General features: G+C 68.3%; 58 protein-coding genes and 1 pseudogene (2 of these 59 cut by a window edge). 25 read left to right on the top strand and 34 right to left on the bottom strand.

Going from position 1 to position 55030, the window contains the following annotated elements:
• Positions 1-200: the 5' end (the start) of a serine hydroxymethyltransferase gene (gene glyA / locus ACH3VR_RS19470; RefSeq protein ID WP_397557987.1), read on the bottom strand. 1102 nt of this gene lie to the left of the window's left edge; the window shows 200 of its 1302 coding nt (coding positions 1-200); the start codon lies at positions 198-200; its stop codon lies off the left edge, out of view.
• Positions 201-435: 235 nt separating this feature from the next.
• Between glyA and ACH3VR_RS19475 the strand changes: the two genes are divergently transcribed.
• Together ACH3VR_RS19475 and ACH3VR_RS19480 are read left to right on the top strand one after the other, a co-directional pair.
• A complete protein-coding gene (locus tag ACH3VR_RS19475) occupies positions 436-1734 on the top strand; it encodes an MFS transporter (RefSeq protein WP_397557988.1) in 1299 nt (432 codons plus the stop codon).
• Positions 1735-1907: 173 nt separating this feature from the next.
• Complete coding sequence (locus ACH3VR_RS19480; RefSeq protein ID WP_397557989.1) at positions 1908-2600, top strand: GntR family transcriptional regulator; 693 nt, start codon at positions 1908-1910, stop codon at positions 2598-2600.
• On the opposite strand, the gene ACH3VR_RS19485 is transcribed toward ACH3VR_RS19480, so the two are convergent.
• A complete protein-coding gene (locus ACH3VR_RS19485) occupies positions 2593-3912 on the bottom strand; it encodes a flavin monoamine oxidase family protein (protein ID WP_397557990.1) in 1320 nt (439 codons plus the stop codon). The genes ACH3VR_RS19480 and ACH3VR_RS19485 overlap by 8 nt on opposite strands.
• A 202-nt stretch (positions 3913-4114) precedes the next feature.
• On the opposite strand from ACH3VR_RS19485, the gene ACH3VR_RS19490 reads away from it, so the two are divergent.
• The 4 genes from ACH3VR_RS19490 (at position 4115) to ACH3VR_RS19505 (ending at position 7162) form a co-directional block, all read left to right on the top strand.
• A complete protein-coding gene (locus ACH3VR_RS19490; protein ID WP_397557991.1) occupies positions 4115-4906 on the top strand; it encodes an amino acid ABC transporter ATP-binding protein in 792 nt (263 codons plus the stop codon).
• 7 nt (positions 4907-4913) lie between these two features.
• Complete coding sequence (locus ACH3VR_RS19495) at positions 4914-5561, top strand: amino acid ABC transporter permease (RefSeq protein WP_397557992.1); 648 nt, start codon at positions 4914-4916, stop codon at positions 5559-5561.
• A complete protein-coding gene (locus ACH3VR_RS19500; protein ID WP_397557993.1) occupies positions 5561-6226 on the top strand; it encodes an amino acid ABC transporter permease in 666 nt (221 codons plus the stop codon). The genes ACH3VR_RS19495 and ACH3VR_RS19500 overlap by 1 nt, the downstream gene beginning before the upstream one ends.
• A 69-nt stretch (positions 6227-6295) precedes the next feature.
• Positions 6296-7162 (top strand): substrate-binding periplasmic protein, encoded by an 867-nt coding sequence (locus tag ACH3VR_RS19505; protein ID WP_397557994.1) that lies wholly within the window; start codon positions 6296-6298, stop codon positions 7160-7162.
• 64 nt (positions 7163-7226) lie between these two features.
• On the opposite strand, the gene ACH3VR_RS19510 is transcribed toward ACH3VR_RS19505, so the two are convergent.
• From ACH3VR_RS19510 to ACH3VR_RS19525, 4 genes are read right to left on the bottom strand one after another with little or no spacing between them, the layout of a single operon-like run.
• Positions 7227-7826: a short chain dehydrogenase gene (locus ACH3VR_RS19510; protein WP_397557995.1), complete on the bottom strand. Its 600-nt coding sequence runs from the start codon at positions 7824-7826 to the stop codon at positions 7227-7229.
• 53 nt (positions 7827-7879) lie between these two features.
• Positions 7880-9289 carry an aldehyde dehydrogenase family protein gene (locus ACH3VR_RS19515; protein ID WP_397557996.1) on the bottom strand — a complete coding sequence of 470 codons (1410 nt, stop codon included), beginning with the start codon at positions 9287-9289 and terminating at the stop codon, positions 7880-7882.
• A 35-nt stretch (positions 9290-9324) separates the two neighbouring features.
• Positions 9325-10143, bottom strand: a complete 819-nt coding sequence (locus tag ACH3VR_RS19520; protein WP_397557997.1) for a MoaF C-terminal domain-containing protein — start codon at positions 10141-10143, stop codon at positions 9325-9327.
• Positions 10144-10171: 28 nt separating this feature from the next.
• The gene (locus ACH3VR_RS19525; RefSeq protein ID WP_397557998.1) at positions 10172-11617 is read right to left on the bottom strand and encodes an APC family permease; all 1446 of its coding nucleotides are present in this window, start codon (positions 11615-11617) and stop codon (positions 10172-10174) included.
• 185 nt (positions 11618-11802) lie between these two features.
• Here ACH3VR_RS19525 and ACH3VR_RS19530 point away from each other — a divergent pair, with 185 nt between their 5' ends.
• Both ACH3VR_RS19530 and ACH3VR_RS19535 read left to right on the top strand, forming a co-directional pair.
• Positions 11803-12387, top strand: coding sequence for a TetR/AcrR family transcriptional regulator (locus ACH3VR_RS19530; RefSeq protein ID WP_397557999.1), 585 nt, complete (start codon positions 11803-11805; stop codon positions 12385-12387).
• A gap of 191 nt (positions 12388-12578) precedes the next feature.
• Positions 12579-13883 carry a flavin monoamine oxidase family protein gene (locus ACH3VR_RS19535; RefSeq protein ID WP_397558000.1) on the top strand — a complete coding sequence of 435 codons (1305 nt, stop codon included), beginning with the start codon at positions 12579-12581 and terminating at the stop codon, positions 13881-13883.
• A gap of 73 nt (positions 13884-13956) precedes the next feature.
• On the opposite strand, the gene rbsK is transcribed toward ACH3VR_RS19535, so the two are convergent.
• From rbsK to ACH3VR_RS19565, 6 genes are all read right to left on the bottom strand, one after another.
• Positions 13957-14868, bottom strand: a complete 912-nt coding sequence (gene rbsK / locus ACH3VR_RS19540; RefSeq protein ID WP_397558001.1) for a ribokinase — start codon at positions 14866-14868, stop codon at positions 13957-13959.
• Between the two features lie 42 nt (positions 14869-14910).
• Positions 14911-15855: an ABC transporter permease gene (locus ACH3VR_RS19545; protein WP_397558002.1), complete on the bottom strand. Its 945-nt coding sequence runs from the start codon at positions 15853-15855 to the stop codon at positions 14911-14913.
• Positions 15852-18638, bottom strand: a complete 2787-nt coding sequence (locus ACH3VR_RS19550) for an ATP-binding cassette domain-containing protein (protein WP_397558003.1) — start codon at positions 18636-18638, stop codon at positions 15852-15854. Before ACH3VR_RS19550 ends, ACH3VR_RS19545 begins: the two co-directional genes overlap by 4 nt.
• 63 nt (positions 18639-18701) lie before the next feature.
• Entirely contained in the window at positions 18702-19730 is a 1029-nt protein-coding gene (locus ACH3VR_RS19555; RefSeq protein ID WP_397558004.1) for a BMP family lipoprotein, read from the bottom strand.
• 44 nt (positions 19731-19774) lie between these two features.
• Positions 19775-20752, bottom strand: a complete 978-nt coding sequence (locus ACH3VR_RS19560; RefSeq protein ID WP_397558005.1) for a nucleoside hydrolase — start codon at positions 20750-20752, stop codon at positions 19775-19777.
• A gap of 195 nt (positions 20753-20947) precedes the next feature.
• Positions 20948-21880 (bottom strand): nucleoside hydrolase, encoded by a 933-nt coding sequence (locus ACH3VR_RS19565; protein WP_397558006.1) that lies wholly within the window; start codon positions 21878-21880, stop codon positions 20948-20950.
• Positions 21881-21984: 104 nt separating this feature from the next.
• Between ACH3VR_RS19565 and ACH3VR_RS19570 the strand changes: the two genes are divergently transcribed.
• Positions 21985-22989, top strand: a complete 1005-nt coding sequence (locus ACH3VR_RS19570) for a LacI family DNA-binding transcriptional regulator (RefSeq protein WP_397558007.1) — start codon at positions 21985-21987, stop codon at positions 22987-22989.
• A gap of 7 nt (positions 22990-22996) precedes the next feature.
• Here ACH3VR_RS19570 and ACH3VR_RS19575 read toward each other — a convergent pair whose 3' ends face one another.
• Together ACH3VR_RS19575 and ACH3VR_RS19580 are read right to left on the bottom strand one after the other, a co-directional pair.
• Positions 22997-24310, bottom strand: a complete 1314-nt coding sequence (locus ACH3VR_RS19575; protein WP_397558008.1) for an MFS transporter — start codon at positions 24308-24310, stop codon at positions 22997-22999.
• A gap of 3 nt (positions 24311-24313) precedes the next feature.
• Positions 24314-24718 carry a Rid family hydrolase gene (locus ACH3VR_RS19580; RefSeq protein ID WP_397558009.1) on the bottom strand — a complete coding sequence of 135 codons (405 nt, stop codon included), beginning with the start codon at positions 24716-24718 and terminating at the stop codon, positions 24314-24316.
• A 73-nt stretch (positions 24719-24791) separates the two neighbouring features.
• Here ACH3VR_RS19580 and ACH3VR_RS19585 point away from each other — a divergent pair, with 73 nt between their 5' ends.
• Complete coding sequence (locus ACH3VR_RS19585) at positions 24792-25286, top strand: winged helix-turn-helix transcriptional regulator (RefSeq protein ID WP_397558010.1); 495 nt, start codon at positions 24792-24794, stop codon at positions 25284-25286.
• A 66-nt stretch (positions 25287-25352) separates the two neighbouring features.
• On the opposite strand, the gene ACH3VR_RS19590 is transcribed toward ACH3VR_RS19585, so the two are convergent.
• Both ACH3VR_RS19590 and ACH3VR_RS19595 read right to left on the bottom strand, forming a co-directional pair.
• Entirely contained in the window at positions 25353-26960 is a 1608-nt protein-coding gene (locus ACH3VR_RS19590) for an amidohydrolase (RefSeq protein ID WP_397558011.1), read from the bottom strand.
• Entirely contained in the window at positions 26957-28387 is a 1431-nt protein-coding gene (locus ACH3VR_RS19595) for a purine-cytosine permease family protein (RefSeq protein ID WP_397558012.1), read from the bottom strand. The genes ACH3VR_RS19590 and ACH3VR_RS19595 overlap by 4 nt, the downstream gene beginning before the upstream one ends.
• Before the next feature lie 73 nt (positions 28388-28460).
• On the opposite strand from ACH3VR_RS19595, the gene ACH3VR_RS19600 reads away from it, so the two are divergent.
• Complete coding sequence (locus ACH3VR_RS19600) at positions 28461-29105, top strand: TetR/AcrR family transcriptional regulator (protein WP_397558013.1); 645 nt, start codon at positions 28461-28463, stop codon at positions 29103-29105.
• Positions 29106-29219: 114 nt separating this feature from the next.
• On the opposite strand, the gene ACH3VR_RS19605 is transcribed toward ACH3VR_RS19600, so the two are convergent.
• The 3 genes and pseudogenes from ACH3VR_RS19605 to ACH3VR_RS19615 all read right to left on the bottom strand — a co-directional run.
• The gene (locus ACH3VR_RS19605) at positions 29220-29414 is read right to left on the bottom strand and encodes a hypothetical protein (protein WP_397558014.1); all 195 of its coding nucleotides are present in this window, start codon (positions 29412-29414) and stop codon (positions 29220-29222) included.
• 26 nt (positions 29415-29440) lie between these two features.
• On the bottom strand, positions 29441-29689 hold the full coding sequence (locus ACH3VR_RS19610) for a hypothetical protein (RefSeq protein ID WP_397558050.1): 249 nt from the start codon (positions 29687-29689) through the stop codon (positions 29441-29443).
• Positions 29690-29897: 208 nt separating this feature from the next.
• Positions 29898-30185 (bottom strand): annotated as a pseudogene (locus tag ACH3VR_RS19615) (putative immunity protein); the annotation flags it as partial.
• Here ACH3VR_RS19615 and ACH3VR_RS19620 point away from each other — a divergent pair.
• Positions 30184-31335, top strand: coding sequence for a hypothetical protein (locus ACH3VR_RS19620; protein WP_397558015.1), 1152 nt, complete (start codon positions 30184-30186; stop codon positions 31333-31335). The pseudogene ACH3VR_RS19615 and the gene ACH3VR_RS19620 overlap by 2 nt on opposite strands.
• Before the next feature lie 60 nt (positions 31336-31395).
• Here ACH3VR_RS19620 and ACH3VR_RS19625 read toward each other — a convergent pair whose 3' ends face one another.
• Positions 31396-31905, bottom strand: a complete 510-nt coding sequence (locus ACH3VR_RS19625) for a phage tail protein (RefSeq protein ID WP_397558016.1) — start codon at positions 31903-31905, stop codon at positions 31396-31398.
• A 169-nt stretch (positions 31906-32074) separates the two neighbouring features.
• Between ACH3VR_RS19625 and ACH3VR_RS19630 the strand changes: the two genes are divergently transcribed.
• The 3 genes from ACH3VR_RS19630 to ACH3VR_RS19640 are packed head-to-tail and all read left to right on the top strand — an operon-like array spanning position 32075 to position 36717.
• Positions 32075-35686: a beta strand repeat-containing protein gene (locus ACH3VR_RS19630; RefSeq protein ID WP_397558017.1), complete on the top strand. Its 3612-nt coding sequence runs from the start codon at positions 32075-32077 to the stop codon at positions 35684-35686.
• A 15-nt stretch (positions 35687-35701) separates the two neighbouring features.
• Positions 35702-35842 carry a hypothetical protein gene (locus tag ACH3VR_RS19635; RefSeq protein WP_397558018.1) on the top strand — a complete coding sequence of 47 codons (141 nt, stop codon included), beginning with the start codon at positions 35702-35704 and terminating at the stop codon, positions 35840-35842.
• A 59-nt stretch (positions 35843-35901) separates the two neighbouring features.
• Positions 35902-36717, top strand: coding sequence for a shikimate 5-dehydrogenase (locus tag ACH3VR_RS19640; RefSeq protein WP_397558019.1), 816 nt, complete (start codon positions 35902-35904; stop codon positions 36715-36717).
• Between the two features lie 776 nt (positions 36718-37493).
• Here ACH3VR_RS19640 and ACH3VR_RS19645 read toward each other — a convergent pair.
• Positions 37494-37712 (bottom strand): hypothetical protein, encoded by a 219-nt coding sequence (locus tag ACH3VR_RS19645; RefSeq protein ID WP_397558020.1) that lies wholly within the window; start codon positions 37710-37712, stop codon positions 37494-37496.
• A 115-nt stretch (positions 37713-37827) separates the two neighbouring features.
• Between ACH3VR_RS19645 and ACH3VR_RS19650 the strand changes: the two genes are divergently transcribed.
• Complete coding sequence (locus tag ACH3VR_RS19650) at positions 37828-38043, top strand: hypothetical protein (RefSeq protein WP_397558021.1); 216 nt, start codon at positions 37828-37830, stop codon at positions 38041-38043.
• Between the two features lie 127 nt (positions 38044-38170).
• Here ACH3VR_RS19650 and ACH3VR_RS19655 read toward each other — a convergent pair whose 3' ends face one another.
• Positions 38171-38389 (bottom strand): hypothetical protein, encoded by a 219-nt coding sequence (locus ACH3VR_RS19655; RefSeq protein WP_397558022.1) that lies wholly within the window; start codon positions 38387-38389, stop codon positions 38171-38173.
• Between the two features lie 61 nt (positions 38390-38450).
• Here ACH3VR_RS19655 and ACH3VR_RS19660 point away from each other — a divergent pair, with 61 nt between their 5' ends.
• The 3 genes from ACH3VR_RS19660 (at position 38451) to ACH3VR_RS19670 (ending at position 41192) form a co-directional block, all read left to right on the top strand.
• A complete protein-coding gene (locus tag ACH3VR_RS19660; protein WP_397558023.1) occupies positions 38451-39410 on the top strand; it encodes an alpha/beta fold hydrolase in 960 nt (319 codons plus the stop codon).
• A 354-nt stretch (positions 39411-39764) separates the two neighbouring features.
• Positions 39765-40034 (top strand): hypothetical protein, encoded by a 270-nt coding sequence (locus ACH3VR_RS19665; RefSeq protein WP_397558024.1) that lies wholly within the window; start codon positions 39765-39767, stop codon positions 40032-40034.
• A 366-nt stretch (positions 40035-40400) separates the two neighbouring features.
• Positions 40401-41192 (top strand): alpha/beta fold hydrolase, encoded by a 792-nt coding sequence (locus ACH3VR_RS19670; RefSeq protein ID WP_397558025.1) that lies wholly within the window; start codon positions 40401-40403, stop codon positions 41190-41192.
• 150 nt (positions 41193-41342) lie between these two features.
• Here the strand turns inward: ACH3VR_RS19670 and ACH3VR_RS19675 are convergent, their stop codons facing one another.
• Positions 41343-41633, bottom strand: a complete 291-nt coding sequence (locus ACH3VR_RS19675; RefSeq protein WP_397558026.1) for a hypothetical protein — start codon at positions 41631-41633, stop codon at positions 41343-41345.
• 88 nt (positions 41634-41721) lie between these two features.
• On the opposite strand from ACH3VR_RS19675, the gene ACH3VR_RS19680 reads away from it, so the two are divergent.
• Positions 41722-42018 (top strand): hypothetical protein, encoded by a 297-nt coding sequence (locus ACH3VR_RS19680; protein ID WP_397558027.1) that lies wholly within the window; start codon positions 41722-41724, stop codon positions 42016-42018.
• Positions 42019-42091: 73 nt separating this feature from the next.
• Here ACH3VR_RS19680 and ACH3VR_RS19685 read toward each other — a convergent pair whose 3' ends face one another.
• A complete protein-coding gene (locus tag ACH3VR_RS19685; RefSeq protein ID WP_397558028.1) occupies positions 42092-42526 on the bottom strand; it encodes a nuclear transport factor 2 family protein in 435 nt (144 codons plus the stop codon).
• Positions 42516-43115 carry a YybH family protein gene (locus tag ACH3VR_RS19690; RefSeq protein ID WP_397558029.1) on the bottom strand — a complete coding sequence of 200 codons (600 nt, stop codon included), beginning with the start codon at positions 43113-43115 and terminating at the stop codon, positions 42516-42518. The genes ACH3VR_RS19685 and ACH3VR_RS19690 overlap by 11 nt, the downstream gene beginning before the upstream one ends.
• On the opposite strand from ACH3VR_RS19690, the gene ACH3VR_RS19695 reads away from it, so the two are divergent.
• A complete protein-coding gene (locus ACH3VR_RS19695; protein ID WP_397558030.1) occupies positions 43033-43671 on the top strand; it encodes a TetR/AcrR family transcriptional regulator in 639 nt (212 codons plus the stop codon). The genes ACH3VR_RS19690 and ACH3VR_RS19695 overlap by 83 nt on opposite strands.
• 136 nt (positions 43672-43807) lie before the next feature.
• Here ACH3VR_RS19695 and ACH3VR_RS19700 read toward each other — a convergent pair whose 3' ends face one another.
• The 7 genes from ACH3VR_RS19700 to ACH3VR_RS19730 form a co-directional block, all read right to left on the bottom strand.
• The gene (locus ACH3VR_RS19700; protein WP_397558031.1) at positions 43808-44167 is read right to left on the bottom strand and encodes a hypothetical protein; all 360 of its coding nucleotides are present in this window, start codon (positions 44165-44167) and stop codon (positions 43808-43810) included.
• A 289-nt stretch (positions 44168-44456) separates the two neighbouring features.
• Complete coding sequence (locus ACH3VR_RS19705) at positions 44457-44708, bottom strand: hypothetical protein (protein ID WP_396639518.1); 252 nt, start codon at positions 44706-44708, stop codon at positions 44457-44459.
• Positions 44709-45028: 320 nt separating this feature from the next.
• Positions 45029-45220, bottom strand: coding sequence for a hypothetical protein (locus ACH3VR_RS19710; protein ID WP_397558032.1), 192 nt, complete (start codon positions 45218-45220; stop codon positions 45029-45031).
• 184 nt (positions 45221-45404) lie between these two features.
• On the bottom strand, positions 45405-45608 hold the full coding sequence (locus tag ACH3VR_RS19715) for a hypothetical protein (protein WP_397558033.1): 204 nt from the start codon (positions 45606-45608) through the stop codon (positions 45405-45407).
• A 96-nt stretch (positions 45609-45704) separates the two neighbouring features.
• Complete coding sequence (locus ACH3VR_RS19720) at positions 45705-46490, bottom strand: 2-oxo acid dehydrogenase subunit E2 (protein ID WP_397558034.1); 786 nt, start codon at positions 46488-46490, stop codon at positions 45705-45707.
• 29 nt (positions 46491-46519) lie between these two features.
• On the bottom strand, positions 46520-48073 hold the full coding sequence (locus tag ACH3VR_RS19725) for a carboxylesterase/lipase family protein (RefSeq protein ID WP_397558035.1): 1554 nt from the start codon (positions 48071-48073) through the stop codon (positions 46520-46522).
• Between the two features lie 549 nt (positions 48074-48622).
• Complete coding sequence (locus ACH3VR_RS19730) at positions 48623-49546, bottom strand: SDR family oxidoreductase (protein ID WP_397558036.1); 924 nt, start codon at positions 49544-49546, stop codon at positions 48623-48625.
• A 95-nt stretch (positions 49547-49641) separates the two neighbouring features.
• On the opposite strand from ACH3VR_RS19730, the gene ACH3VR_RS19735 reads away from it, so the two are divergent.
• Positions 49642-50304, top strand: coding sequence for a TetR/AcrR family transcriptional regulator (locus tag ACH3VR_RS19735; RefSeq protein ID WP_397558037.1), 663 nt, complete (start codon positions 49642-49644; stop codon positions 50302-50304).
• A 208-nt stretch (positions 50305-50512) separates the two neighbouring features.
• Here the strand turns inward: ACH3VR_RS19735 and ACH3VR_RS19740 are convergent, their stop codons facing one another.
• On the bottom strand, positions 50513-51739 hold the full coding sequence (locus ACH3VR_RS19740; RefSeq protein WP_397558038.1) for an MFS transporter: 1227 nt from the start codon (positions 51737-51739) through the stop codon (positions 50513-50515).
• 107 nt (positions 51740-51846) lie between these two features.
• Between ACH3VR_RS19740 and ACH3VR_RS19745 the strand changes: the two genes are divergently transcribed.
• Together ACH3VR_RS19745 and ACH3VR_RS19750 are read left to right on the top strand one after the other, a co-directional pair.
• Positions 51847-52431 (top strand): sugar O-acetyltransferase, encoded by a 585-nt coding sequence (locus ACH3VR_RS19745; protein ID WP_397558039.1) that lies wholly within the window; start codon positions 51847-51849, stop codon positions 52429-52431.
• Between the two features lie 4 nt (positions 52432-52435).
• Positions 52436-53053, top strand: coding sequence for a TetR/AcrR family transcriptional regulator (locus tag ACH3VR_RS19750; protein ID WP_397558040.1), 618 nt, complete (start codon positions 52436-52438; stop codon positions 53051-53053).
• Positions 53054-53362: 309 nt separating this feature from the next.
• Here ACH3VR_RS19750 and ACH3VR_RS19755 read toward each other — a convergent pair whose 3' ends face one another.
• On the bottom strand, positions 53363-54037 hold the full coding sequence (locus ACH3VR_RS19755) for a TetR/AcrR family transcriptional regulator (protein WP_397558041.1): 675 nt from the start codon (positions 54035-54037) through the stop codon (positions 53363-53365).
• A gap of 188 nt (positions 54038-54225) precedes the next feature.
• Here ACH3VR_RS19755 and ACH3VR_RS19760 point away from each other — a divergent pair, with 188 nt between their 5' ends.
• On the top strand, positions 54226-55030 hold the 5' portion of the coding sequence (locus tag ACH3VR_RS19760; RefSeq protein ID WP_397558042.1) for an NAD(P)-dependent alcohol dehydrogenase. 164 nt of this gene lie beyond the right edge of the window; 805 of the gene's 969 nt are visible here — the first part of the coding sequence; it begins with the start codon at positions 54226-54228; the stop codon falls past the right edge of the window.

Raw genomic sequence — 55030 nt, forward strand, 5'->3', positions numbered from 1 at the left:
CCCTCCGCATACTTGTTGGTCAGCACCGAACCCTGCGCCTGCATGACGGCCAGCGGCGCGAAGTTCTCGCTCGCGATCATCTCCAGCGTTCCGCGCTGACGGCCCAGCTCTGCCGCGATGGCGGCGTGCACCTGCGGGTCGACCTCGGCAAGCGAGGCTTCGAGAGCGCCTGCGGTGGTGGCGGTGTTCGTGGGGGACATCGGCGGCTCCTACGTGAACGAAGACTGATATATCTATCTGCGGTCAGATACTACGTGGTCTTCGATCGGGCTGTCAACGGCGACTTGCGGTGTCGACCCCGCGCGTTGCGCGCCTGATCCACGTCCGTTACACGACTGAAATCGACAACATATATCAGTTGCTGTTACGGTCGCCCGGACTGATCGTGGCCTCACGGAAGAGGCACGGGCGACTCGATGAAGAGAGCAGGACACGATGACAGTAGAAGTGCAGCAGAAGACCATAACTCTGGATGAGGCGCCGCTGCGCAGCGTCCACATCCTCGCCGCCGGTGCAGTGCTCGGCGGTGCCATCCTGGACGGCTACGTCCTCGGGATCGTCGGGCCGATGCTGGCCCTCGCGAACGAGGAGCTTCAGCTCTCCCCCGTGAGCCAGGGGCTCATCGCATCGAGCGCCCTCATCGGGGTGCTGGTCGGAGGCATGTTCTTCGGCAATCTGGCCGACCGCTTCGGCCGCAAGCCCGTGTTCGCCGTGAACCTGGCCTCCTTCGTGGTGCTCTCGCTGCTGCAGCTGGGCGTGACCGAGGTCTGGCAGCTGCTGATCCTTCGAATCGCGCTCGGCCTCGCCGTGGGCGTCGAATACGCGGTGGGCTCGTCGATGCTCGCCGAGTTCTCGCGGCGCAGAGGCCGCGGGGTGCTGCTGGGAACGTTCGAGGTCGCATGGATGGTCGGCTTCATCGCGGCGTTCGTCGTCGGCAACCTCTACCAGGGCGACAACTGGCGGCTCCTGCTGGCAACCAGTGCCATTCCGGCGCTCATCACGTTCCTCTTCCGGCTGCGTCTGCCGGAGTCGCCGATGTGGCTCAAGGCGCAGGGCCGGGATGCCGATGCGGACGCCGTCGTCCGCAAGCACTTCGGCCCGGGCCTGACTGTTCCGCCTGTCGCCATCGAGAAGGACCGGCCGCGCGTGCGTGACCTGTTCTCGCGCGACACGTGGCGGCCGCACCTGTACGCCGGCGTCTTCTGGTTCTGCCAGGTGGGCCCGTTCTTCGCGATCTTCACGTTCCTCGGTCCGGTCTTCCGAGGGCTCGGCCTCACCGACATGACCACCGTCGACGTCTGGCTCAACGGCATCCAGCTGGCGGGCGCCCTGTTCGGACTCGTGCTGCTGCACTGGCTCACCCGGCGCCACTTCGTGATCTCGACGTTCGCGATCATGTTCGGGGCTCTGCTGCTGCTGGGACTCCTGCCGGGGGCACCGTTCTGGCTGGTGATCGTGCTGTTCGGCGTCTACATGTTCGTGGCACCGGCCGCGAACAACATCGAGCGGGTCTACCCCGCCGAGATCTTCGACACCCGCATGCGCGCCACGGGCATCGGCTTCGCCGCCGCCTTCTCACGTATCTCGGCAGCCGCGGCGGTGTATCTGCTGCCGTCCTCGATCGCATCGCTGGGCACCTCCGCCACGCTGCTCCTGCTCGCGGTCTTCCCGCTCGTGGGGCTCGTGCTCTCCGTCCTGTGGGCTCCCGAGACCAAGCGCAAGCACCTGACGTAGCCGCGTCGGCCGGAGCGGCGCGGTCCCACGCGGATCGCGCCGCTCCGGCGCGCGCTCGCCGAGAGCGCGCCCAGCGCCGTACGATTGATATATCTTTCTGCGCTCATTGCACGAACGCGGGACGCGCCGCCGCTGAGCGCCGGCGCTGGGACCACCGCAAAGGAGGCGAGGTCATGGCTCAAGCCGCCTCGAAGCCGACCGTCGACATCACCGCACGTCCTGCCGATCTCGACGGGCTCTCGTACGCCGATTACGCGACGAACGTGCTGCGCGATCGCCTCATCATCCTCGACATCCCGCCGGGCACGCCGATCAACGACGAGCTCATCGGCAAGGAGCTCGGCATCGGCCGCACCCCCGTGCGGGAGGCGATCAAGCGGCTCGAGTCCGAGCACCTCGTGTCGGTGTACCCGCGCCGCGGGACGTTCGCGTCGGTGGTCGACATCACCGACCTCGCCGAGATCGCCGAGATCCGCGCCCAGCTCGAGCCGCTGGCGGCGTCCCGCGCGGCCCGCTTCGCCTCGGCCGATCAGCGCGCGAAGATGCGCGAGCTCGCGACGTCGCTCGAGTCGGCGGACATGGCGACCACCGACTACGCCGGGCTCATGCGCTACGACCTCGGCGTGCATCGCAGCATCTACGCGGCGAACGGCAACAAGCACCTGCAGGAGACGCTGATCACCTACGACAACCTGGCCACGCGCATCTGGTGCATGGTGATCGACCGGCTGCCGAACGTCGGCAGCCACATCGACGAGCACGTCGGCCTCCTTCTCGGCATCGCCGACGGCGATGCCGAGAAGGCCTCCGACCTCGCGCGCGAGCACGTCCTCTCGTTCGAGCGGCTCGTGCGCTCCGTCATCTGACGGCAGTCGCGCGCGACGCGCGGACGAGGTCTGCGACGCGTCGTGCCTCGGTGTAGGCGCCGTGCGTTCCCGCCGAGTCCGACGTATAGTCGCCGGCGAAGTGCAGCCCGTCGATCGACTCCTGCAGCCGCGGGAGCACGGCGAGCCGCTCGGGCGTGATGATCGAGAAGCAGTGCTCCCACGTGTGCAGGTAGGCCCCGAGGACCCTCCCCCGCAACCGGGGGGCGACGGCCAGGAACTCCTCGACCCACGTGTCGGTGCCGGCATCCGTCTCGACGAGATCCGGACGGTAGCCGGCGGAGTTGCCGTAGCAGACGAACTGCGCGATCCGGCGCCCGTCTTCGGTGCGCCGATCATCGCCCGGGACCGCTGCGATGACGGCGTCGAATGAGCGGCCCGTCACGGCGATGAAGGCCCAATCGGCGATGTCGTCGAGTCCGGTGACGTCGGCCGTGACGCACAGCTCGGTCGACCCGGGGGTCTTCGCGATCGCGATCGCCTCGCGCTTCCAGGCCGGCAGGTCGGGGGCGATCTCGGCGACGACAGGTGCGGGAACCGCGAGCAGCACCTCCGCGGCGTGCACCGTCTCGCCGTTCGCGAGCTCGACCGCGAAGCGTTCGCCGTCGCGCCGGACGGCGCCGACCCGGCTGCCCAGGCGGACAGTGCCTTCCGCGAGCCGCCCGGCCATCGCCAGCGGAATGGACTGCATCCCGTCGAGCGGGTAGAGCCGGTTCTCGGACTCGTGCGCGAGGTAGCTCGCGAAGTATCGGAGGGCGTACTTCGCGGAGAGCTCCGACGGGTCGGCGACGCCGCCGCCGCGCACGGCGTGGCGCACGATGTCGACGACGTCGGCGTTCAGCCCGGCGAGCCGCTCCGAGACCTTCTCCTCCACGATGTGCGACGCGCCGTCGGTGATGCGCCCGCCCTGGGTCAGCGCGGCGTACTCGGTCATCGCCGAGGCGATGAACGCACGCAGCTGGGCGCGCGACTCCCCCGAGACCGGCAGGCGTGCGATGAGTCCCTCGTTGTCGGAGTCGACGATCGTCTCACCGTGCACATGGATGCCGAAGGTCGTCGGCACGAACGGCGTCGTGGGCACCTGCAGCTCGACGGCGAGCTCTTCGGCGGGAGTGCCGCGATAGACGAACATCGCCCCGGCGTTGGAGGCGAAACCCGCCACGGGGACGCTCAGCGTGCGCCCGCCCACCTCGTTCCCCGCTTCGAGGACGACGACATCCAAGCCTTCGTTCCGCAGGTAGTACGCGGCCGCGAGGCCCGCAGGGCCTGCCCCGACGATCGCCAGGTCGTGCATGGTTCACCGTTTCCCGGCGCCACGACCATGTGGCGCCTCAGCTCGGGAGGATCTCGACGACGAGCATCCTCAGATTTGATCACAGATCTTGACTCTGGATTCTAACTGGTATATCAATTGGATTACTCAAGAATTTCAGTCAGAACGACCTGACAACGACCGGACGCCAAAGTCGACGTCCGCGATTCGGAGGTGACGAAGAATGGTCTTCAGTCTCGGAACACGAACTTCCCCCATTGCGCTGTCCGGCGGCGTGCTCGTCTCGGGCCTCGGGAAGAGCTACGGCGACCACCAGGTCCTGCGCGATGTGAATCTCGCGATGGACGAGGGCGAGGTCGTCTCGATCATCGGCCCCTCGGGGGCGGGCAAGAGCACATTCCTGCGCTGCCTCAACTACCTCGAGACGCCCACCGAGGGCATGATCACGATCGGCGGGGCCCGCGTCGTCGCGGGTGAGAAGCGGCCCGACAAGGCGAGCCTCGATCACCTGCGCCGGGTCACCGGGATGGTTTTCCAGAGCTTCAACCTGTTCCCGCACCTGACCGTGATGGAGAACATCACGCTCCCGCAGCGCAAGTTGCTCGGCGTCAGCAAGGCGCAGGCCGAGGTCGTCGCCGAGCGCCTCCTGGAGCGGGTCGGGCTTCCGGAGAAGGCCAAGCAGTACCCGGCCCGGCTGTCCGGCGGACAGCAGCAGCGCATCGCGATCGCGCGCGCCCTGGCCCTGAACCCCAAGGTCATGCTGTTCGACGAGCCCACCTCGGCTCTGGACCCCGAGATCGGCCTCGAAGTGCTCGCCGTCATGCGCGACCTCGCCGACGAGGGCATGACGATGCTCGTGGTCACGCACGAGATGCACTTCGCCCGCGATGTGTCCGACCGGATCATGGTCATGGGAAACGGCGGCGTGCTCGAGATCGGCCCCAGCGAACAGGTCATGTCGCAGCCGCAGAACGAGCGCACGCGCCAGTTCCTCAAAGCCGTGCTGGACCGGTGACGCGGCCATGTTCGGCGGAATATTCCTCACAATCGCCCAGGGCGTCGGACTCACCCTCTACGTGACGTTCGCCTCGCTCGTCATCGGCGGCATCATCGGACTCGTCTTCGCGGCGGGCGTGCGGTCGCGGTTCCGGGTGGTGCGGGGCGTCGCCTCGTTCTACATCAACATGGTGCGCGTCATCCCGCCGCTCACCTGGCTCTTCCTCATCTACTTCGGCCTGCCGCAGTACGCCCTGAGGCTCACGACGATCCAGGCCGCGATCGTCGGCTTCTCGATCATCGCGTCGGCGTTCATGGCGGAGATCTACCGGTCGGGGCTGCTCAGCATCCCCGCCGGCCAGCGCGAAGCAGCGCATGCCCTCGGCTTCAAGCCCCTCGCGACGGTGCAGCACATCATCACGCCGCAGGCGTTCCGCGTCGCACTTCCCGCGATCGCCACGTACGCCATCGGCCTGCTGAAGGACTCGGCGCTCGCGTCGACCATCGGCGTGCACGACATCACGTATTACGCGCAGCAGACGGCGAAGCAGACGCACCAGAGCCTGCTGGCCTTCACGACGGCCGGAGTGCTCTACATCGTCATCAGCCTCGTCATCGCGGTGGTCTCCCGCCGCGTCGACTTCGCGATGCGCAGCCGGATCGGAGTGGCGTGATGGACATGCTCAACCAGTGGGCCGAGTGGCTCCCCGTCTACCTCCCGGGTCTGCTCGTCAGCCTTCAGCTGACCGGCCTCGCGCTCCTGCTCGGCTTCCCGCTCGGACTCCTGTTCGCTGTCATGGCGGAGGCCCGCAAGTTCCCGCCGCTGCAGTGGATCTCGTTCTTCTTCGTCGAGATCGGGCGCGGGCTGCCCGCCCTCGTGCTGCTGTACCTGCTGTACTTCAGCCTTCCCGGCGTCGGCATCACGCTCACCTCGCTCACGACCGCCGTCATCGCGATGACGTGGAACACGGGCGCGTACGCGTCGGAGTACTTCCGCGCCGGCATCGCGGCGGTGCCCCTCGGCCAGCGCGAGGCGGCCCTCACCTCGGGCCTTCGCGGCTGGACGGGCTTCCGCGCCATCATCCTGCCGCAGGCCCTCCGCATCTCGACCCCGCCACTCGCGGGCCTCGCCGTGCTGGTGTTCCAGGCCAGCGCCCTGGCCTTCGTGATCGCGGTCCCCGAACTCATGTCCAAGGCGTACGAGGTCTCGTCGATCTCCTTCGAATACCTCAGCGCCTACCTGCTGGCCGCGGTGATCTACGGATCGGTCACCTTGGTCTTCCTCGGCCTGGTCCGAGTGCTGGAGTGGCGGCTGGGTCGCCACCTCCAGCGAAGCTGAGCCCGATCCGCTTCACCCATCCCGGCATCCGTGCCAAGCACAACCCCCTCCCGAACAGAAGGAACAGCCATGTCTCGAACCTCGACCACGCTCGTCCGCGTGTTCACCGCGGCAAGCGTCGCCGCCCTCGCCGCCATCTCGCTCGCCGCGTGTTCCGGCGACGCGTCCGGCAGCACCGCCGGCGGAGACTGCAAGCCCGCCCACACCTTCACCACCATCACGCCCGGCGAGCTCACGATCGCGAGCTACGACTACCCGCCCGCGACGCTCCTGGAGGGCGATGGGCTCACCGGCATGGAGGGCGACCTCATCACCGAGATCGCCAAGCTCGAGTGCCTCAAGCTCACCGTGAGCTCCTCGGGCGGCGCCGGCGCCGTGATCCCGTCCGTGCAGACGCAGCGCGCCGACCTCGGCTCGGGCAACTGGCTGCGCACGAAGGAGCGGGCGAAGATCGTCTACATGAGCGCGCCGCTGTGGAGCGACCCGCAGGCGATCGTGTCGACGAGCGGCATCACGAGCGACGAGCTCAAGGGCAAGAAGGTCGGATCCGTCGCGGGCAACCTGTGGAACGACAGCCTGCAGCAGTGGCTCGGCGACGACTTCAAGATCTACCAGGACGACGAGTCGGTCTACGGCGACCTCGCCGCGGGCCGGATCGACGCCCTCGTGGCCTCGGCCGCCTCGGCGAACTACCGTTTCCAGGACAACCCCATCAAGGGCGCGACCGTCGTCGCCGTGACGCCGAACCCGAACGTGCCGCAGTTCGACGCGGTGGGTCAGGTCATGTGGCCGTCGAGCCTGGACAACAAGGACCTCGGCAAGGCGCTCGACGAGGACATCGAGAAGCTCCGCGCCGACGGCACGATCACCAAGATCCTCGAGAAGTACGGCATCGACCCCGCCGTGGGCGAGCCCGGCGAGCCGAACGAGCTCTGAGACTCCGGACGATGCGCCCCGGACGGCTTCGGCCGCCCGGGGCGCATCGGCGTTGACCGCAGTCTCACGGAAGCGCGAGGATCTGCCCCGTCGCGGCACCCTCGACGCTCTTGACGAACGCGCGGGCGACCTCGGCGCCTGCCACCGGCTCGAAGCCCGGGAAGAAGTCGCCGAACGCCTCCAGGCTTTCTTCGAGCACCGACGGGCTGATGACGTTGATGCGACGCGGAGCGATCTCGATCGCCGCGGCACGGGCGAAGGCCTCGATGGCCCCGTTCACTGCGGCCGCAGCGGCACCCGACACGACGGGATCGCGGGACGGGATGCCGCTGATCAGCGTGAACGAGCCCTTCGGCGCGAGGTGCTCCAGGCCGGTGCGGACCAGGTTGATCTGCGCGAGGGCTTTGTCGGCGAACGCCGCCGCGAAGTCATCCGACGTGAGCTCGGCGAGCGGCGCGTAGCGAACATGACCCGCCGTGCTGACGACGGCATCGATCTCGCCGACCTTCGACCACAGCTCCTCGACCTGCACCGGGTCCGTCACGTCGCACCGGACGTCTCCTGAGGAGCGGCCAACCGTGACGACGTCGTGACCGCGCTCGCGGAGCGTGTCGTAAACGAGCCGGCCGATGGTGCCGGACGCGCCGACGAGAAGGATCCGCATGCCTCCAGGGTAGAGAGGCGTCTCCGCGCGATCGCGTAGGGTTCCGTCGACCGTCAGCGGCTGATGACCTTGGGAGCCGCCACGGCCTTGAGGCCGGCGACACCGAACTCCTGCCCGTAGCCGGACTGCTTCGTTCCGCCGAAGGGCACCTGGGGGTTGAGGGCGCCGTGCTGGTTGATCCACACGGTCCCGGCCTGCAGGCGCTTCGCCACCTCCACCGCGGCATCGACGTCGTCCGACCAGACGGAGGCACCGAGGCCCTGCTCCGCTGCGTTGGCGCGACGGATGGCGTCATCGATGTCGGTGTACTTGATGACGGGGATGGCCGGGCCGAACTGCTCCTCGTCGACCAGGCGAGCGCCGTCCTCGATGTCGGCGACGACGGTGGCCTGGTAGAACAGCGGCCCGAGCTCGGGGAGCGGCCGGCCGCCTGCGACGATGCGGGCGCCGCGGTTCCGGGCATCGTCGACGAGGTCCTTCACGATGTCGAACTGGCTCTGGTTCTGGAGGGGCCCGAGCACGTTGCCGTCGTCGAGGCCGCGGCCCATCGGCATGGCCTCGGCGAGGCCCGCGAGAGCGTCGACGACCCCGTCGTAGACCGACTCATGCACATAGAGCCGCTTGAGCGCCGCGCAGGTCTGTCCGGTGTTGATGAAGCATCCCCAGAACAGGTTCTCGGCGATCGCCCCCGCGTCGGTGCCCGGCAGCACGATCCCGGCGTCGTTGCCGCCGAGCTCGAGCGTCAGGCGGGCGAGATTGCGGGCCGAGGATGCCACGATCCGGCGCCCTGCCTCCGTGGAGCCCGTGAACATGATCTTGTCGATGCCGGGGTGCTCTGCGATGACGGCTCCCACCTCGCGGTCGCCGACGACGACGGTGAGGACGCCTTCGGGCAGGTGCCGGTTGAAGACGTCGATGAGCGCGAGCACCGACAGCGGCGTGAAGCTGCTCGGCTTCACGATGACCGTGTTTCCCATCCGCAGCGACGGGGCGATCTGCCAGACCGTGATCATCATGGGCCAGTTCCAGGGGCCGATCGCTCCGACGACGCCGAGCGGGTCGTAGTGCACCTCGGCGCGGGCGCCGCCCGCCTCGAAGACGACCTCGGGCTCCAGCGCGGTGTCGGCGGCGCTGCGCGTCCACACGACGCACGCGCCCACCTCGAACCGCGCGTTCGGGCCGTCCAGCGGCTTGCCCTGCTCCCGGGAGAGCAGCACGGCCAGCTCCTCGGCATTCGCTTCGAGGTCGTCGGCGATCGCGTTCAGGATGCGGGATCGCTCGCCGTGGCCGAGCGCGGCCCAGGAAGGCTGCACGGCGCGCGCCGCCGCGATCGCGGCCTCGAGATCGTCCACGGTGTGCACGGGTGCGTGCCCGATCGTCTCGCGGGTCGCGGCATCCGGAATCGCTCGCCCTTCGCTCTCGTCAACGGTGATGCGGTCGAGGATCGACGTCGTCGTGATCATGGTCTTCTCCTGCTTCTGGGGTGTCGGGGTGGCGGTCACTCGGCGGGGTACGGAGTGTCGTCGAGGATCGTGAACCGGCTGTCGAAAGGGATGTGGACCGTGTCGAGGGTCGGGCCGTCCCAGCAGAACATGCGGCCGATCGACCGCTGGTTGGTGAGGTCGATCGTCACGATCGACTCGACGGGCATGACGGTCTCGCTCCAGTGCAGGAGGACGATCCCGTCGGCCAGCTCGAAGACCTGCACCGGATCCGCGTCGGCGAGGCCGACCTCTGCGCCGCGCACGCAATGCCACACGAAGGTCCCCGCGTTGAGGTAGATGTGCTCGTAGTGCTCGGTCGGGCTGTAGCGGTAGTAGATGCGCTTGCCCACGAGCTCGCTCGTGCGGCGACGAGGTTCGATCTCGCCCGTGCCGACGACACGTCCGGACAGGATGGCGGTGCTCATACGCACACGGCCGTCGCGGTCGATGAACGACGAGTCGGCCACGGTGACGCGTCCGTCGGACGTGTCGAGGACCATCGAGAGGTCGCTGGAGCGGACGCCCTCCCCCTTGACGAAGTCGACGAAGAAGATGCCCGGGCGCACCTCGACCGCGCGGTAGGGATGGGTGCCGGTCTGGCCGGCCCCTTCGCCGTCGGTGATGGTCCAGGTGACCCGGCCGTCTTGGAAGGTGTGGCGGATGATCCAGCCGTTCTCGAAGCGGACGTCGAGGGGGGCGCCCTCCAGGCTCGAGCTCGCCGGGAGGCTCGGCTCGCCGAAGCCCTCCAGCATCGCGGTGACGTCGGGCCACTGGTCGGTCGGGACGTAGTGCTGCTCGGCGGGCGCGAGTTGGGGCGGGGTGGTGGTCGACATGACGGTCCTTTCGGGGATGGAGGAGAGTTCAGCTGCCGGCGGCGACGACGCTGTCGAAGTCGACGTCTTTCCGGAAGACGGGGAGCAGGGCGCCGGCCGCGAACGCGATGGGGATGGACCAGAGGAGCATCTTGGCGATCGCGCCGTCGTCGAAGAGCATCGCGGAGTAGTTCTGGATGGCGATGACGAGGATCGTCCCCATGAGCACGACGGATGCGAAGGGTGCGACGCGCGTCGTCCAGAACCCGCGCTCGAGCTTCTCCCGGAGGAAGAAGACCACGATCGCGACGGAGGCGAAGCCCATCATGACGATGAAGCCGACGGTGCCGAGAGCGACGAACCACGCGAAGACGACGGTGATCGGGTCGGCGCCGGCCCACAGGAACGCCATGACGATGACGGCGATGAGGATGCCGTTCACCAGCGCCGCGGTGGCGGGCACCTGTGCCTTCTTCGAGACGCGGGACAGCGGCTGCGGCAGCGCGCGGGCGCGGGAGAGGGCGAAGACGTAGCGGGAGAACATGTTCTGCACGCCGATGAGCATCGCGATGAAGCTGGAGACGACGAGGATCTGCATCGTGACGTCGAGCCACGGCCCGACATACTCACGCGCGACGGCGAAGATGATGCCGGCGAGATCGTTCGCGGCCGCCTCCTGCACCTTGTCGGGCCCGACTGCGACGCTCACCGCCCAGGTGGCGATCGTGTAGAAGACGCCGACGAAGATGATGACGGCGAAGAGGGCGCGCGGGATCGTCCGGCGCGGCTCGCGCGCCTCTTCGCTGAAGACGGTCGTGGCCTCGAACGTGGTGAAGCAGGCGAAGACGAACAGGATCGCCACACCCAGGCCGGGCTGCGCGAGCTGCGACGGCGCGAAGCTCACGAGCGACAGGTCCTTGCCGCCCGACTGGGCGAAGATCCCGATCACGAAGATGGACACGGCGATGATCTCGAGCACCAGCAGCACGCCGAGGATGCGGAGGTTGAGGTCGACGCCCCGCATCGTGAGCACCGTCGTGATGATGAGGAACGCGAGGATCCATGCCCAGACGGGCAGGTCGATGCCGAAGAGGTGCGCGGCGAGCTGCTGCGCGAACACGCCGAACTGCGACCACAGCCCCACTTGGAGGGAGATGTAGGTGACGATGACGATGCCGGCGGCGCCCGTGGCCGCGTGCTTGCCGAGGCCGCGCGAGATGTACGCGACGAAGCCGCCCGCGCTGACGATGTGCCGGCTCATCTTCAGGTAGCCGATCGCGAAGACGGCGATGACGAGCGCGACCAGGACGTACACGAGCGGGACGCCCGGGCCCATGATCGAGAAGATCACCGGGCTTGCGCCGACGAACGCGGCCATCGGCGCGGCGGCGGATACGACGAAGAACGCGATGCCGATGAAGCCGAGGCTGTTCGACTTCAGGCGCGTGTGTCCCACCGACGGCGGGATGACGATCTGGTCTGGGGCTTTGCTCACCGGGTCCTCCTTTGGACCTTGATCTCGTTCGCATCGATGCGAACCACGGTTCGGGTGCTTCATCGGGTGTGGCCGCCGGCGATGGCTCATTCATCTCGGCGATACTAAGCACTTGCTTAGTTCGAAGATACGCAGACCAGCGCACGCCTGTCAAGTGCTGTCGATGGGATGCCTATGCTGGGGTCGTGACCCAGGCTCCGAGATCGCTCAACCACGGCGAAGGCAAGGAGGCGCTGCTGAGCGCCACCGTTCGCGTCGTCGCGCAGAAGGGCCTGCGGGGCCTGACCTTCCGCGCCGTGGCGGAAGAGGCGGGCGTCAACAACACCCTCATCGCGCATCATTTCGGCACGCGCGACAAGCTCCTCGCGGCGGCGCTCGATTGGACCGCCGACCGCTCGATCGGCGCAGCGGACCTCTCGGAGTACGCGACCGACGCGCACGCGTTCCGCACCGCACTCGTCGACAACGTCCTGTCGGCACCCGATGACGAGATCTTCCAGTTCGAGATGATCCTGGAATCGAGCAGACGTCCCGAGCTGCAGCCGGCCGTGCGCGCCTTGTATCGCCGATACGTGAGCGCCCTGGCGGCCGGCCGCGAGCGGCTCGGCGGCCCGTCGAGCGACGCACTCAACCTCGCGCTCTTCGCAGCCCTCGACGGCCTGATGCTGCAGTACCTCAGCCGCGCCATCACCGCCGACGAACTCGCGGAAGCCGTCGAGGCGCTCGGGATCGCCGTCGGCAACCCCGCCGAGGCGACCCCCTCGCACTGATCCACCCCCGGAGCCGGAACGGCCTTCCGCTTGCACTCGAACTAAGCATCTGCTTAGTATGCGTTCTGAGCGCACTGAGGCGTTCATGTCGAGGAGGACACCCCATGCCTGACCAGTTCACGACCGCAGGGTCGATCGATCGCAGCGCCGCCGAGCGCCCCGCCTCTTCCTGAGCGGCGAAGGTGCGGATCATGAGCAACGACTACGACATCATCGTCATCGGCGCCGGCTTCGCCGGCCTCACCGCCGCCCGCGAGCTCGCCCACGCCGGCAAGCGCGTCGCCGTCCTCGAGGCGCGCGACCGGATCGGCGGGCGCACCTGGCTCGACGAGCGGCTCGGGATGGAGCTGGAGCTCGGCGGCACGTGGGTGCACTGGACCCAGCCCCATGTATGGGCCGAGCTGCGCCGGTACGGGATCGGCCTCGCACCCAGCCCCGTGCCCCGCAACGCCTACTGGTGGGACGGAACGCGCGCCGTGGCGGGCACCCCCGACGAGCTGCTCGAGCTGCTCGACCAGCCGAACGAACTCCTCGCGGCACGAGCCCGTGAGGTGTTCCCGCAGCCGTACGCGCCGCTCGACTCGCGACAGCTCGCCGAGTTCGACGGCGTCTCACTGCTCGACGAGATCGACCTTCTTCCGATCTCGACCGAGCGGCGAGCGCTGCTCGAGTCGTTCTGGACCCTCAACTTCAACGGCCGGCTCGACGACGCCGCCTTCACGCAGGCGCTCCGCTGGGTGGCGCTGGCGAACGGCGACTGGAAGGTCATGTTCGAGAGCTGCGCCACCTACAAGATCGAAGGCGGCACGAAGCGACTCGTGAACGCGATCCACGACGACACACGCGCCGACTTCTTCCTCGGCGAGGACGTCCGCACGATCGCGCACGACGCGGACGGCGTGCGCGTCGTGACGAGCGGCGGCCGCGAGCGCACCGCCGCCGAGGTCATCGTCACCATCCCCCTCCACGCCCTGTCGCGTGTGGATTTCACCCCCGCGCTTCCGGGATCCGTCACCGACGCCATCGTCGACGGCCAGCTCGGCCTCGGCACCAAGGTCTGGTTCACGATCGAGGGCGAGCATCCCGCGTTCGTCGCGCTCGGCGGAGCGGATTGGCCGCTCAACTTCTTCCAGTCGGAGTACGTGCGCGACGGCCGCACCTTCGTGATCGGCTTCGGCCCCGACTCCTCCGCGATCGACCCGGGTGACACGGCATCCATCCAGTCCGTCCTCAACCGCCTCGTCGACGACGTCACGGTCATCGAGAGCGCGGCGCACGACTGGGTCGCCGATCCGTACGCGCAGGAGACCTGGCCCATGCACCGTACGGGATTCCTGACCTCGGCATTGCCCGCGCTGCAGGAGCCGTTCGGGCACATCCACTTCGCCGGTGCCGACGTCGCCGACGGCTGGGGCGGGTTCATCGACGGCGCGATCGACAGCGGTCTCAAGGCCGCGCGGTCGATCCTCGCCGTCGACCAGTTCGCGAGGACGTGAGGGCGGTCCGCCGACCGCCGCCGAGAGCGCTCCTCTCGGCCGCCTCGTTCTCACCCCCGAGTGCGCGAGCCCGTCAGCCTCGTTCCGCCAGCCAGGCCTCGACCTGACGTCGATCGGGGTAGGACGATTGCGCCCCCATCCGCTGGACGGACAGCGCCGCCACGGCTGAGGCGAAGGCCACGGCATCCCGAAGCGGGGTGCCCGCGGCGAGTTCGCAGGCTGTCGCTCCCACGAACGCGTCACCCGCGCCGGTGGTGTCGACGACCGGCACGCGGAAGGAGGGCACCGTGTCGATCCCGTTCCGGTCTCCGTACAGCGCCCCGGCGGCTCCCAGGGTGATGACGACCGAACGGACGCCCAGGTCGAGGAATCGCTCCGCGAGCCGGGCGAACGAACTGTTCCCGTCATCCTCGAGGAGTGCGCGGGCTTCGTGCTCATTGACCACGAGCGGGTCGCACACGGCGAGAGTCACCGAGGACACCTGCTCGGCCGGCGCGGCGTTGAGGAGGACGCGAACTCCTCGTTCAGCGGCCATCGCCGCGACACGCTCGACGGTCTCGCGCGGGGTCTCGAGGTTGAGCACCAGGACGTCCGCGTTCGACCATTGGTCCGCCGTGGCCTCGGCGTGCCCGACGTCGAGCGCCTGGTTGGCGCCCGGCGAGACGACGATCGAGTTCTCACCATCCGGCGTGACGAGGATGAGGGCGGTGCCTGTCGGGCGGTCGACGGTGACGATCCCCTCGACGGCCACACCGGCCTCGACGAGTCGGGATCGGACCACCTCCCCGTTCTCGTCCCGGCCGACGCACGCGTGGAAGGAGGTCGACGCACCGCTGCGTGCGGCCGCGGCCGCCTGGTTCGCGCCTTTGCCGCCCGCGAACACGTGGAGATCCGACCCCAGGAGTGTTTCACCGCCGGCCGGCCGGCGAGGCACCTCGACGACGAGATCTGCGTTCGCACTTCCGAGCACGGCTACGCGATTCATGGGAGTTGTTCCGTTCTTCATGGGCGGTGTGGGGCGAGGCGACTAGGCCGCCATCTGGGCGAGGCCGCGTCGCGTCCGCGCGCGGATCGCGCTGCGCACCCGCAGCGCCGCCACGATCAGAGCCATGATCGTGATGACGTACGGCGTCAGCAGCGCCAGGGAGGAATTGACCCCGCCCAGCGCGAGACGATCGGCCAGCCCGTCGGCGGCACCGAAGATCAGGCAGATCACCAGCGTAGGCAGCGGACGCCCCGCGGCGAAGATGACAGCCGCCACGACGATGAAGCCGCGACCCGACGTCATCCCGGCCGTGAACGACCCGACCGAGGCCATCGCGAGCTGCGCGCCGGCGAGGCCGCAGAGCGCCCCCGAGACGACGATCGAGATGAACTTCACTCGAAAGACACGGATGCCGGCGGCCACGGCAGCCCCCTCGTCCTCGCCCACGGCGCGCAGGTGCATGCCGTAGCGGGTGCGGTACAGCACGAACCAGTAGACGGGGACCAGCGCCAGCGCCACCCACACGAGCACGGTGTGATGGTCGAAGATCGGGCCGACCACCGGGATGCCCCCGAGTGGTCCGAGGTCGATCCTCGGCAGCATCGCCTTCACGTCCCCGGGCGTCACGCCGGCGTTGCCGTACAGGACGGTGAGCAGCAGGACCGTGATGCCGACCGCGAGCAGGTTGGTTCCGATGCCGACCACGATGTAGTCGGCCTTGAAGACGAGCGACGCGATCGCGTACACCAGCGCGAGCAGCACCCCGCCGCCGAGCGCGGCGAGCACGCCGATGAACGGGTTCGTCACCGCCCCGACTGCGACCGCGGCGAAGGCGCCGATCAGCATCAGGCCTTCCAGTCCGATGTTGAGGATGTTCCCCACCTGGGTGAGGCCGCCGCCGATGGCGGCGAGCAGGATCGGGGTGGTCTTGGCGAGGATGACGGCGAGCGTGCCGACCGTCAGGATCTGGGTCAGGATCTCATTCACTTCACGGCCTCGGCCTTCGTCTGGATCGGTGCGGTGGGCGCGGCCGATGCACCCGCGGTCCGCCGCCTGCGGAAGTTGACGGTGAACGTGGCCGTGATCGCGATCACGATCAGTCCCTGCAGGACGCTGATCATCGGGAACGGCACACCGGCGGACTGCAGCCCGGTGCCGCCGGCCATCATGGTCGCGTAGAACAGGGCTGCCACGAGGGACGCCCAGGGGTTCAGCCGCGCCAGCAGCGCGACGGTGATCGCGAGGAACGCGAATCCCGGAGAGAACGCCTGCAGGAACCGGCCGCCGTTCGGGCCGATGACGAAGAGCGCCCCGGCGATACCCGCCACCGCCCCGCTGAGCGACATCACCTGCACGGCCATCCGCCGGGAGGACGTTCCGATGTAGTCCGCGAACCGGTTGAGCTCGCCGAGCTCCTTGATCCGCAGGCCCCAGTTCGAACGGTCCAGCACGAGGCCGAGGAGCACGGCGATCGCGGTCGCGAGCAGCACGTCGGGTGCGAACCCGTAGGCCGCGTCGAACACGGGCAGAAGTGCGGAAGGCTCGACCTTCGGCGAACCGGCGAGGGTCGCCGCGGGATCGGCGAAGGGGCCGGTGACAAGGAACGCCGTGAGCAGGATCGCCACCTGCGACATCAGCAGCGTGATGACGATGACGTTGACCTTCAGGTACCCGGTGAGGAATCCCGGGATGAGCCCCCACAGCGCGCCGGCTCCTGCGCCGAACAGCAGCACCAGCGGAATGTGCACGACCGGTGGCAGGCCCTGGAAGGTGAATCCCGCGTACGCGCCGAAGAATGCCCCGAGGTACAGCTGCCCCTCGCCGCCGATGTTGAAGAACCCGGCGCGGAAGGAGATGATCGTGCCCGCGGACATGATGGCCAGCGGCACGAACATCGCGATGATGCCGGCGATGCCGAAGGGCGTGCGCCACGCGGAGGTGAACAGCTCCACATAGGCGGTGACCGGATTCTCGCCGATCAGGACGATGATCACTGCGCCGATCGCGAGCGCGGCGAGCACAGCCAGAACGGGCTGCATCGCGTTGTCGAACGTCTTCGTGGCGAACTCGGAGAGGATCGTGCCGAACCTCTTCGGCGCGACCGGCACGGCTCTCGTCGTCGGCACGACGACGGACGTCGTCTCGAGCTCGTCCACGACGGCGATGTCGGCGGATGCGTCGATGAGCCGGGCGCCGCCGGCCGCCAGCTCCCCCGCGACGCGGGCGTGCTCGAGTTCGGCTTCGCGCAGGCTCTCCGCGGTCGGCGTGGAGCCCGCCATGGCGAGCCCCACGGCGAGCTCGGTCATGTTCGCCTGCGTGAACTCGGCGATCACTTCGCCGCGATACATCACGAGGAGGCGATCGGAGAGGCTCATCACCTCGTTGAGGTCGGCGGAGAAGAGCAGCACGCCGGCGCCCTTGTCCCGCAGATCCACGATCGAGTTGTGCACGAACTCCATGGCGCCGACGTCGACGCCGCGGGTCGGCTGCGACACCATGAGCAGGTCGGGCTCCGACTCGAACTCGCGCGCGATGATGACCTTCTGCATGTTGCCGCCGGAGAGCGAGCCGATAGCGGTGGACGGCTGCGCGCCGCGCACATCGAACTTCGCGATGAGCCTCCGTGCGAAGTCGTCGACGGCCCGCAGCGAGAGCCATCCCCGCCGGGAGTAGGGCGCCCGCAGGTGACCTGACGCGATGTTCTCCGCGATGCTCAGGCCGGGGGCCGCGCCTTCCTCGTGCCGGTCCTCAGGGATGTAGGCCAGTCCGTGTGCACGCCGTTCGGCCACGGACGCCTGAGTGACGTCGTGTCCGGCGAGCACCACCCGACCTCGAGGCGGCAGGTCCATTCCCGCGATGGCAGCGGCCAGTTCGGACTGCCCGTTGCCCTCCACCCCCGCGATTCCGACGATCTCACCGGCCCGCACCCTGAGCGACAGGTTCTTCACGGCCACGGCGCCGCGCTGGTCGACCGCCGTGAGTCCCTCGACGGTGAGGACCTCTTCCCCCGGGCTCGAAGGCGTGTGCTTGATGCGCAGCAGCACCTCGCGCCCGACCATCATCGAGGCGATGTCGTTCTGGCTGAGGCCTTCGGCCGACCTGCTGCCGATCACCTGGCCGTCGCGGATGACGGTGATCTCGTCGGCGATCGCGAGCACCTCGCCGAGCTTGTGCGAGATGAAGACGACGGCGCAGCCCTGCGCGGCGAGTCTCCGGATGACGACGAAGAGCTCGTCCGTCTCCGCCGGGGTGAGCACGGCTGTGGGCTCGTCGAGGATGAGCAGCCGGGTGTCGTGGGAGAGCGCCTTGATGATCTCGACCCGCTGCCGCTCTCCGACAGAGAGATCTTGCACGCGATCCCGCGGATCGAGCTCTAGGCCGAGCTCCGTCGTGAGGGCGGAGACCCGCTCCTCCATGGCACTGCGGTCGAGGACGCCGAACCCCCTGCTCGTCTCGTTGCCGAGGAAGATGTTGGACGCGACGCTCAGCGACGGCACGAGCTTGAAGTGCTGGTGGACCATGCCGATGCCGAGCGCGTCGGCCTTCTTGGGGTCGGTGACCTGCACCGGCTCGCCGTCGAACACGATCTCTCCGGAGTCCGGCTGGAGGTTGCCGGAGATCATGTTCATCAGCGTGGACTTGCCTGCACCGTTCTCCCCCACGATCGCGTGCACGGTGCCGGGCTGGATGCGCAGCGACACGTCGCGGTTGGCGACCTTCGCGCCGAAGGTCTTGGTGATGCTGCGGAGTTCGAGGATCGGACGATCCATGGGTCTCTCCTTCGAGTGGATGGGTCGCGGTGGCGGGAGCAGGGCTCCCGCCACCGCGAGCGCTCAGAAGCCGCTGGGGACTTCGATCTGTCCGTCGACGACCTTCTGCTTGTAGTCGTCGACGGTGTCGATGACCGACCGGGGCACGATGTCCCCGTTGTCGTCGAAGGTCAGGCCGACGCCGTCGTTCGCGAGGCCGAAGGACGTCGTCTCGCCGTAGGCGAGCTTGCCCGCCTCGTCGTCGTGGACCGTCTGGACGATCGAGTTGCCGACGTGCTTGAGCATGGATGCCAGGATGTGGCCCTTCTGCAGCGCGTTCTGGTTGCTGTCGACCCCGATCGCGTACTTGTCGGCGTCGGCAGCCGCCTGGAGCACACCGACCCCGGCGCCGCCCGCGACCTGGTACACGACGTCGGTGCCCTGATCGAACATCGCCTTGGCCTGGTCGTACCCCTTCGCCGAGTCGCTGAACGAGCCGACGTAGCTCACGAGGACGTCGATGCTCGGGTCGACGGCTTCCACGCCCGCGCGGAAGCCCGCCGCGAAGTCGTTGATGACGGGGATGTCCATTCCGCCGACCAGCCCGACCTTCTTGCTGCCTTCGGAGAGCGCGAAGTCGGTCGTGTTCGTCGTCGCCAACGCCGCCAGGACGCCGGCGAGGAACGAGCCCTCGTTCTGCTTGTAGGTGAGCGAGGCGACGTTCGGAGCGTCGATCACACCGTCGTAGAAGATGTAGTGCTGGTCGGGGAACTTCGGCGCGACCTCGGCGATCGTGTCGGAGGCGGTCGAGCTGCCGATGACGACCACGTCGTGGTCGCCGGTGGAGACGGACTGCAGGTTGGCCTTCCACTGCGCGGGGTTGTTGGCGTCGCCCTGCAGGGTCGTGGTCTTGTAGCCGTCGGTCTCGAGCTGGGCGATGCCGCTCGCGGCGTCGTCGTAGAAGCTCTGATCGCCGAGCGCGCCCGGCACGACGTTGGCCACCGACCGCGCTGCGCCCGCGCCGCCGCTGCCGGCGTTCTGACCGCTGCAGGCGCTCATGCTCAGAGCCAGCACGGTGGCCGCGGCGATGAGGCCAAACCGTTTGATGTTCATGGTCTTTCCTTCTTTCGGAGTGGATGCTGTGGCGACAGGGCGGCTCAGACCTTGGCGTAGGTGAGACGCTCGGCCGAGTCGACGATGAGATCGGCGAACTTCTGCCAATCGAGGGTGATGGCGACGTTGGTGCGGTAGTCGACCTGCTCGCTGGCGGTGCCGCCGAAGTGGCGCATGCCGGAGGCGCTCTGGAAGTTCGCGACGGTCTGGCCCTTGGTCCAGCGCCCTTCGAGCTCGACGCGTACGTCGGCCTTCTCGACGGTGAGGATCGTGGGGTCGATGACCGCGGCGACGCAGCAGGCGTCGTGGATGGCCGGGTACGGGATGTCGAGGAGGCCCGAGTGCGTGGTGTGCACGAACTCCCACGTGTCGAGGATGAACCGGCTGATGTCGCCGCCGATCGCTCGGACCCGCTCCTGCAGCTCGGGGGTGGCCAGCGCCTGGTGCTGCGTGAGGTCGAGGCCGATCATGGTGACGTCCCAGGCCGCGCTGAACACGACGTGCGCGGCCTCCGGGTCGGCATAGATGTTGAACTCGGCGGCGGGGGTGATGTTTCCGCGGGTGTAGCTGCCGCCCATCACGATGACCTGCTTGACGCGCTCGATGATCCGCGGCTCCTTGCGGGCGGCGAGCGCGATGTTGGTGTACGGGCCGACGGGTACCAGGGTCACCGTGTTCGGCTCGTTCTCCATGACGGTCTCGATGATGAAGTCGACCGCGTGACGCGGGTCGAGGCCGAACGATGCCGGCGGCAGGTGAGGACCGTCCAGCCCGGTCGCCCCGTGGATCTCCTCGGCGATGACCTGGTCGATCACCAGCGGCCGCGATGAGCCGCGTGCGACGGGAACGTCGATTCCGTAGACCGTGCAGACCGACAGCGCGTTGCGCGTGACGTTCTCGATGGTGTGGTTTCCGGCGACTGTCGTGATGCCGAGCAGGTCGATATCCGGGTTCGCCGCCGCCAGCAGGATGGCGATCGCGTCGTCGTGTCCGGGATCGCAATCCAGAACGATCTTCTCCATGAGGTCTCCGTCTCCTCGAGCGATGTGAGGTCTATGCGCAACTTGTTTCACTATTTGGGAAACGACTTGCGCGGCACGACATTCATGAAAACGGCCTCCCCGAAACGCTGTCAACCACGATGCAAAACCGTGATAGTCAGGCGTAATCGATTACCCATCGAGCCGATGAGACTCGGCACGCAGCGGAGAGTTGCGTCAGTTGAGGGAGCTGACGGCTGCGGCGACGATGTCCCAGAACCTGGCCACGTCGAGTTCGAGCGCCACTGTCGCGTTCTTCGGGAGGTTCCTGAGCTCGAGGAGATCGATGACGGTGGCGCCGCGAGTGTGCTCGCCGCGCAGCTCGATGTCCACGCGAGTCCGGGTCGTGGTGGCGACCTGCGGATCGGCGATGAGCGCGACGACGATCGGGTCGTGAAGGGGACCGTCTGGCATGTCCGAGTACGCGTCGTAGGTCGAGGAGAAGCGCTCCAGCAAGGCCGCGCCGAAGAGACTCGTCATGGTGCCGATCTCACGGATCCTGGCCCGCACCTCGCGGGTGATCTGGGCTTGGTACGTGATGTTCAGGCCCACCATCGTGAGCGGGATGCCTGATTTCACGATGAAGTCGGCGGCTTCCGGGTCGGTCGACGCGTTGAACTCCCCGTACGGCGAGACGTTCCCGCGCCCTGTCGTGCCGCCCGTCCACACGATGCGCGCGATCCGCGGCTGCGAGTGGGGATGAACCTGCAGGAAATGGGCGATGTTGGTCAGGGGGCCCGTGGCGGCGACGGTGACCGGTTCCTCCGCGTCCGCGAGGACGTCGAGGATGAGTTGCACCGCCGACCGATCGTCGAGGGGCACGACGGGCTGCGGCAGGTCGACACCGCCGAGCGCATTGGCGCCGTGGATCCAGTCCGCGCGCTTCAGAGGCTGGGCCAGCGGCTGCGCGGCGCCCCGAGCGATGGGGACATTCTGGATGCCGGCGACGGTGCACGCGATGCGCGCGTTGCGGGTGGTGTCTTCGACCGTCCCGTTCCCCGCGACCGTGGTGATCGCTCTCAGGTCGATCTCGGGGTGGGCTGCGGCGACCCAGATCGCGAACACGTCGTCGTAGCCGGGATCGCAGTCGAGGATGACGGGTGTCGGCATGGCAGGATCCCGTTCTGATAGCCTTCGCGTAATCGATTTCCTATCGCGAACTTTATCACCATGAGATCGTCTGATCTCGGGCACGAGACGCAGAAGGGGGCCTCATGAAGTCGAACGTGACGCTCGCCGACGTCGCGGCGGGCGCGGGGGTGTCGATCGCGACCGCGTCCCGAGCGCTTTCCGGCAAGCCTCGCGTGTCGCGCGAGATGGTCGACCGGGTGCGCGCCGTCGCGACCGAGCTCGGGTACCGCGTGGACCCGATCGCTCGAGCCCTCCGCGACGGGTCGAGCCGGCTCGTGGGGATGATCGTGCCCGTGATCGGCATCCCCTTCTTCTCGCAGCTGATCGACGCGGTCGAGGAGGAGCTCGGGCGCGCCGGATTCGAGCTGCTGCTTGCCGACTCGCACGGTTTCGTCGACGAGGAGGTGCGCCGGCTGCGCGTGCTCGGCGATCGGCGGGTCGACGGCATCCTGATCATCGCCTCCGATCGGACGGCCTCCATGCCGTCGATCGTGAACCTCCCCGACGACATCGCCGTCGTTGCCGTCGATCGCGCCACGGACAAGCCGATCAGCGACTTCGTCGGCGTCGACAATGAGCTCGGCATCGAGCTGATCTTCGAGCACCTCGCCGAGCAGGGAGTGACGAGGGTCGGCTTCGCCGGCACGGACGACGCGACGACGAACGGCGTCGAACGATGGCAGAGCTTCCATCGCCTCGCCCGTCGCCACGGGATGGAGGTGGGCGCGACATTCCGCGGCGAGTTCAGCCTCGAGAGCGGAGTCGCGGCCGCCGACCACATCGTCGACGCGGGTCCGCTGCCGGACGCGATCGTCTCCGGGTCCGACCAGATCGCGGTGGGGGTCATCTCGCGCCTGCGCGAGCGCGGCCTGGACGTACCCAAGGACGTCCTGGTCACCGGGTTCGACGGCGGCGAGCTCTCCCGCGTCTACTGGCCGACCCTCACCACGGTCGTCCAGCCGACGTCCTCGATCGCCGCCGACGCCGTCAGCCTCCTCATGGGCCGGATGGCAGGGGGCACGAGCGCCTATCGACGCAACAGGCTCGCCCCCGAGCTGCAGCTCGGCGGCTCGACGTCCAGGGCGTGAGCTCCCGTCACTCCCCTGCCGCGGCCGCCGCGGGCGCGCGGTGCGGCGCGCGGCGGATCAGGATCGAGAGCGCGGCGGCGATGGCGCAGAGCGCCGCCCCGCCCCACCACGCGTAGGTGTACGTGCCGAAGCTGTCGCGGACGATGCCCGCGCCGAGCGCGGCTGCCGCCGCGCCGATCTGATGCGCGGCGAAGACCCAGCCGAAGACGATCGTGCCGAGATCGCCGAAGATCTCGCGGCACAGCGCCGCGGTCGGCGGCACGGTGGCGACCCAGTCGAGTCCGTAGATGACCACGAACAGCACCATGCTGGGGTGCACGACGTCGGAAAGCAGCCAGGGCAGGAGCACGAGCCCGACCCCGCGGAAGCCGTAGTAGGCGACCAGCAGGATGCGCGGATCGAAGGTGTCAGTCAGCCAGCCCGAGGCGATCGTCCCGGCGATGTCGAAGAGCCCGACCACCGCGAGCAGGCCCGCCGCGGTCGTCGTCGCCATGCCGTGATCGTGCGCGGAGGGGATGAAATGGATGCCGATCAGGCCGTTCGTCGTCGCTCCGCAGATCGCGAACGCGACGACGAGCGCCCAGAATGCCGGACGCTTCGACGCCGAGGTGAGACCGTCGATCGCGCGGCGCGCCGCGTTCCCCTGGGCGCGCGCCGGCGCGACGTGCGCGGCGGGGTCGGCCCCGAACGGGATCGCCCCGCGGTCTTCGGGATAGTCGCGCAGCACGAGCCACACGACGGGAACCGCGGCGAGCGCGACGGCGGCGATGAGCAGTGAGGCCGCCCGCCATCCGGCCGTCTCGGCGAGCTCGGCGACGGCCGGCAGGAAGATCAGCTGGCCGGTGGCCGACCCGGCCGTGAGGATGCCCATCACGAGCCCGCGCCTGCGCACGAACCACCGGTTGGCGATGGTCGCGGCGAAGACGAGCGCCATCGATCCCGTTCCGAGCCCAATGAGCACGCCCCAGAACACGAGGAGCTGCCACGAGGCGGTCATCAGCACGCTGCCCCCCGCGCCGAGCGCGACGAGGGTGAGTGCGACGGCGACGACCTGGCGCACGCCGAACCGCTCCATCAGCGCGGCGGCGAACGGCGCTGTGAGCCCGTAGAGGAGGAGGTTGACGCTCACGGCCAGCGACATGACGGTCGTCGACCAGCCGAACTCCTCGTGCAGCGGCACCATGAGCGCACCGGGCGCCGCGCGGAAGCCGGCCGCCGCGAGCAGCGCGAGGAAGGCGACCGCGGCGACCCACCACGCGGGGTGGATCCTCCTTCTTCGCGGTGCGATGTCGTCAAGGGTCTCCGCGCGGTCCGTCGCCACGGCTCAGCTCTCCGCGTGGGCGCGGTATGCGACGGCGTCGATCTCGATGTCGAACTCGCCCGACCAGCTCGCCACCGGGACGAAGACGCGCGTCGGCGCGCTTCCCGGGAAGTGGCGGGCGTAGACCTCGTTGATCGTCCGGTAGTGGCCGGCGTTCGCGGCGTACACCCGCACGTTCACGACGTCGTCGAGCGATGCGCCCGCGGCGGCGAGACATGCGGTGAGCGCGCGCAGGCACGTGTCGGTCTGCACGGCGATGTCTCCGCGGACGAGCTCGCCCGTGTCGGGGTCGTACGGCGGCAGCCCCGACACGTAGACGGTCGGCCCCGCGGTGTTGACGAGCGTGAGGGGGACGCCGAGCCGCGCGAACGCCTCGGACAGCACGGGCACGGTGACGATGTCGCGCATGGCGGCTCCTTTGTGACTTTCTTCAAGAAAGCTACACTGGAACCACCCTCACCGGCAACGAAGGGAAGACGGGATGCCGCTGCGATCCGACTGGTCGACCGAGTACTGCCCGATTCGGCGCTCGCTCGATGTGCTCGGCGACCCGTGGGTGCTGTTGATCATCCGCGACGTGCTGCACGGCCGCGGGCGGTTCGACACCCTCCGCGACAACCTGGGGATCTCCGAGGCCGTGCTCAGCCGTCGCCTCGCCGCGATGGTCGAGGCCGGGCTCCTGAGCCGCGTCGACTACCCCGACGGCAACCGCACGCGGCAGGGGTATGCCGCGACGGCAGCCGCCGCCGAGCTCCTGCCGATCCTGCAGCAGCTCGCGATCTGGGGCGAGCGGCACACGACGATGCCCGACGGCGGCGGACACATGGCGATGATCCACGAGACCTGCGGTCACGAGACGACGCAGGGCCAGATCTGCAGCTCGTGCGGCGAGACGCTCGTCGCGCAGGAGATGACGTGGGTCAAGCCCTGGAAGAACGCCCGCGACCGCCTGCAGCCCGCGGGCACGCTCGCCTGACGACCGCGCGCTGAAGCAGAGGGGGTGGATGCCGCGGCATCCACCCCCTGTTCTGTCCGCTGCGCCTCAGGCCGTGAAGCGCGACCGCCCCGCGACGATCGTCTCGACGACGCGCGCCTCCAGCAGCGACGACGGCCCCTCGGCGAACGGATCGACGTCGAGCACGACGACGTCGGCCGCGAAGCCCGCAGCGATGCGCCCGCGCCACTCCCCCTCGCCCACCGAGGCCGCCGCGTCACGGGTCGCGTGACCGATCGCGCGTTCGAGCGGCAGCGCGTACTGCGGATGCGTCGCCGGCACTGAGCGATCGAGCGCCGAGGCCCGCGTCGACGCGATGTACATGTTCGCGAGCGCGCTGTGCGGCGCGGTGGGCGCATCGGTGGAGAACGCGAGCAGCGCCCCGGCGTCCTCGTACTCGGGCCACGGGAAGGCGCGCTCCACCCGCTCGTCGCCGAGCATCTCGGCCCAGTTCGCGAAGATCGCCGGGTCGGAGTGCACAGGCTGCATGGATGCCGTCACCCCGAGCCGCGCCATCCGCTCCGCCGTTCCGGGCGCGGCGTACTCGAGGTGCTCGATGCGATGGCGGCGGTCGCGCGGACCGTTCACGTCGATGGCGTGCTCGATCGCATCGAGGGCGATCTCGCTCGCGTAGTCGCCGATCGCGTGCTGGGCGATCTGCAGCCCCGCCGCGTCGGCCGCCGCCACGACCAGCCGCAGCTGCTCGAGCGGCCAGATGGGCGCGGCGTTCGAGCCGTCGGCATACGGATGCCGCAGGGCGGCGGTGCATGCGTCGATGACGCCGTCGAGGATGAGCTTGATGCCCACGACCCGCAGCCACGGCGACGACGGGCTGCCGGCGAGTTCGGCGGCGCGGGCGACCTGCGCGAGGTTCGCCTCGTCGTCGCCCGTGTTGTTGATGATCCAGTGGGCCGCGACGCGGATCGGCAGCTCGCCGCCGTGACGTTCCCGCGCACGCTCGAAAGCCGCCAGCCCGAACTCGTCGAACGCCATGTCCACGGCGCCGGTGACGCCGCTCGCGAGATAGGCGTCGATCGTGCGCTGCACGTCGGCGTCGCGGTCGTCGTCGGTCGCCGTCGCGTCGCGGTGCGCCCAGGCGTACTGCGTCGCGGCGGTCTCGTAGAGCATGCCGGTGGGCTCGCCCGCAGCATCCCGAGCGATTTCGCCGCCGAGCGGATCCGGCGTGTCCCGCGTGATCCCGAGCTCAGCGAGGGCAGCCGTGTTGACCCAGCACGAGTGGTAATCGTTCGCGTCGAGGTACACCGGGATGTCGACGACCGCGGCGTCGATCATCGCCGCCGTCGGCGCGCCCGGAAGGGAGTCGAACAGCCACCCCCGCCCGCGCAGCACGGTCGCCTCGGGGTCGGCGGCCCGCGCCGCGCGCAACCGCGCCTGGATCTCGTCGAGCGACCGGGCGTCCGTGAGGTGCACCTGCCCCAGCGCCGCGCCCATCATGAGCAGGTGCGTGTGCGCGTCGGTGAAGCCCGGCAGCACGAGCCGACCCTCGAGATCGACGGTCTCGTCGGCATCCGGCGCTGCGTCGGCGTCGCCGACGAAGGCGATCGCGTCGCCGCGGATCGTGAACGCCTCGGCCCACGCCTTCGCAGGGTCGGGGTCAGCAGTGAAGATGCGGCCATTGAGGTAGCGGGTGCTCACGGACGGCCCTTCTTTCCGAGCGAGGTGCGCAGGAGTCCTGCGTAGAGGGCGGCCGAGACGAGCATCCCGACCGGCACCGAGAGGTCGATGTAGCCGAAGGCCTGCGCGATCGGACCCGCCCAGACGTTCGTGGCGAGGCAGAGCGCCGTCGCGAGGCCGCCCGCGAAGAGGGCGACGAGGCCCGGGATGCTCCACCCGCGCGAGTACCAGAAGCGCCCGCCGACGTGGTCGTCGAACAGCTCGAGCCCGTCGTACGCGTAGCGGCGGAGCGCCACGTCGACGACGAAGATCGCCATCGCCGGTCCCGACACGATCACGAGGAACTGCAGCATGAGGTTCGCGGCCTCCAGGAGGCTCGACGAGAGCACGAGGTAGATCGTGAGGGCCGTTCCCACGACGCCGACGATGATCGCGGCCGGGATGCGGCGCAGCCGGAACCCGATCGCCTGCAGCGCCATGCTCGAGGTGTAGGTCGTCATCGCGTTGAGGGCGATCGTGTTGATGACGACGCCGATCACCAGGAGCGGTCCGAGCCACGCGGGCAGCAGGTCGAGCAGGGCCACGTCGATGCCGGCGTCGAACGCGGCGCCGCTGAGTCCCGTCGCGAGCAGCACGCCGACGATCGTGAAGACGATGAACGGGAGGGCGCCGCCGAGGCCCGTCGCGAGCGCGATGTGCGACTTCTTGGTCGAGCGCGGGAGGTAGCGCGCGATGTCGGGGCTGTTGATGAACGAGAGCGGCGTCGAGGCGAGGATCGTGAACCCGATCGCCATCGCCGACCACAGCGGCGCTCCGCTGAGCTGCTCGGGCGCCGTGTACTGCCAGTCGACCGTCGGGAGGATGAACGCGGTGACGAGAAGGAAGATCACGAACAGCGCCGCCGCCATATAGGAGTAGGTGCGGAGGATCAGGCCGTGTCCGAAGATCGCGACCAGGATCGTGATGGTCGCGACGATCACGGTGACGCCGATCGGCACCCACACGGGGTCGCTGAGACCCATGCGCCGCAGCAGATCGGCTCCCATGAACGACGACGCGAGCCACGTCAGCGACAGGAACACGGCGCCGATGAACCAGCCGACGAACGCGACGAAGAGCTTGTTGCCGAGGATGCCGTACATCGCGCGGGTCACGACCGAGCCCGACGTGCCCGACGCGGGGCCGCTCCCCGCGATGACGCCGGGGAAGACCCACAGCAGCGAGGCGGCGACGATGACGATGATCGCCTGCCACACCTCCAGGCCGAGCAGGATGAGCGTCGCACCGATGGTCAGGTTCAGGATGCTGACATTCGGCGCCGCCCAGATGAAGAAGAGGTCGCGGGCTCGGCCGTGACGCTCGGCGTCGCTGATGAGCTCGATGCCGCGCGTCTCAGGGCGGGACGCGGTGTCGACGAACTCGTCGAGCTGTGGCTGGGTTTGGGTCACGGTGTTCCTCTCGGGGAAGCGTCGTTGCTATTGGTCACATGCCCAATGGACTATTGGTCACACATTCAATAGCATGGTGGGCGTGACGTCAAGCCCGGCAGCGACCCGAGTTCGCAAACGCCCCGAAGAGCGGCGGGAGGAGATCCTGTCGCACGCGGCCGCGATCGCCGTCGACGAAGGCCTCGAGCGCATCACCCTGCGCGCCGTCGCCGAGCGCCTCGGCGTGCGCCCGGGCCTGATCACCCACTACTTCCCCGCCGCGGAAGACCTCGTCGTCGAGGCGTTCGCGCGCGCCGCGGTGATCGAGCGCGAGGAGTTCTTCCCGACCTCCGGCACACCGCTCGAGCGGATCGCCCATTTCATCCGGCACATCGAGGTCGGCGCCTCGACGCCGCTCGCGCGCCTCTGGCTGAACGCGCGCCACCTCTCCCGCTTCAGCCCGTCGCTCGACGAGTCGCTGCAGGAGCAGGACGAGCTCGACCGCGGCCGCCTCATCGCCATCATCGAAGACGGCATCACCGCCGGCGAGTTCCCCATCTCCGACGCCGAGGCCGCCGCCATCCGCATCCTCGTCGCCGTCGACGGCACCGGATCGTCGGTCAACAGCGCCGCCGAGGTCGTGCATCCGGCGCAGCGGCACGCCGTGGCCGACATCAGCGACTGGGCGCTCGGACTCCGGGCGGGCACGCTCCGGGCGGCGATCGCAGCCCAGGGCTGACGGGCGCGCCCGAGCTGAGGCCTCAGGCGGATTCGATGAGCGTTCGAGCGCGGCCGTGACTTCGATGTCGGCCGCGATGGGGCGCCCGGTCCGGCGCGGCGTTCCCAGATGGCGCTAAGAGGTCGACTTCCGCTGCGCTGCGACGGCCGCGCCGATGAGTCCGCCCGCGCATGCCAGCAGCAGGACGGCGGCCGCGATCATGGCGATGCGGATGGGGGCGGGGAGATCCAGCGCCGCAGACAGTGCCGCCAGGACGACAGCGAGCCCGGCGATGCAGGCCGCGAGGGCGCCGAACGACTTCGTGTTCACAGGTGAACACTACCGAGCGCGCGGGCTCACGCCGTCTCGGTGAGGGCCGCCTGGATTCGCCGGATGTGCGCGCCGAGGTCACCGGCGGCCAGGAGGCCGGGCCCGAGCGGACCGGCCGAGGATTCGCCGAGGGGCGGGAGCTGTCGCAGCGCCGCAGCGACGGGAGGGCTCAGGTGGTCGAGCTGCCACGCGAGCTCGCGGTCGGCGCCGCCCGCAGTCGTCTGTTCGGCGGCCCGGGCCGCGTAGGCGGCAGCGCCGAGGGCGTGCGCGCCCATGTGCGCCACTCCGGACGCCTGGGCGGCGGCGCGTGCGGCGGCCTTTCCCGCGGACGACGTCGCGGAGTGCGCGGCGCGCCCGGCGGCGAACCGGCGACGGATCTCTCCCGCCGCCGAGAGCTCGCCCCGGCCGAAGGCCCGGGCGCGNGCGTGCGGCGGCCTTTCCCGCGGACGACGTCGCGGAGTGCGCGGCGCGCCCGGCGGCGAACCGGCGACGGATCTCTCCCGCCGCCGAGAGCTCGCCCCGGCCGAAGGCCCGGGCGCGGGCGATCGCGTCGCGGGCGCGGTCGTCGTCGGGCGCTTCCGCCTCGAACAGCGGGAGCACGCGCTCGGCGCAGTCCGCAGCCCACACGGCCACGAGGCGGCGGTCGTCCTCACTGAGCGACTGAGGCGAGAGCACGTCAGCACTCTGCCACACGACCTTCACCGCCTGTTCTCGAAACGCGCTCCCCTGCCACTGTCCCGATGGGCCGCGATGGATGCACAATCGTGGCATGGCACGCGGTGCGTGGACGCAGTCAGCCCGCCTCGAGGCTGCTGCGGTGCAGGTGGAGAGACAGCTGCACCGCAACGGAGTGGCGGACGCGCGGCGCTTCGCGGCACGCACGGAAGCCCGCGCGATCGTCGTGGCGATCCTCGCGTTCGGCGTCGGGCTCATCGGCGGAGCCGTCGCGTTCTGGGGCCGAGCGGTGCCCGTGTGGGAGGGCGCGTCGGTGGGTGCGGCCGGCATCGCGGTCGCGGCATCCATCACCCTCGCGACCGCATCGGTGAGCTACCGGCTCGCGTCCCGCGACCCGAGGCAGGCGTGGCTGAACGACGTCTCGCGCTCGAAGCGGGCGTGGACGACCGCGGCGGTGGCGGTCTCGCTCGCGGCGGTGCTCTCGATGCTCCAGTGGATGCTGTTCCATGCGGCGACGCTGATCTGGCCCGGCGCCGCCGTCGACACGATGACGGCCACGATGATCGTGGCGCTCGTGGCCGGCGCGTCGGGGTACACGGCATTCGCGCTCGCGGCCCACGTCACCGCGACGCGACTCGTGCTGCTGCTGTTCGCCGTCGTGGCGACCGGATTCACGGTGAGCGTCGCGACGACCCAGGACGACACGTGGTACCGGCTGAACTTCAGCGAGCTCGGCGGCCGGGGCGGCGTGACCTCGGCGGTCTTCAACGCCACGCTCATCGTCGCGGGCGGTGTGACGGCGCTGCTCGCGCTCTACCTCCTGATGAGCCTGCAGGCCTGGGCGCGCACCGAGGCGCGCGTCACCCGAGCGCGTGCCCTCATCGTGTACGGCGTCTTCCTCGCGCTCGCGGCATGCTTCTTCGGGGCCGCGCTCGTGCCGGTCACCGTGACCCAGATCGGCCACAACGTCTTCGCGATCGGGATGGCCGTGATCTTCGGCGGCCTCCTGCTCGGCCTGCGCTGGGTGCTCCCGTGCCTGCCCCGATCGATGATCGTGCTCGGCATAGCCGTGGCGGGCGGCATCCTCTTCTCCGCGTCGCTGTTCTGGATCGGCTACTACACCCTCGCCACGCACGAGATGGTCTGCGCCGGTCTCGTCGTGGGGTATCTGCTGCTGTTCACACGCACCCTCGCGGCGGCCGAGCGCGCGGACTCGGCGATCGCCGACGCAAAGGCCGACTCCTAGGCGCACGGCTCACGCTGTGGTCGCCCGGGCGGACGGGCTTCGCCCGCCCGGGCGCACGGCTCATGACCGCGAGGGGTAGATCCCTTCCAGCGCGATGCACCAGTTCAGCACCAGGTAAGGCTGCATGTTGTCGTGCGGCTGGCCCGAACCGCCGCCGCCGATCATCGCGGCGCTCATCTGCAGGTCGGCGGGCGTGCCGTACGACGAACCCGCCGCCGTCACCGACGGGAAGCTCCCGGACGGATTCTTCGTCGTGGCGGTCGAGGATGCCGCGACGGTGTGCGGGTGCGGAGGGATGGTCGCCGCGGTGAGGGTCACCGTCTCACTGCCACCGACTTCACCTTGGTCGCGATTCGTCAGCCCCGGGCCCTGGCCGAACGAGAGCGAGGTGCGGCCGCGAAGATCGGGCAGACCGAACGTCGTCTGCCCGTTGCCGCCGTACATCGTCCCCAGAAGCGAGAAGAGTGCGGTGTTCTGCTGAATGGGAAGGAGCTGGCCTTGACACAGCGCCCATCCGGTCGGGGCGAAGTTGAAGCCGAAGCAGCGAAGCTCGCCGATGAATGGTTCCACGAATACTCTCCCAAATGGTTGAAACGGCCCTCCCCACGAGGCGCAAAAGAGCCCGAGGTCTGTACACGGGCCCGATCGCAGTCATAGTGTGCCGTCACAGGACAGTGTCCGCCAGCCCCCGTTCATCGTCGGTGAAGCGAAGCGGATCTCTACCAGGGAGTCGCACGCCATGGCCGGATCCGATGCCCCGCGCAAGGCTGTTGCGCCTCGACGATTCACGAAGCGCTGGGTGGCGGCATCCGTCACCGTCGCCCTGACCCTTCTCGGGGTCTTCGTCGCGCCGTCCCTCGCGCAGGCCGACGGACCGACGACCTTCAGCAACACGACGGCGATCGACATCCCCGTCAGCGGGGCGGCGAACCAGATCGGTCAGGCGAGTCCGTATCCGTCTGCGATCACCGTCGCGGGCATGGCCGGTGCCGTGACCAAGGTGCAGGTGATCTTCCACAACCTCACGCACGGGTCGCTCGGCGACGTGGACGCCATGGTCGTCGCTCCCACGGGCGCGAACCTGGTGGTGCTGTCCGACGTCGACCAGCCGGCCAACACGCTCACGTTCTCGAGCAACGCGACATTCACCTTCGACGACTCGGCCGCCGGGGGTGTGCCGACCGGCAACGTGCCGACCGGCACCTATCGCCCCACGAACAGCGGCGGTCCGGAGTCGTTCCCGGCTCCCGCCCCCGCGCCGTCGGCCCAGACGACGCTGGCCGGCGCCTTCACCGGCATCAACCCCAACGGCTCATGGCAGCTCTACATCGTCGACGACGCCACCGGCGACGTCGGCCAGATGGCCGGCGGATGGAGCCTCGTCATCACGACCGAGGTGGCGGCCGTCGCCACGACGACCACCCTGACCACCTCTGGCACCCCGTCGACCACCGGCGCCCCCGTCACGTTCACGGCGACGGTCACGGGCGGCGGCAACCCCGTGACGGCCGGCACCGTCGCGTTCACGGCAGATGGCACGTCGCTCGGCGCCCCTGTCGCCGTCAACGCCTCGGGCCAGGCGACCGTGACGACGAGCGCCCTCGCCGAGGGCACACACCTGATCGTCGGGACATACTCGGGCAGCCCGGGATTCCTGACGAGCAACGGATCGGTGTCGCAGCGCGTCGACAACCAGACCACTGTGACGGGCAACACGTTCTGCAACACCGGCGCGCTCACGATCCCCTCCCAGGGGGCGGCTTCGCCGTACCCGTCGAACATCACGGTCTCGGGGCTCACCGGCTCGGTCACCAAGGTGACGGCGACGCTCAACGAGCTGTCGCACCAAGTGCCCGTCGACCTCGACGTCATGCTCTCGGGTCCCACGCCGACGACCAACCTCCTGCTGATGAGCGACGTCGGAGGCACTTCACCGGTCAGCGGCGTGAACGTCATCTTTGACGACGCCGCGGCCACGGGCGTGCCGACACCGCTCATCTCGGGATCGTTCAAGCCGACGGACGACGACTCTCAGGCGGCGGATCTCCCGTTCCCGGCGCCCGCGCCTGCGCCAAGCGGCGCGACCACCCTGTCGACCTTCAACGGCGCCAGCGGCAACGGCGTGTGGAGCCTGTGGGTCGTCGACGACGCCAGCGGCGACGCGGGATCGATCAGCGGCGGCTGGTGCCTCACCATCACGTCGCTGAGCGCGACGACGACGGGAGTCACGTCGAGCGTCAACCCGTCGACCGTCGGACAGTCCGTGACGTTCAGCGCGACGGTCGCCTCGGGCGGCTCCCCCGTCACCAGCGGGTCCGTCGTGTTCACGGAGGGCGCCACGACGCTCGCCACCGTTCCGGTCGATGCAGCCGGGCACGCGAGCTTCACGACGACCACGCTGCCTGTGGGAACGCACACGATCACGGCGACGTACTCCGGCACGGCGACCTTCGGCACGAGCAGCGGCAGCGTCGACCAGGTCGTGCAGGTCGTCCCGACGACCACGGCGCTGACGTCGAGCCTCAACCCGTCGGAGGTGGGCGATTCCGTGACCTTCACCGCCACGGTCACCTCGAGCTCACCGGTGACGACGGGGACCGTCACGTTCACGGAGGGTGCGACGACACTGGGCACCGTAGCGGTCGACGCGACCGGCCAGGCCGCCTTCACGACAAGCTCCCTCACCGCCGCGACCCACACGATCACGGCGACCTATTCGGGCACCGCCACGCTCGGCACGAGCAGCGCGAACGTCGACCAGGTCGTCGACGTCGTCCCGACGTCCACGACGGTCGCGTCGAGCGGCAACCCCTCCACCTTCGGAGCACCCGTGACCTTCACGGCAACGGTGACCTCGAGCGGCTCTCCCGTCACGACGGGGTCGGTCGTGTTCACGGAGGGCGCGACGACGCTCGCCACCGTCCCCGTCGACGGGGCCGGCAACGCGACCTTCACAACGAGCACCCTCACCGTCGGTGCGCACACGATCACCGCAACCTACTCCGGCACGGCAGCATTCGGCACGAGCTCGGGGACCGTCACGCAGAACGTCGAGGTCTTCCCGACGGTCACCTTCCTCGCCTCCAGCTCCAACCCGTCGACCGTGGGCCAGAACGTGACGTTCACCGCCACCGTCACCGCGGGCGGCGCGCCGGTGACGACCGGGACCGTCACCTTCGCCGACGGTGTCACCGTGCTGGCCGCTGACGTTCCACTCGCTGCGGACGGCACGGCGACCTTCACGACGTCCGCCCTCGCGGCCGGCTCGCATCCCATGAGCGGCACGTACTCGGGCACCGCCACCCTCGCCACCAGCGCCGGCACTCTGAATCAGAGCGTCCAGCTGGTGGCCACCTCCGCGACGATCACGTCGAGCCTCAACCCGTCCCTGGTCGGCGACGCGGTGACCTTCACTGCCACCATCACCGCGAGCGGCTCCCCCGTGACGGCCGGATCCGTCACGTTCACGGACGGTGCCACGACCCTCGCGGACGTCCCTGTGGACGCGGCCGGCAACGCGACCTTCACGACCAGCACGCTCACAGCTGGCACGCACACCGTGACGGCGACCTACGGCGGCGACGCGACCTTCGACACGAGCAACGCCTCGGTCGACCAGGTCGTGCTCGCCCCCGTCGTCGCTGACGCGGGCCGTCCTTACTCCGTCGCCGAGGGCGAGAGCCTCACGCTCGACGGATCGGGATCCACCGCGCTCGCGACCTACGAGTGGGACCTCAACGGCGACAGCGACTTCAGCGACGCCACCGGCATCGCACCGACTTTGACGTGGGCGCAGCTCGAGGCGCTGGGGATCGACGACGGTCCGTCGACGCACACGGTCACGCTCAAGGTGACGCTCGGCGCACAGGAGAGCACGGACACGGCTGTTCTCACCGTGGTCAACACGGCGCCCGACACAGTGGTGACGGGCGCCCTGACTGCGACCGCCGGGGTTCCGTTCACCGTCAAGATCGGCGCCGACGACCCGTCCTCCGCCGACATGGCCGCGAACTTCACGTACACCGTGGACTGGGGTGACGGCTCACCGGTGCTCAGCACCACCGGCCCCGCCGATCCCCCGGTCACGCACACCTATGCAGCCGCCGGCACGTACACGGCGTCGCTGACCGCGACCGACAAGGACGGCGGCACGGGTGACCCGCTCACGATCGAGGTGGTCGTCTCCCCCGCCGCCGTCACGCCGACGCCTCCTGTGACCACACCGTCGGCCGGAGGCGGACTTCCCGTGACCGGTGCGGATGCCACTGCCGCGACGCTCGCGGGCGGCATCCTGCTCCTCCTCGGTGCCCTGCTGGTCGCCGCCGGACGACGGAGGTCGCGCCGGAGCTAAGCCTAGGCTGGCAGCATGAAGGCGCACGCAGCGGATCCGCGATCCTGCCCGACCTGCGGCGACCCGCTGAAGTTCGAGATCCTCGACGACGAGCGGTTCCTCGTCGCCTGGTCGTGCGTGAACTGCGGCCTCATCCGCACGACCGAGCCTGTGTGAGCGGGTCTCACGGCCGGATCAGGCTCTGCCGCTCGCGCGCGACGTGATGGAATCGCTCTATGCCGATCCTCAACAAAGACATGACGCTGTGCATCTCGCTGGCCGCGCGCCCCTCGAACCTCGGGACCCGGTTCCACAACTACCTGTACGAAGAGTTCGGTCTCAACTTCATCTACAAGGCGTTCACGACCGATGACATCAACGCCGCGATCGCCGGTGTGCGCGGTCTCGGGATTCGGGGATGCTCCGTCTCCATGCCCTTCAAGGAGGCTGTCATCCCGCTCGTCGACGCGATCGAGCCCTCCGCCGAGGCCATCGAGTCGGTCAACACCATCGTCAACGACGCGGGGACGCTCACCGCATCGAACACGGACTACGAGGCGGTCGCGCAGCTGATCGACGAGAACGCGCTCGACCCCGCGGCGTCGGTGCTCGTGCGCGGATCGGGCGGCATGGCCAAGGCCGTCGTCGCCGCCTTCCGCGGCGCCGGCTTCGACGATCTCACCGTCGTCGCGCGCAACGAGGCCGCAGGCGCCGCCATCGCCGACAAGTACGGCTACCGCACGACCACGGTCGACCCCGCCGCCGGCCACGCCATCATCATCAATGTCACGCCGCTCGGCATGAGCGGCGCCGACTCCGACGCGCTGTCGTTCAGCCAGGCGCACATAGACGCCGCCGAGACGGTCTTCGACGTCGTCGCCTTCCCAGCCGAGACGCCCCTGATCCGCGCCGCCCGCGCCGCGGGCACGCCGGTCATCACGGGAGCCGACGTGATCGCGCTGCAGGCCGCCCGCCAGTTCGAGCGCTACACGGGCATCACCCCCACCCGCGAGCAGGTCGAGCGCGCCTCGGCCTTCTCCCGGGAGGCGTGAGCCGCCGGCACGCCTTCGTCCGACACGCCCCACTCCCCGGTCGCGCCGCACTCCCCCTTCGCCGCTGTCGGATGCTGGGCGAACGGATCGAGCGCGCCCATACGGCCGAGAGGGCCGCGCGGTTGAGGCACGTTGGCGTGCAGAATCAGCGTGCGGCCTTCACGAGCAGCCGCGGCCGCGAGGCCACGCTTCCCGTTGCGCCCTCGGTGCCTGTCCCCTGAAGGACCGACTTGCGGCCGCACGCCGCGGCGTTCGTGTCACTTTGTGATGATCGCGATCCCCACGGTGTGAAGACAGCGAGTACCGATCAGGTCGCCCCCGTCACCCCCATGATGTACAGCGGGCTGAGCGCGATCGCGATCGCTATGCCGACCCATCCGAGCACGCGAGCCCGCCTTCTTCCTGGCTGACCGACAACGAGAGAGCTTGCACGGCGGATGGAAATCACCCCGAGAAACGCACCAAGGCCAGCGATACACCACCCGATGGCGGATGCCACTTGGTTGCTCACCGTTACTGTTTCAGTCCAGCGAGGGTCGCTAGTACCTGTGGTAGCCAAGGCAAGCCAGAGGCGAACAATCGCGGACGCAACGAACGGGGACGCGGCCGCGGCGAGCACGCTCCCAATCCCATAAGCAGCTGAGACGCGCGCGGGGGCCGCGCCTTCTTTGGCCATGCGCAGAGTATTCCACGGCGTCGTCACGCGTGGTGCAGTCCGTGTTCAGGACGGCGCGCTACGTCGTGGCCGCGCACAAGAGCTGGTCGATCAGGGACCGTTAATCGGCCAGATATCCGGTGCGCGGGTCGATCCCCAACAGGAACGCGCGGATCTCGGAGCGGACCTCATCATCCGTGCGCTCCGCCGCGCCCGATCCTCCTACCGAGAACCCATAGCCCGCGTTCGGGCCGCTCACCCAGGCGTGGTGGGTCGAGCTGCCGTCTCTCACAACGTCGAACTCTTCACCATCGACGACGAATCGCACAGGTCCGGCCACGGCGCCATGGTCTCACGACGGCCGATTCCTGGCACGTTGGAGGACCGGTTGCCGAGCGCATCGTCCCTGGGCAACCACGCCCGACGGTGACCCGCTGCATCGATACGGTCCGCTCATGGCATCGGACGTCACGCTGTACATCGGCCCTCAGACGGCATACCGGAAGTTTCGCTTCGCGGAGGGGGCGGAGTGGGCAGCTGTTCGTTCACAGATCAGGGCAGCCATCGACGCGGGCAAGGGGTCGATCGAGATCCCGTGGAAAGGCGACACCGTCGTATACGTCTATAGCCCGCATCTCATGTTGTCGCGGGTTGAGAAATCCGCAGGATAGGGGCGCAGCGAGCGGCACTCGATCGAAGGATCAACCACCGGTCACCGGATCGTCTCCACTTGCTGTTGTGCCGCGAGCGCAAGATGAGGCCGGCGATGACGGTCGCAATACCGAGGGTGAGGAGAATCTAGAACCATGCGGCGAGCCCCACCAGATAGCCGCAGTCCCGGTCGGACCCACAGTCCGCATCGTCGAACCAGACGAAGAACGCGATCACGACGAGCGTGCCGCCGGCGAGCATCACGAACGGCCACAGCTTCTGCATGGCGATGAAGGTAGCAGCGCGGAACTGGATCGCCCGGTCCCGGACCGCTCGCCGGATCGCCGGCGACTTGGTATGGATCACAGTGTGGCCAGGGCGTAGATTTCGGTCGCAGGATGCGTTCGACCTTGGGGAGTCTTCGGCCATGAAGCGCGTCAGTTGGATGGCAGGCGGCTGTGTTGTCGTCGCCGTGCTTCTGGTTGCCGGCTGCTCGAGCCTCGGGCCGGACGAGAGTTCGCCCGCGAATGACGACACGACGTCATCACCCACCGGGAGTGCGTCCGTTCCCCCGTCCGGAGCCCTGGGCGAGGTGAGCCTCCCCGTAGCTGATGGCGTGGATGTGGACGGACTCGTCGCGGTCGACGGACACAATCTCGCCGTTCATTGCACCGGATCGGGGAGCCCAACGGTGATCATCCTGCATGGGTGGATCGATCAGCCGAGAGTCACGTCCCACGACTACTACGGCCGCCTCACCGGCGAGCTGAAGCCGGACTTCCGAGTCTGCGACTACGACCGCGCCAACGTCGGCGACAGTGACACCGTCGCGGGGACGCAGACCCCGGAGATGGTCGTCGGTGACTTGGACGGGGTGATGGAGGCCATCGGCGATGACGGACCCTACCTGCTCGTCGGCCAATCGGCCGGCGGAATGGTTGCCTCGGCCTACGCCGTAGCACACCCGGAGAAGGTTGCCGGGATCGTGATGGTCGACGCCAGCTTCGACGAGGAGGTCACCATCGAAGACGTCGGCATGGTGCCAGAAGGAGCCGGCCCGTGCGATCCCGTGAACCGTAAGTTCGACGGCGAGGAATCCCTGCAAAAGATCGACAACTGCACGATGTACAAGTGGGCCTACGAACGACGAGACCTGCGACCCCGTGTCCCGCTGGTGTACCTGGCGGCGAAGCGAGCCTCGTGGAACCACGAGACCGCCTTCGGGCCGGAGTGGCCAACGGCGATCGTCGCCCTCATGAAGTCCTACGCGGCCAGCTGGTCGCCCGGCAAGTTCGAATGGGTCGACTCCGATCACGACATCCACCTCGAACGACCCGACATCGTGGCCGACGCCGTGCGATGGGTCGCGGAACAGCGGCATCCCTGACATCCCACAACGGGTGTGGCGCGATCCCGAACTCTCCCCTTCGCCAGCCCGCAAGCAAACCCGCCCCTAGGCGACCGGTAAGCGACCGGTCAGCGAACGCCTAGAAGGGGGCAGGCGGTGAGTCACGATGGTGCAAGCCGCTTGCCGCCGCCTCCAACCTCTGCATGAGTGGCCGTTGCTCGAGGTTGGCCCGAGGGCTAGCTTGTGCTCATGTCGCCACAAGGCCCCTTCGGCCACACACTCCTGCGGCATGGGAACGCGGCCGCAGCGGTGGGACTCGTCGTTATCATCGTGGCGCTCGTTGTCGAGGGGAACCGGTGGTTACCGCCCTGGATATGGGTAGGACCCTTCCTGGTGGCGGCGTTCTTCATCGGCGCCTGGTTGGCGACGCTCGACCGCAGGCCGCAAGTTGTGTATGCGTTCGAGGCGTGGGCTGACGCGGAGAAGGCGGCATCTGCTCTTCCAGACACGGACTCCGCGAAGGGCGTCCTGATAGTGGCTGCTCACGAACGCCAAATCGAATGGAAGCGCCTCGATCAAGGAGCCTTCGAGGCGGCCGTGCTGCTCGGGATGGTCGGCGTGTTTGTCGGGCTTGCAGTGGGCATCGGGGTGCAAATGGTCTAGTGCCAACTCATACGGCTTCTCTCCAGTCCCCGACACGACCATGTGGGACCGCGCACGGGTTTGGCCCAGGGAACTTGCGCGCTCAGCGACCGGCTTTGGGGCGCTGCCGGATCGCCAAACGATCAACCCTTCGAACCCGAACCGCCCACGACCGCCGCGTGCGTCAGACCATCTCGTCGATCAGGTTGACGATCCCGACGTCCCGCGCTTTGTCGTCCATCTACGTAGGTCAGGCCCCCTTTTAAGGGCGCTTCGGTCGACCGGATCTGAAGGCCAAGAGAAAGATTCAGTCGTTGATCATCGCTTGAGGGCGCAGAAGCGCGGGACTCCTCTGAAGGTGAGGGGATCAAGTGTAGGGTCGCCCGCATGACGCTCTGGCACGAGCTCAAGGGCGGCGGGCAACCCGTCATCTTTCTCCATCACGGGATCGCCGACAGCCGCGTCTGGCAGCCGCAGTGGTCTTCTCTAGCACCCCGGCACATGCTCGTGCGCTGCGATTTCGCGGGTTTCGGGCAGAGCCCGATCGGACCACTCCCGCTCACTCCCGCCCGGGACGTCGCCGCGCTGCTCGACATGCTCGGGATCGCGGACGCGGTCGTCGTGGGTTCGTCGATGGGCGGCCGGGTGGCGCTGGAGCTCGCCGTCGCCCGTCCCGACCTCGTATCCGCGCTCGTGCTCGCCGCGCCCGCCCTTCCGGGCGTCAACTGGTCGCAGGCCGTGCGTGCCTACGGCGAGGCCGAGGATGACGCAGTGGCCGGCGGGGATCTCGCCGAGGCGACTGAGGTGAACCTACGGATGTGGGTAGACGGGCCGAATCGCACCGCTGCCGACGTCGAGCCTGGCTTCAGGGGAGCAGTCGAAGCGATGCTGCTCCACGCGCTCGAAGTCCAAACGCCCTGGTGGCAGGAGCTCGAGGAGGACCTGCTCGTGCCCGATCTGGGTGACCGCCTCGGCGTTGTCGCGGTCCCGACCCTCGTGCTCGTCGGCGACGAGGATGTCGAGGACTTCCAGGTACTCGCGCGGAGGATCGCGAGCGCGATCCCGGATGCTCGGCTCGCCACGCTCGCGCGCACTGCCCATTTCCCGAATCTTGAGCAGCCCGAGGCGTTCGACGCGCTGGTGCTCGACTTCCTCGCCCGGATCGCCACGACGAGTTGAGGCTCACTGAGGGTGGCGGAAGCACGATCTGGGCGTGGGTCCTTCGCTAGGCCAGAGCGGCTCGGAGCACCCTCGCGGCGAGATGCGACCACAGAGCGACCGGCCGCGAACGATGGGGATGGCTTACGAGCGTCGTGCGGAGAGGGACGGTCAGCGGGCGCCGCGGTAGCTGGTCTCCCAGCATCTGAAGACGATGGTGTCGTCAGGCAGTGCGCGTTGAACCTCGCGAGACAGGCGCTCCCCTTCGGCACGGTGCGCCTCGGCAGTGGCTCGATCCGGCCAGCCATACTGCCAATCGAACAGTCGCTCGAACTGAGCCGACCAGTCCCTCACCTCACGCTCAAGTCCCGCCGGCAGCCGCGGATCTCCGTCCGCGCAGAGCCCGCCGTCGCCCCAGAACGGCCAAAGCGCCCCGTAGTCATTGAAGAACCGATACCGCACCCGCTGATTCTCCCCCTGGCACGTCGAAGCCCGCGCCCAGGCGACCACTTGCAGACGCTCCGTTCCCGCGAATGGGTAGCCTCGTTCCGTGCAACTCGACCTTGATCGTCGTGACATACACATGGCCGACTACGCACGCCCGCTCAGTGTGGAGATCGACGACCGACTCCTACTATCCGCTCTCCTCCGCGGGACACTCCTGCCCTATGTCCCCGCTATCGCCGAAGGATGGACGTTCCGCGCCGTCACGGACGCCGGCGGGATCGATATCGCAGCCACCGGCGGGTTCAACGGGAGCCCCCGGCTGCTTGTAGACGACACCGAGATAGGACAATTCCTCTCCGAAGACACGCTGCGCATCGGGGCACGCCCGACCACGCGATGACTCGCGGCAAAGCGCACGATGAGCGACCGCCAGCGAACCGGACAGTGGCCGGGTGCCGCCGGAACCGACAGGCTTACTGCTGTTGGTCGTTCAAGGCCGGTCTGGCTTCGTCGGGCTCGTAGTCCGCGTGGCGGTGGATGATCTTCCATCGGCCGTTTTCGCGCCGATAGAGGTGAGTGACTCTGAGCCGGTATTTTCGTGGCGCGCCGCCGGTGACCGCTTCGGTGTTCTCGAAGGCGACGGTGTAGGCGAGATCTCCACTGGCCTGTGCGTGGACGATCTCGAAGTCCCAGGCGATCGAGCCGCCGAACCAGGAGGCGACCTCATGGAATGACGGCTCGAGATCCGACCAGCCGTTGGCGGTGAGGTTCGCTCCGAACAACGACACGGGATCGTGATGGCTCCACAGCGCGATGCGCGGGAGCGGGTCGCCGTTGTGGATCTCGGTGTCGGCCGCGCTCTGCGCGGGGACCATCTCGGCGAGGAAGGCCTCGGTTTCAGGGTTCACGGTCTGCTCCCCTTTCATGGGCTGCGGGTTTCCAGGGCAGCTCGAGCGCCACGGGGTCCAGATCCGCGTGACCGTGCGCGACGAACCACGTCCCGTGCTCACGACGGAGAACTCGGCTCACCCGCGCTGCCGGCAGGGCTGGTCCGCCGTCGATTCTGACGCGCGGCGTCTCCCGTGTCACGAGATAGCCATGATCACCCACGACATCGACGGTGAGGGTCTCGAGGTCGAATCCCTCGAAGGCCCACGCCCGACTGGCGACTCTGTCGAAGTGCGCCAAGACATCGGTCGTTCCGACAGCGCTCGTTCCCAGCTGACCGAGCCAGCTGATGCGTCCGCCCGGCAGCCACAGGCGCCTCCACGCTGACGCGTCACCGGTGTACAACGCGGACTGTGCGGCGCGCAGTCGGGGCGCCACGTCCGCAATGAGCGACGGATCATCCACAGCAGCACCCTGCCTTTCCACTACACTTGAACTGTCTTCAATACAGTTAGGATGTACCCGAATGTCGGGAACAGTCAAGAGGTCGTATGACACGACGTCGCGCGCTCGGCAGGCCCAGGAGAACCGGGACCGGATCAGCCGCATGGCCCACGATCTCTTCGTGGAACGCGGCTACGGGCACACGAAGATCGCCGACATCGCGAGAGCAGCAGAAGTCTCCCCGGAGATGATCTACAAGGCTTTCGGAAGCAAGGCCGAACTTCTGCGCAGCGCATGGTTCGTCATGTTCCGTGGGGACGGGCGCGACGAGACCCTCTACGACCGCCCCGAGACCCAAGCGGCCTTGCAGCTCCCCGACCTGGCAGACCGCATACGAGAATTCGCCGCACTCGCCGCCGCACGCGCCCGCCGCAGCACTCCCCTGCTGCGTGCCATCGAAGGTGCCGCCGCCTCCGAGGAAGGCGCACGCGAAATGCTCACGACCTGGCACGCGAGACTGCTCGATGTCGCCACCAGGTTCGCGCAGGGGGCCGCCCGGACCGGACAGCTCGCGATCGCGGAGGACGAATGCCGAGACCTCATGTACGCCATGCTCGACGGCCACCTCTGGCAACGCCTCGTCATCGACCGGGGTTGGACCGAGGAGCGCTACGCCGCTTGGCTCGCCGCCGAATGGCAACGGCAGTTCCTACGAAACTGAGCGCGCGCGTTCGTCAGTGATGGAGGATCCGCGTCGGCACGAATGTGGACCGGCTTGCGGACGTGCCAGCGACCGGCGAGGTGTCAGTCTGCCCAGAGGTCTCGACGATTCCACCGCGATGGGGAAGCGTGGTTGGTCACTCCGGGCCGTTGGGATGGGCGAGATCGTAGGCGTGGGAGACCTTCTTGGGGACGACCATGCGCCAAGCGTCGACGACCAGCTCGCGAGCCTCGGTGGGGTCCAGCGCCGCAAGGCTCGCGTGGACCCAGTTGAAGCGTAGATCCGACTCCGATGGCATCTGGAACTTTCGTGGATCGCCACCGACCAGTGCGCAGCGTTCTTCTTTCGGGAAGGCGAAACCCATCACGCTCTCGTCAAGGGAGAACGCTGCATAGACGAGCTGACCGACGCGGAATTTCAATCTCCCGCGCACGTACACCGGATACGAGCGCTCCAACTCGGTACCCAGCATCCGGACGTCGTCGATGACAGCCATGCTCAGACCCGTCGATAGCTCAGTGGAACCCGATGCCGCGCTGCGCGCCCGGGTCTCGGCCGCGGGGCGTTCCTAGCTCTCATCGTCAACGTCCAATGGTAGGCGCGGGTCGGTCGCACGTGCAGTTGTGCCCATTCGTGCCACCTGGTGAGACCACTGATTGTCCGCCTCCGGTGACGAGGATCACTCACGTCAAGGCCATCCCGTTGTTGACGAGCCCGTATCGCGACCGTCAGCGTACGCAGAGCGACCGTTCGGAGCAATCTGCCATACGTCAGGGATGAATTGGTCAGGTCGAGTTCTCGTTCGTTCCATCGGCGACAGCAGTCAACTCGAGGATGCGCGCTTCGAGTGCGCGCAGGAGTGGTTCGCGTCTGGCCGTCTTGAGCACTTCGGTGATGTAGGACTGTGCGAGTCCCGTAGCGACGAGGCCGGCGTAGCCGCTGTCTTCGATTTCTACGACGATCTGACTAACGGTGTCGACGTCGTCGGCGACCATCGCGCGGAGCAGCCGGGTCGCGAGAAGATCTGGTCCATCCATGTCGGATCGCTCCTTTCGCTCCGGAATTCTAGGAATCGATACGGCATCGCTCAAGGGCACTGACGTGGCGTGTCTGGCCCGAGCAATTCTTCGACGAACGATCCGGGCCGCGGCAAGGAAACCGACCCCGGTGCGGTCTATCCGCCGAAGAGCGATGCGTAAGCTCCGTTAGGGATAGCAATCGCACGCGTCTATCCGTGCACGCGAGCTGCCCCTCACGCGCTCTGCCCGTATGCGGATCCACGTGCACGGACGAGGTGCGACCGCTGATGCCGAGACCAACGACGACCGCTTCCGTGGCCCACGCAATAGCACTGCCCTCAGATGTAGGCGAGGTAGATGATGACGTCTCCATCGATCGCGTCTCGTACATACTCGCGGCCGTCGTGCCACAGGCGATCATCCACGACGCGTTCCGGTCCGTATTGGACGCCCTCCGTGTGCACTGTCACTCGTCGCCCCGTCGAGTCGACGGTGTCGAATTGAGCGGTGTACAGCTCGTCGGCTCGCATGGAGCAAGGCTACGACCGCACGCCGCTTGTGGGCGCCGTAGATCACGACGTCGATTGTTCGCGCAGAGGATTCCGAATCGGTCAGATCATTCCACGAGACTTCGTTCGTATCGTGAGGCAGGCCGCCTGCCCGCTGGGGAATGGCGAGTGTGCAAGCGCGGCGCCGTCAACGGCATCGGGGTGCTCAAGCGACGCCGAGGGCCTCAAACGCGTAGTAGGTGAGGTAGACCGGCCAGACGAGGGCCTGAAGGAGGCCTAGAACCCAGCCCCAGAATCCCATGTCGGAGTGGGAGATGAAGTAGATGGCGGCGCCAATGTACGCCAGAAAGAAGAAGAACCCCCACGGTGCGGCATGCGCCGCTGCCCCGCTCCCGCGTCCATCGCTCATGTCGGCCACCTCATCTCCGTTCAGTTCGGAGGGTACGCCGCAGGAGAGGCGAGGGGCAGGGGCCGGGGGCGGACGTGGACGCGCGGCCGGCCCAGGTCACCCCTCCGCGGCGGGAGCAATCTCGAGCACGGCCGCCGACTCGACCAGCTCGCGGAGTGTCTCGGTGAAGCGGGCGGCAGGTGCACCATCCACCACAGCGTGGTCAAAACTCAGCGTCAACGGGAGCATGGGGCGCACGACGACCTTCCCGTCTCGCACAACAGGTCGGTCGACAACCCCGCCCACGCTCACGATGACCGTCAACGGCGCGACCGGGATCGCCCAACCCCAACCGCGTGTGAACATTCCGAGAGAGGTCACGCCGACGGCGGGCCCGAAGCTCGCCGCGATGCTCGGCCGGGTGCCTCCGAGCCGGATGGCTGTCCGACGCAGCGGGCCCGGCAGTCGCAGCACCAATCGCATCATCCCGTGCGGAGAATGCGACTCACCGGGACCGTACTTCGTCTCACGCAACAGGGCGGACACCGCGGACGCGGACATCCGATTGACGTCGCGAACGGTGGCGATGTCGAGGATGGTTTGTCCCGTCCAGTGCCGTTCGACCGTCGCGCCAACATCGACCCGATCGAAGGTGAGGATCCGATTCCCTGCCTTCCGGCTGTTCACCTCCGGATGCCGGGCCAACGCGCGACCCAGCGTCGCGATGAGGAACCCGGTCCACGACACATGTGGCTCCGCCTGCGCAATCCGCGCCGAGGCCTCGGAAACGTCGAACTCGACCAGCGCGTGGACCTGGAACCGCCGGCTGGCGCCAACGAGCCGGTCGAGCACCGGACGCCGATTACTCGGGACACGACTGACCACGTAGCCGGGCACGCTCACGACGGCCTCCCTCGTTGCGGCATCCGCGATCACCGCAGGCCAGCCCAGAACTCACGCTCCCACGCGCGGGGGTCCGGTATCGCCTTCGACGGAACGTCGAATCGCATCGTCGCCCGGCGATCCAGGTCGTAGCGTGGCCATTTCGGGCCCGGGTCGCCGCTCGCGGCGAAGGCGGCCCACGCGCCGTGCATGACGTCCGCGAGCTGCTGCGGCGCGTCCGGTCCGAGCATCGGCCCGAACAGCGGCACGTCGGGTCCGACAGTGTCGAAGACGAACGGGATCTCCAGCGCGTGGACGGCGCCGAGGCCCCGGGCCGGCCACGCGAACTCGTACATGTACGTTCGCCCCACCATGCCAGCGTGGGCGTCGGCAAGGCGGATCGCGGGCAGGCGCATCCACCAGTCCGTCTGCACCAGCGCGAAGATGTCCCCAGGCGCAGCCTGGGGGTACCGGACCCGGTACGCGGCGAGCGTCGCCTCGGGGGACAACCCGTAGGCTGCAAGGGATTGATAGCCGTACCGCTCCACCGGTCCCGTCATGATCTCGTCCGTCATGGCGCCCAAGACGCCGCCGACCAGGCTCCACAGGCGCCAGTCGTCGACATTCGTGCCGACGATGATGTCGATGTCGCCCGCCGCACCGGACGTTATCCGCTCGATGGGCGGGGCAGGGATCACGTCGCCGTCCAGCGAGGGTTGCCACGGCATCATCGTCGAGACAATCTCGAGACCCCAGCGTTCCGGGTCGGGGTCGGCGGAGAGGGCGTCCTTCAGCCGCGTCTGCGCCGCGAGCAGCCGCTTGACGCCGACTTCCGCGATTGCCGCGCGTTCCGGACGAACGCCGAGGAGGTCCGCGAGGTATCCTGCGATGCGCCTGGCGTCGGAGGCGGGCATCACGTGGTGTGCTGCCCCACTCTGCAGTATCGCGCGCCGGAACAGTCCCTCGGCACGCGGCATCGCTAGCAGCATCCCGATGCTCATCGCCCCGGCCGACTCCCCGAAGATCGTGACGTTGCCCGGGTCACCGCCGAACGCGGCGATCTCCTCGCGGATCCACGCCAGCGCGGCCACCTGGTCGAGCAGGCCGACGTTCGCGATGCCGTCGTCCAGGTACAGGAAGCCCTCGGCCCCAGGCCGCCAGTTGATCACCACACAGACCACGCCGTCGCGGGCGAATCGGCTGCCGTCGTAGGCGGCGGTGGAGCTGAGCTCGAACATCCCACCTTGGATCCACACCATCACCGGCAGCCCACGCGCGGCCGGGTCAGGCGTCCAGATGTTGAGGTTGAGCACCTCCTGGGATGGCGCGGCGCGTGCCACGCGAGCGAACGCCTCACCCACCTCCGACCAATCGCCGGACGCCCCTTCGCCCGGACCGCCGGTCGTGGGCGGGGCCACCTGCGGCGGCTCCGGACCGAACGCCGTCGCGTCGCGGACGCCGTCCCACGGTTCGACCGGCCGAGGCGAACGCAGCCGCCCCTCGCCGAACGGCGGCGCGGCGTATGGGACGCCCAGGAACACGTGGAGTCCGTCCAGAAGCCCGCCGCGTACCTCGCCCCGACTTGTTCGCACCACCGTGTCCATGCATCCCATGCTTGTCGCGCTCGTCGTGGCGGTCAGGGCCGAAGGTCCCGGCGCGTCGACGTCCAATCCACAGCCGGACCCTTCTCGCCCGCAGCCCGAGAAGGGAGCACCTCGAGGCCCAACAGGTAACGGTCCGGCGACCGCACACCTCTCGTGCTCACTCGGGCACCACTTCTGCCCACTGAGGCATCCGGCGTTGCCCCGACGGATGCCGAACGGGCGCATCGAGACAAATGGGGCGCGAGGCCGACCGAGGGAGTCCCGGACACAAGCTCGAGCGGTCCTGCCGCGGCCTTGGCACCCGCCTGCGCCGAGTCGGCTGTCGATGACATCGGCTATGCAGGGCCGGCCAGTGTCCCCGGGCCGCACCGAGTTAGGGATCCAGAGAGAACCGCGTAAGGCGCGTTCGCCGCCCTGCCCTACCGCGCATTGCGCGTAAGCCGATCCGGAGCGAACGCGTCGGAGCGCGTACGCGACGTGCCTCTTCCGCGCAGCGCTCGCAATGGGATCGGCGGTGGGACGCGTGCTCAGCCCAACGCGGATTCCTGGCTATTCGATGGTGTTGGTCATGTGGTGGACGTTGACGCCGGTCAGCTCTTCGGCGAGGGCCCAGAGGCGCTGCGCGAGGGCGGGATCGGCGGCGGATTTCGGGATGCGTAGGCGCGTGGGCCGGCCGACGAGGCTGAAGCGCGGACCGTAGTACGAACCCTGCTCCACATCTGGGTCCGTGGCGGCGAGGATGAGCGATTCTGCGCCTTCCTCAGGAGTTGATGAGGGCAGGATTCGCCCGAGGATCTGCAGTGCGAGTGGCGGCCGGCCGCCCATGGTGGGCCCGGCGTGCGCGATGTTGGTGCGGGAGCTGCCCGGGTGCGCGGCCACGGAGAGCAGATTCCAGCCGTTCTGCTTCGCGAGCTCAGCCAGGTGCTGGCTCATCAGGAGGTCGGCGAGTTTGGACTGTCGATACGCGGGGATCGCCTGGTAGTCCCGTTTCCAGTTGAGGTCGTCGAACCGGATGGAGGCGCCGTTCGCTTGGCTGCTGGCCATTGTCGCGACACGCGGAGCGTCGGCGGTGAGCAGCAGCGGGAGCAGCCGCACGGTCAGTGCGAACGGGCCGAGGAAGTTGCTGCCGATCTGCAGCTCGAAGCCGTCCTTGGTCTCGTGACGGACCGGCGGCATCATCACGCCGGCGTTGTTCACCAGCAGATCGAGTGGAGTGCCGTCGGCGATGAGCGCGTCGGCGAACTGCTTCACGCTTCCCAGGTCCGCGAGATCGAGCTGGCGCATGTGCAGATCCGCACCAGGGTTGCGCTTCAGGATGTCCGCCTTCGCGTCCTCCCCTTTGCTGGGCGTTCGAACAGCCAGGATGACTCGCGCGCCGGCAGCGGCCAGGGCCGCGGCTGTGGCTTTTCCGGTTCCGCTGTTCGCACCGGTGACGACCGCGACCTTGCCGCGCTGACTGGACATTCCTTGCATCTCGAACTCCTCTATCAGACCCCTGGTCTGTTGCGCCCAGCGTAACAGACCGGAAGTTCTTTAACAAAAGACCTCCGGTCCGATAAAGTGGGCACATGGAGTTCCAGCGCGCCCGGAGCGACGCACAGCGCGACGAGCGGCGTCGCGTGATTCTGCAGACGACAGCCCGGATGCTCACCCAGATGCCTGTCGCCGAGCTCAGCCTGAACGAGATCAGCCGCAGGGTCGGCCTGGCAAAGTCGAACGTGCTGCGCTACTACGAATCGCGAGAAGCCATCCTCCTGGAACTCCTCAATGTCGAGCTTCAGGACTGGGCTGCCGCTCTCGACGCCGAACTCACAACGTCAGACCGCGACCTCCCGGCGCGTGCAGAGCACGTCGCCAAGGTGGTCGCACGCTCCATGGATCAACGACCCGTGATGTGCGACCTCATCAGCAGTCAGGCCTCAGTCCTGGAGCGCAACATCTCCGCCGGCCTCGCGCTAGAACACAAGCGGCTGATCGGAGAATCCGTCGCGACTCTCGTGCGCGCCCTGCGCCGTGCGCTGCCCGAACTCGACGATGCGACGGCATACCGTCTCGTCGCGATGACGCTGATCAGCGCCAGCGGCGCGTGGCCGCAAAGCCACCCATCCCCGGCAGTGCTCGAGGCCTACGCCCTCGAACCCTCACTGCAGAATGCACAGCTGAGTTTCACCGACGCCATCACCGAGTACGTCGAGGTCGGCATCCTCGGACTGATCGCGCGTCAGCCCTAAGCGCCCCAGGGCAGTCGGATCCGTCAACGCACGAGCGGTCCGCTTCCGGGCAGTGCCCGATTGTGGATCCGATGCGAACGGCTTTTCGCGCGTTCGCATCGTCCCTCGTGTCGCGCGGCCGGTAAGACGATGTGCCCGGCGAACAGGCCGCGAGCGGTTCCGGTCGGTGCGAAGCAGAGGTTGGCGGTGGGGCCGGGCTCGCGACCGACTATGAAACGGGGACCTCGTTTCGGCGATCAACCATGAGGTTGAGCCGCTCCGACATCACGAGGCCCAGAGCGACGAGTACGGCGAGGAACAACGGGAGCAGCCACATTCCGGTCCAGGCCGAGATCACGCCGAAGAGCGGTGGTGCGAGCGTGGAGCCGGCGTAGGCGGCTGCCATCTGGATGCCGATGATCGCTTGCGAGTTGTTGCGGCCGAAGTTGACCGGTGTGGAGTGGATGATCGCGGGGTAGATCGGCGCGCATCCGAGTCCCGCGATCACCAGGCCGATGAGAGCAAGCGTGCTCGTCTGGAGCGGCAGCGCCAGCATGAGGACTCCGGTGCCGACGGTGATGAAGCCGCCGCGCATCATCCATCGGTCTCCGACACGGTCGGCGAAGAACCCGGCCAGGAATCGGCCGGCGGTGATGCCCAGCAGGAAGAGCGAGGCGAACGCGGCGGCGGTGGCCGGGGCTACTCCGCGATCTGCCACGAGGTAGGTCGATGCCCAGAGGATCGCGGTGCTTTCGAGTGCGCAGTATGCGAAGAAGGCGGCGAGGATCAGCAGGACGCCGGGAATGCGCAGCGCTTGCGCGAGAGGGACGTGACGGCTGCCGTTTCCGGTCGGCGGGCTTTCGGCATCCCCCTCTTCACCGTCCTCGTGATGGCTCGGAACGATTGAGTTGACCCGCTTCCACAGCGGGATGCTGAGCAGGAGCGCGAAGGTGAGGACTGCCTGGATGGCGCCGATGATCAGGTAGGCGCTCGACCAGCCCATGCCGGACGTGAGCGCGAAGCTCATGATGAACGGGCTGATGGATGCGCCGAGGCCCCAGCATGCGTGAAGCCAGTTCATGTGCCGGGCGGCGTAGTGCACGGCCACGTAGTTGTTTAGCGCCGCGTCGACGGCACCGGCGCCCAGTCCGTACGGGATGGCCCAGAGGCACAGCATCCAGAAAGAACCGGAGAACGAGAAACCCACCAGGGCGGCCGCCGTCATGCCGACGCTGACGGCCGTCACGACGCCGACGCCGAACCGGCGCGTGACGCGCTCGGAGGCGAGGCTGGAGAGGATGGTGCCGCTCGCGATGATCATCGTGACGATGCCGGCGAAGGCGATCGGCACGTCGAGGTCCTGGTGCATGACCGGCCAGCCGGCGCCGATCAGCGAGTCGGGCAGTCCGAGGCTGATGAAGGCGATGTAGATGATCGAGAGGAGGAGGGCGTACACGAGGAGTAAGGCGCTTTCGGAGATCGGGTGTGCGGACGGTTCGCAATACTTGGACGATCGTACACACAATCTGGACGTTCGTACACATCTGAGCTAGATTCGCGTGCATGGCCGAGGACTACTTCGCGGGCGACCCGCGTTCGAACCGAGAACGCATGCTCGCGGGCGACCTCTATATCGCCGATGATCCGGACAACGAGCGCCTTCATGATCGGGCTGTGCGTCTCAGTGACGAGTACCACCGCGCATTGGTCGTCGGAGATGCTTCTGCTCGCGCGCTCCTGTCAGACCTGCTCGGCACGCTCGGGGAAGGTGCGCACATCAACGCGCCGCTGTTCGTGGACTACGGCGAGAACATCCACGTCGGCGCCCGGACCTTCGTGAACTACAACCTCACCGCCCTCGACGTCGCGACCATCACCATCGGCGAGGACTGTCAGATCGGCCCGAACGTTCAGCTGCTCACGCCGACGCATCCGATCGATCCGCAGCCTCGACGCGACAAGCTCGAAGCGGCGAAGCCCATCACGATCGGCGACAACGTGTGGCTTGGAGGCAGCGTCATCGTCTGCCCGGGAGTGACCATCGGCGCGAACTCGGTGATCGGCGCGGGAGCTGTGGTCACGAGGGACATTCCGGCCGGTGTCGTCGCCGTCGGCAACCCCGCTCGCGTCGTCCGAACGATCGAGTAGTCCCGTGACCACAGCGAGAGATGCGACGGGGTCTCGGCTCGGCCGCCGCAACGATCCCGATCGACGCGACCGCATCGTCGCTGCGTGCCTGGAGGTCATCGCCCACGTCGGGGTCGCCGGCACGTCGCATCGCAAGGTCGCCGCCGAGGCAGGCGTTCCGCTCGGTGCGACGACCTACTACTTCGACGGCATGGACGGCTTGCTCCGGGAGGCCTTCACACGGTTCGCCACGACCGTGAGCGATCGATTCACGCAGCGCATGAGCGAGGCCACCGACATCGACGCGGCGCGAGCCGCGGTCGTCGCGATCATCCTCGAAGACGTCTACGGCGACGATCGCGAACTCATCCTGTCGCACGAGCTCTACACCCTGGCCGCTCGCGAGCCGGCATACCGCTCCATCACGGCCGAGTGGATGCAGCGCAGCCGGACAGCGCTTGAACGCCACTTCGACCCCGACACGGCACGCATGCTCGACGCGCTGATCGAAGGACTCACCATCCACCGCGCCCTCGACGCACACGCTCGCGACCCGCGCGAGGTCGCCGATGCGGTCGCCCGCATCACAGCCACCCGCCACGAGGCGGCGCAACGAGACGGCATGAATGACGGGGCGGACTGAATCGGCGCCGGCCGCGAAGAGATCCGGATCGACCCCTTCATCGCGCGTGACGTCCAGCTTCCGGCCACTGCGCGTAGATGGATCCGAATCGCACGTGCCTGAGCGCGTACGCAACCTCCCCTGGGCGCGCATCGCGCGAATCGGGATCCCGTTCCCACTCTCGATCATCGACGCATCGACGAGATCGCTCAGCGCGTCGCGGTACTCGGCGCGGTGAGTTCGATAGTGAGCGGTTGTTGAATGCGGAGGAGTGGCGCGCTCTTGGACCGCACGCGGTGCCGAGGTCCGCGTGGCGGTCCGCAGGTGTCGCTATCCGGCGGTTCTCAGTGGCTCGAGGGCAGCTAGGACGAGGTTGAGGCCGAAAATGAACTCGTCCGCCGGGTCGAAGCCGGCATCGACCAGCGCCGCGGCGGACTCGTTGAGATACGGGAACTCGTCAGGGGGAAGTTGGGGCAGATAGACGTCCTCGGCCATCTCCGCGAGCTCATCGGCGGTGTCGAACGGCAGGCTGGCCGCCTGCAGGGCGAAACCGTACACATAGCTGTCGAGCAGCCAGTTGGCGTGCGTCGCCATCAAGGGCGAGAAGCCGGCCCTTCGCAGGCAGGCGGTGACCGCTTCGTGGTGGCGGAGGTTCGCCGGCCCCGGCGAGGTCCGCGACTCCATCAGGCCGTTCGCCCAGGGATGACGGGCGAGAACCTGTTGGGCGGATACCGCCCGCCGTCGCATCGCCGACTGCCAGTCGGTCTCTTCGGGTGGGAGCTCGATCTCCTCGAACACGAAGTCGATCATGGCGTCGAGCAGCTCATCCTTGCTCGCCACATAGTGGTACAGCGACATCGCGCCGGCGCCGAGCGTGCTGGCCAGCCGGCGCATGCTCAGCCCGCCGACCCCTTCGCGGTCGGCGAGCCGGATCGCCTCGAGCACGACCCGCTGCTTGCTCAGCCCTGCGTCTGAGAGGACCTGGCGGTGTTCTTTCGCGGACACGGGTCTCCTTGCTCGCTCGTAGGGCTTGACAATCGTACAGCGTACGGTCATAGTACAGCGTACGACGTACGGTGTACGAGCCAGCGAGAAGTCGCAGCTCGAGTGAGGAGGCTTCCGTGAGAATCGAACAGCGATCGGATGCTGCAACCGGCCTGGTGCCGGAGGCGAGGCCGACTGGGGCGGCGACGATGCGGGCCGCCATCCAGCGTCACTACGGCCCGCCCTCGGAGCTCGAGTTGACCGAGATCGGGCTGCCGATACCCGGTCGAGGCGAGGTGCTCGTCCAGGTGGGCGCGGCCTCGGTGCATCCCGGCGATCACTTCGTCTTGACCGGTGAGCCGTACGTCGTGCGCCTGGTGTTCGGGCTCCACCGGCCGCGCCACGGCATCCCCGGCAGAGACCTTGCCGGCGTGGTGGCAGCGGTCGGGAAGGATGTCACGGCGCTCGGCCCCGGCGACGAGGTGTTCGGTTGGAGCACCACCGGAGCGCTCGCGGAGTACGCCTGCGTCGCGGCGGAGAACCTCGTCACCGTGCCTGCCGATCTGTCGGTCGTGGACGCGGCCGCAGTGCCCACCTCGGGTATGACGGCGTTGCAGGCCCTGCGCGACATCGCGAACGTTCGACCGGGCCAGTCGGTGCTGGTCGCGGGCGCGTCGGGCGGCGTGGGAACGTTCGCCGTGCAGATCGCCAAGGCGTTCGGCGCCGAGGTGACCGCGGTGTGCAGCACTCGCAACGTCGAGCTGGTCCGGTCGCTTGGTGCTGACCACGTCGTCGACTACACGGCGACCGACTTCACCGGCACCGGGAAGCGTTATGACGTCATCCTCGACAGTGTGGAGGCCCAGCCCCTGGCGGCCCTCCGCGGAGCGCTCACGCCCACGGGCGTTCTCATCCCCAACAGCGGACGCGGCGGCCGCTGGTTCGGCCCCCTCGGTCGGATCGTCAAAGCGCGCGTGCTGTCGACGTTCACCCGTCAGCAACTGAGACCCTTCA

The organism is Microbacterium alkaliflavum, from assembly GCF_044325405.1.
In the GTDB taxonomy this organism is placed as follows: domain Bacteria; phylum Actinomycetota; class Actinomycetes; order Actinomycetales; family Microbacteriaceae; genus Microbacterium; species Microbacterium alkaliflavum.

Coding starts and splice junctions, on each gene's coding strand:
- ACH3VR_RS19710 (WP_397558032.1), bottom strand. CDS start 45,220: ATGCGAGCCGACGAGCTGTACACCGCTCAATTCGACACCGTCGACTCG.
- rbsK (WP_397558001.1), bottom strand. CDS start 14,868: ATGAATCGCGTAGCCGTGCTCGGAAGTGCGAACGCAGATCTCGTCGTC.
- ACH3VR_RS19700 (WP_397558031.1), bottom strand. CDS start 44,167: ATGGCTGTCATCGACGACGTCCGGATGCTGGGTACCGAGTTGGAGCGC.
- ACH3VR_RS19550 (WP_397558003.1), bottom strand. CDS start 18,638: ATGGATCGTCCGATCCTCGAACTCCGCAGCATCACCAAGACCTTCGGC.
- ACH3VR_RS19480 (WP_397557989.1), top strand. CDS start 1,908: ATGGCTCAAGCCGCCTCGAAGCCGACCGTCGACATCACCGCACGTCCT.
- ACH3VR_RS19585 (WP_397558010.1), top strand. CDS start 24,792: ATGCCGCTGCGATCCGACTGGTCGACCGAGTACTGCCCGATTCGGCGC.
- ACH3VR_RS19635 (WP_397558018.1), top strand. CDS start 35,702: ATGAAGGCGCACGCAGCGGATCCGCGATCCTGCCCGACCTGCGGCGAC.
- ACH3VR_RS19650 (WP_397558021.1), top strand. CDS start 37,828: ATGGCATCGGACGTCACGCTGTACATCGGCCCTCAGACGGCATACCGG.
- ACH3VR_RS19725 (WP_397558035.1), bottom strand. CDS start 48,073: ATGGACACGGTGGTGCGAACAAGTCGGGGCGAGGTACGCGGCGGGCTT.
- ACH3VR_RS19505 (WP_397557994.1), top strand. CDS start 6,296: ATGTCTCGAACCTCGACCACGCTCGTCCGCGTGTTCACCGCGGCAAGC.
- ACH3VR_RS19555 (WP_397558004.1), bottom strand. CDS start 19,730: ATGAACATCAAACGGTTTGGCCTCATCGCCGCGGCCACCGTGCTGGCT.
- ACH3VR_RS19515 (WP_397557996.1), bottom strand. CDS start 9,289: ATGATCACGACGACGTCGATCCTCGACCGCATCACCGTTGACGAGAGC.
- ACH3VR_RS19560 (WP_397558005.1), bottom strand. CDS start 20,752: ATGGAGAAGATCGTTCTGGATTGCGATCCCGGACACGACGACGCGATC.
- ACH3VR_RS19570 (WP_397558007.1), top strand. CDS start 21,985: ATGAAGTCGAACGTGACGCTCGCCGACGTCGCGGCGGGCGCGGGGGTG.
- ACH3VR_RS19500 (WP_397557993.1), top strand. CDS start 5,561: ATGGACATGCTCAACCAGTGGGCCGAGTGGCTCCCCGTCTACCTCCCG.
- ACH3VR_RS19485 (WP_397557990.1), bottom strand. CDS start 3,912: ATGCACGACCTGGCGATCGTCGGGGCAGGCCCTGCGGGCCTCGCGGCC.
- ACH3VR_RS19640 (WP_397558019.1), top strand. CDS start 35,902: ATGCCGATCCTCAACAAAGACATGACGCTGTGCATCTCGCTGGCCGCG.
- ACH3VR_RS19735 (WP_397558037.1), top strand. CDS start 49,642: ATGGAGTTCCAGCGCGCCCGGAGCGACGCACAGCGCGACGAGCGGCGT.
- ACH3VR_RS19670 (WP_397558025.1), top strand. CDS start 40,401: ATGACGCTCTGGCACGAGCTCAAGGGCGGCGGGCAACCCGTCATCTTT.
- ACH3VR_RS19745 (WP_397558039.1), top strand. CDS start 51,847: ATGGCCGAGGACTACTTCGCGGGCGACCCGCGTTCGAACCGAGAACGC.
- ACH3VR_RS19510 (WP_397557995.1), bottom strand. CDS start 7,826: ATGCGGATCCTTCTCGTCGGCGCGTCCGGCACCATCGGCCGGCTCGTT.
- ACH3VR_RS19620 (WP_397558015.1), top strand. CDS start 30,184: ATGGCACGCGGTGCGTGGACGCAGTCAGCCCGCCTCGAGGCTGCTGCG.
- ACH3VR_RS19660 (WP_397558023.1), top strand. CDS start 38,451: ATGAAGCGCGTCAGTTGGATGGCAGGCGGCTGTGTTGTCGTCGCCGTG.
- ACH3VR_RS19520 (WP_397557997.1), bottom strand. CDS start 10,143: ATGTCGACCACCACCCCGCCCCAACTCGCGCCCGCCGAGCAGCACTAC.
- ACH3VR_RS19610 (WP_397558050.1), bottom strand. CDS start 29,689: ATGGGCGCGCACGCCCTCGGCGCTGCCGCCTACGCGGCCCGGGCCGCC.
- ACH3VR_RS19565 (WP_397558006.1), bottom strand. CDS start 21,880: ATGCCGACACCCGTCATCCTCGACTGCGATCCCGGCTACGACGACGTG.
- ACH3VR_RS19580 (WP_397558009.1), bottom strand. CDS start 24,718: ATGCGCGACATCGTCACCGTGCCCGTGCTGTCCGAGGCGTTCGCGCGG.
- ACH3VR_RS19715 (WP_397558033.1), bottom strand. CDS start 45,608: ATGAGCGATGGACGCGGGAGCGGGGCAGCGGCGCATGCCGCACCGTGG.
- ACH3VR_RS19730 (WP_397558036.1), bottom strand. CDS start 49,546: ATGCAAGGAATGTCCAGTCAGCGCGGCAAGGTCGCGGTCGTCACCGGT.
- ACH3VR_RS19495 (WP_397557992.1), top strand. CDS start 4,914: ATGTTCGGCGGAATATTCCTCACAATCGCCCAGGGCGTCGGACTCACC.
- ACH3VR_RS19705 (WP_396639518.1), bottom strand. CDS start 44,708: ATGGATGGACCAGATCTTCTCGCGACCCGGCTGCTCCGCGCGATGGTC.
- ACH3VR_RS19600 (WP_397558013.1), top strand. CDS start 28,461: ATGGTGGGCGTGACGTCAAGCCCGGCAGCGACCCGAGTTCGCAAACGC.
- ACH3VR_RS19690 (WP_397558029.1), bottom strand. CDS start 43,115: ATGCGGCTGATCCGGTCCCGGTTCTCCTGGGCCTGCCGAGCGCGCGAC.
- ACH3VR_RS19695 (WP_397558030.1), top strand. CDS start 43,033: ATGTCGGGAACAGTCAAGAGGTCGTATGACACGACGTCGCGCGCTCGG.
- ACH3VR_RS19490 (WP_397557991.1), top strand. CDS start 4,115: ATGGTCTTCAGTCTCGGAACACGAACTTCCCCCATTGCGCTGTCCGGC.
- ACH3VR_RS19535 (WP_397558000.1), top strand. CDS start 12,579: ATGAGCAACGACTACGACATCATCGTCATCGGCGCCGGCTTCGCCGGC.
- ACH3VR_RS19475 (WP_397557988.1), top strand. CDS start 436: ATGACAGTAGAAGTGCAGCAGAAGACCATAACTCTGGATGAGGCGCCG.
- ACH3VR_RS19630 (WP_397558017.1), top strand. CDS start 32,075: ATGGCCGGATCCGATGCCCCGCGCAAGGCTGTTGCGCCTCGACGATTC.